The organism is Caulobacter vibrioides (assembly GCF_002858865.1).
Classification (GTDB): domain Bacteria; phylum Pseudomonadota; class Alphaproteobacteria; order Caulobacterales; family Caulobacteraceae; genus Caulobacter; species Caulobacter vibrioides.
In genome coordinates this window covers 54,119-111,663 of sequence record NZ_PJRR01000025.1, presented here as the reverse complement: position 1 = coordinate 111,663, position 57,545 = coordinate 54,119, and the positions used below count along the sequence as shown (strand labels likewise).

The following is a 57,545-nucleotide window of genomic DNA, read 5'->3' as shown; positions in this document are numbered from 1 at the left end:
CGCCGCAATGCGGCAAAGCTTGTGAGCGACGCGCCGAATTATCGGCGCCCGGAGCGTTAGGGTGCGCGCGAAGTGGGCAAAGCCCTCTCGCCCCCTCAGTGCGGCAGCGCGCCGTGCAGCACCAGGGCGGTCACGGCCGCGCGAGTCTCGTCCATGAACGTCCGGTCGGACAGGCTCTTGCCGCTGAGCGCCCGCACCTGGACGGCGAAGTCGGCATAGTGCTGGGTCAGGGCCCAGATCGCGAAGATCAGGTGCGGCGGATCGACGGGCGCCAGCTTGCCCGCCGCGACCCAGGCGGCGATGACCGCGCACTTGGCCTCGAACACCGCCTTCAGGGGACCCGACAGCACGGGCTTGAGCAACGGCGCCCCGCGCAGCATCTCCAGGGCGAACAGGCGCGAGACCTCGGGGTGGTCGCGGCTCATCTCCAGCTTGGCGGCGATCAGGGCGGCGATGGCTTCGGCCGGATCGTCGGCCTCGGTGAAGCGCCCCAAGGGCGAGAGCCACAGCGCCAGCCCCTGCTCCAGCACCGCCAGATAGAGGGCGTCCTTGGACGGGTAATAGTACAGCAGGTTGGGCTTGGAGACCCCGGCCGCCTGGGCGATGGCCTCGACGCTGGCGCCCTCGGGTCCCAGACGGGCGAAGACGGCCAGGGCGGCCTTGAGGATGGCGGCGCGGCGGGCCTCGCCGGCCCGTTCTCGCGGACCCGGCGGGCGGGCCCCGCCGGCCGCCCCGCCGTCGCCGGCTTCGCCCACGCTTTGGGCGGCCTTGACCAGCTTGCGGGCGCCGGACGCCCCCTTGACGGCCGGACGCGCGGCGGCCCCGCGCGGCGGCTTGACGGTCTTGGCGATCGGGTCGGCCATGGCCCCTCAGATCTGGACCATTTGGTCAAACTTGGACCGAACGGTTCGGATTGCAACGTTACGCGAGATGGTATTCCATGCCTGTCGCAAATCACAAGGAGCCGCGTTGATGAGCTCTCCGATCACCCCGCTCTCGCCTGGCTGCGTCATGCTGCCGGCGCGGCCCGAGCCCCTGCCGGTGGACCCGAAGACCACCGCGGTGATCGTCATCGACATGCAGAACGCCTACGCCTCGCCCGGCGGCTATCTGGATCTGGCGGGCTTCGATATCTCGGGCGCGGCCAAGGTGATCCACGAGATCAAGGGCGTGCTGGAGGTGGCCCGCAGCGCCGGCATGACCGTGATCTATTTCCAGAACGGCTGGGACGACGGCTACGTCGAGGCCGGCGGCCCCGGCTCGCCCAACTGGTGGAAGTCCAATGCGCTGAAGACCATGCGCGCCCGCCCCGAGCTGCAGGGCAAGCTCTTGGCGCGCGGCCAGTGGGACTATGAGCTGGTCGACGATCTGACGCCCCAGCCGGGCGACATCCGCCTGCACAAGACACGCTATTCGGGCTTCTTCAACAGCCAGCTGGACAGCGTGCTGCGGGCGCGCGGCATCCGCCATCTGGTCTTCACCGGCATCGCCACGAACGTGTGCGTCGAGTCGACCCTGCGCGACGGCTTCATGCTGGAATATTTCGGAACCGTGCTGGAGGACGCCACCCACCAGGCCGGCCCCGACTTCGTCCAGAAGGCCGCCCTGTTCAACATCGAGACCTTCTTCGGCTGGGTGTCGACCACGGCGGATTTCAAGGGGACGTTCGGGCAGTTGGCGCCGAGTTGAGACGCCGTGCGTCCTTCGAGGCTCGCCTTCGGCTCGCACCTCAGGATGAGGAAGACTGAGCAAGCCGTACTGAACACCTCATCCTGAGGCGCCCGCTCCTAAGCGGGCCTCGAAGGACGCAGGGCCTAAACCAACGAGAGAGACCCCCATGCCCAAGACCGTCATCACCCCGCCCGGGACCCAGACGCCCATCGCCCCGTTCTCACCCGGCACGATGGCCGACGGGGTCGTCTACGTCTCGGGCACCCTGGCCTTCGACAAGGACAACAACGTCGCCTTCCCCGGCGACGCCGAGGCCCAGACCCGCCAGGTGCTGGAGACCATCAAGTCGGTGATCGAGACCGCCGGCGGCACGATGGAGGACGTGACCATGAACCACATCTTCCTGACCGACTGGGTCCACTACGCCCCGATGAACAAGGTCTATGCCGAGTACTTCCCCGGCGACAAACCGGCCCGCTACTGCATCCAGTGCGGCCTGGTGAAGCCTGGCTTCGTGGTCGAGATCGCCTCGGTCGCCCACGTCGGCAAGAAGTAACCGCATGACCACCGGAACCGTCGACGGCCTGCACTACGAACTCCATGGCGGACCCGTCGCCGGGCGCGAGGTCGTGCTGCTGTCGTCGGGCCTGGGCGGCTCGGGCGCGTTCTGGGCGCCGCAGATGCAGGCCCTGACCCAGCGCTGGCCGGTGGTCACCTATGATCATCGCGGCACGGGCCGCAGCGTTCGCGACCTGCCGCCCCGCTACACGCTCGCCCACATGGCCGATGACATGGTCAAGGTCATGGACGCCCTGGGCCTGGCCAAGGCCCATGTGGTCGGTCACGCGGCGGGCGGCAATGCGGGGCTGCAACTGGCGCTGGACCATCCGGATCGCCTGGGCAAACTGGTCGTCGTCAACGGCTGGAGCCGGCCCGATCCGCACATCCGGCGCTGTTTCGACACCCGCCTCCACCTGCTGAACGACACGGGTCCTGAGGCCTACGTCCACGCCCAGCCGATCTTCCTCTATCCGGCCGACTGGATCTCGCGGAACCACACCCGGCTGATGGCCGAGGAGGCCCACCATGTGGCCGCCTTCCCGCCACGCGAGGTGATGCTGGCCAGGATCAACGCCCTCCTGGCCTTCGACATCGACGCGCGGCTGGAAGAGATCACGCACCGGGTGCTGATCAGCGCCAGCGCCGACGACATGCTGGTGCCGATGAGCTGCTCCCAGCGCCTGGCCGGCCGCCTGCCCAACGCCGACTTCCAGCAGGTCGCCTGGGGCGGGCACGGCTTCACCGTCACCGATCCGGAGACCTTCAACGAGGCTCTGGTGAGTTTTCTGGAGGGGGCGTGATGAAGCGTCCTCAAATCCTCCCCCCAGCGGGGGAGGTGGCGCGAAGCGCCGGAGGGGGAAGTGCTGCCGCCCCTGCCGCTTCCCCCTCCGTCGTCTCTTCGAGCCGACACCTCCCCCGCTGGGGGGAGGATTTCCCATTTTCAGAAGGTCCATAATCCCATGCAGGTCGGCGTCTTCATCCCCATCGGCAACAACGGCTGGCTCATCTCCGAGACCTCGCCGCAGTACATGCCCAGCTTCGAGCTGAACAAGGAGATCACCCAGAAGGCCGAGAAGTACGGCTTCGACTTCGCGCTCTCGATGATCAAGCTGCGCGGGTTCGGCGGCAAGACGCAGTTCTGGGAGCACAATCTGGAGAGCTTCACCCTGATGGCGGGTCTCGCCGCGGTGACCTCCAAGATCAAGATCTTCGCCACCGTCGCCACCCTGACCATCCCGCCGGCCATCGTGGCGCGCATGGCCTCGACCATCGACTCGATCGCCCCCGGGCGCTTCGGCGTGAACCTGGTCACCGGCTGGCAAAAGGCCGAGTACTCGCAGATGGGCCTCTGGCCCGGCGAGGCGCACTATACCGACCGCTACAACTATCTGGCCGAATACACGACCGTGCTGAAGGACTTGCTGGAGACCGGCGTTTCGGACTTCAAGGGCCAGTACTTCACCATGGACGACTGCCGGGTCAGCCCGCACCCCAAGGAGACCAAGCTGATCTGCGCCGGCTCGTCCGACGAGGGCCTGGCCTTCACGGCCCAGTACGCCGACTACAGCTTCGCCCTGGGCAAGGGGACCAACACCCCGACCGCCTTCGCCTCGGTCAATCACCGCCTGGAGGCCGCCGCCGCCAAGACCGGCCGCGACGTCCAGTCGTTCATCCTGTTCATGGTGATCGCCGACGAGACCGACGAGAAGGCGATGGCCAAGTGGCAAAAGTACCGCGACGGCGCCGACCAGGAGGCCCTGGCCTGGCTCACGCAGCAAGCCGCCCCCAACGCCAAGGCCGGCGCGACCACCAACACCCAGCAGCTGGCCGCCCCGGAATCGGCGGTGAACCTGAACATGGGCACGCTGGTGGGCAGCTATGAGAGCATCGCCCGGATGATGGACGAGATCGCGCAGGTGCCGGGCACCGCCGGCGTGCTGCTGACCTTTGATGACTTCGTCCAGGGGGTGGAGGATTTCGGGACGAAGATCCAGCCGCTGATGAAGAGCCGGGGGTAGCTGGAAAATCCTCCCCCTAGCGGGGGAGGTGTCGGCTCGAAGAGACGACGGAGGGGGAAGAGGCCGGCTCAGCGGGACTTCCCCCTCCGGTCCTTCGGACCACCTCCCCCGCTGGGGGGAGGATTTCAAATCAATCCACCGACAGCATCCCCTCCAGCTTCAGGCGGAACACCAGGGTGCTGTCAGGCGGGATCTCGCCCATGTCGCGCGAGCCGTAGCCCAGCTCCGGTGGGATGAAGAGCGTCCACTCGTCGCCCACCTTCATCAGCGGCAGGGCCTCCAGCCAGCCCCGGATCAGGCCGTCGGCCGGCATGATCGCCGCCTTGCCGCGCGCGAAGCTTGAGTCGAAGACCGCGCCGTTCAGCAGCTTGCCCTCGTAATTGACCTTGATGATGTCGCCCAGCTTCGGCGAGGGGGCGTCCTTGGGGCCCGAGGCGATGACCTTGTACTGCAGGCCCGACGGCAGGCTGACCACGCCCGGCGCCTTGGCGTTGTTGGCGAGGAAGGCCTTGCCCGCGAGGGCGGCGGCCGAAGGGCCGGCGTTCAGCTGCGGCGGGGCCGAGGGCGTGACCTGGGCATGGGCGGCGCCGGCGGCGGCGAGAGCGGCCGTGACGGCCAGGGAAGCAAGAAGGCGCATGGGTCTTTCGAGGTTCGATTCCGGTGGCGGCACCGTAGCCATCCTTGACCCGAACTTCGCGGCGAAAATGTGCGCGCCCCCTCCGTCACGGCGCGTATCCGCGCCGTGCCACCTCCCCCGCAAGCGGGGCAGGAGGGAGCCAGTCCTCCTCACCCGTGAAACGGGGGAGGTGGCGCGGCGCGCAGCGCCGTGACGGAGGGGGCGCGCACCAACCCACCCGTTCAGGGCCGACAAAACGCCCCACAGATACCGCTAACAATTTCCGCCCGACCCGCCACTTTCGATATTGATCTTACAAGTGAGCCGCGGTCATCTGACCTCACCATGCATCGCCTCACCCCCGCCCTCGCCGCCCTGCTCCTGGGCCTCGCCGCCACGTCCGCTCACGCCGAGCCCGCACCCCGGATCGCCAAGATCGACGGCGTCCAGCGCCTGCTGGTCAATGACAAGCCGTTCCTGATCCTGGGCGGCGAGCTGGGCAATTCCTCGAGCTCGGACCTGAAGGACCTGTCAGGCCACTGGGCGGTGATGAAGGCGGCCAACCTCAACACCGTGCTGGCCCCGGTCGCCTGGGAGCAGGTCGAGCCCGTCGAGGGCAAGTTCGACTTCACGGTTCTGGACGGGATGATCCAGCAGGCCCGCGCCCACGACATGCGGCTGGTCTTGCTGTGGTTCGGGGCCTGGAAGAACAGCATGTCGACCTACACCCCGGCCTGGGTGAAGCGCGACCCGGCCCGCTTCCCCTACGCCCGCACGGCCCAGGGCAAGGCGGTCGAGATTCTCAGCGCCTCCTATCCGGCCACCCGCGACGCCGACGCCAAGGCCTTCGCCGCGATGATGGCCCACCTGAAGGCGGTGGACAGCCAGCAGCGCACCGTCCTGATGGTCCAGGTCGAGAACGAGATCGGCATGCTGCCGGAGGCGCGCGACCGCACCAAGGCCGCTGAGGCCGACTTCAACAAGCCCGTGCCGGCCGCCGCCCTCAAGGTGCTGAGCGGCCAGATCAAGGGCAAGAAGACCGGGACCTGGGAAGAGGTGTTCGGCGCGTCGCTGGCCACGGACGAGCTGTGGCAGGCCTGGACCTTCGGCCGCTATGTCGAGGCGCTGGCGGCGGCGGGCAAGAAGGCCTACGACCTGCCGTTGTTCGTCAACGCGGCGCTGCCGCGTCCGGGCGCGGTTCCGGGCGGCTATCCCAGCGCCGGCCCCCTGCCCCACCTGATCGACCTGTGGCGGGCGGCCGCCCCGTCCTTGGACATGCTGTCCCCCGACATCTACTACCCGAACTTCACCGAGTGGATGCCGCCCTACGATCGGCCCGACCAGCCTTTGTTCATCCCCGAGGCCGACCAGGCCGGCAAGACGCCCGCCCCGGGCAACGCCTTCTGGGCCATCGGCGAGCATGACGCGATCGGCTTCTCGCCGTTCTCGATCGAGCACCTGCCGCCCGAGGGCGTGAAGACCCTGGGCGCGGCCTATCGCCTGCTGGACCAGCTGACGCCCCTGATCACCACCCACGACGGCGGCAAGACCATGCGCGGCTTCCGCGCGCCGGTGGCCTATGACGGCACGGTCGACCTCACCCCGCGCAAGGCCAGCTTCGGCCCCTGGGACTTCACGGTGACCGTGGTCGATCCCTGGACGCCCAAGGACCGCCAAGACTACGCCGCCCACGGCGGCCTGGTGATCCAGACCGGTGCGGACGAGTTCATCGTCGCGGGGCGCGGGATCACCATGACCTTCGCCACCCAGGACGGATCGGTGGGCCTGGAGACGGTGCGCGAGCTGCGCTTCGAGAACGGCCAGTGGGTCGACGGCCGCTGGCTGAACGGCGACCAGACCCACCAGGGCCGCCACATCCGCCTGCCGCCGACCGAGTTCGGCGTGCAGCGGGTGAGGTTGTATCGGTACAAGTGACCCCTCTCCTCCCCCATCGGGGGAGGGGGACCGCCGAACGGCGGTGGAGGGGCCAGCGGCGGCGCGGCCTCTTCTTGCCGGATCAAGACTGGTGCGGGCTTACGCAGACGACAGGGGGCTCACCACCGCTCAGGGCCCCTCCACCGGCGTTCGCCGGTCCCCCTCCCCCAGAGGGGGAGGAGAAGTTGCGCCGCCCCTACTCCTCCACCCCATGGGCGTAGACGCCCAGCATGGTCCCCACGAACCCGCCGGCCACCTTGGTGCTGAGCGTCGTGGCGTCCGCCCCCGCCTTCAGCACCTCCCACTGACCGGGCTTGGCCGCGTAGGCGAAGTCCATGGTCCCGCCGCGCACGGCGATCTTCAGGTCCAGGCCCTGGCCCGGCTTCAGCGCCACCGGCGCCTGCGCCACCACGACGCCGTCCAGCGGGTCGTCCTTGCCGGTCCGCTTCTCGACCCGGACCACGGTCTGGCCGCCCGCGCGCGAGAGGCCCACGAACCAGTAGAAGTCGTCGTTCTGCACCGCCACCAGGCCCGCCTTGTCGCCGTCGGCCTTGGGGTCGAAGCGGACGGTGGTGCTGACGCTGGCGTTCATGTGCTGCTGGCGGCGGGCCCAGATCGAGGGCTGCTCGTGGCCGCCCAGCCTGTCCTTGCGGGCCTCCAGGCTGAGCGTCCCGTCCTTGACCGACCACCAGCGCTTGCTGGGGATGCGCATGGTCATCCAGCTCATCGGCAGTTCGGGACCTTCGAAGGTCTCGGCCGCCTTGAACGGGCCCGCGGTCGGGGCGGTCTTCAGCGCCGGCAGCTTGGGCGCGTCGGCGACATGGGGGATGGTCTTGCCGTTCTCCAGGATCACCGGCCAGCCGTCCTTCCACACGACCGGCAACAGGAAGGTCTCGCGGCCGGTGTTGTAGAGATCATCGCCATAGGGGCGCACCGCCAGGAAGGTCGCCCACCACTGGCCGTCGGGGGTGTCGACGATGTCGGCGTGGCCGGCCGAGGTGATCGGCAGCGGCCGGTCGCGCGGCAGGTCGCGCTGGGTGAGGATCGGATTATTCGTATACGGAACATAAGGCCCGGTGACCGACTTCGAGCGCAGCACCACCTGGCTGTGGCCCTCGGCGGTGCCGCCCTCGGCGGCGGTCAGATAGTACCAGCCGTCCTTCTTCAGGATGTGCGGCCCCTCGGGCCAGATCGGCTTGGTGGCGGGATCGACGCCCTTGTCCAGCAGCAGCGTGGCCGGACCGATGGTCGTCTGGGTCTTGGGGTCGTATTCGTGGATCCAGAGGGCGCGGTGGCCCGGATATTCGGGCGGGCCCGGCGGTCCGTCATTGTTGACGATCCAGACGCGGCTGTCGTCGTCGAAGAAGATCGAGGGGTCGATGCCGCCCACCTTGGGCAGCCAGACCGGATCCGACCACGGCCCCTTCGGGTCCTTGGCGGTGATCAGATAGTTGCCGCCGCAGTCGACGCAGGTGTTGAGGATGTAGAACACCCCCTGATGCGCCTGGATCGCCGGGGCGAACACCGCGCGCGACAGACCCAGCCGCTTGAAGTCCAGCATGCCGGGACGGTCGATGGCGTTGCCGATCTGCTCCCAGTGGACGAGGTCGGTGGAGTGGAAGACCGGCAGGCCCGGGAACCAGGCGAAGGTCGAGTTGACCAGATAGAAGTCCTTGCCCGCCCGCGTCACGCTGGGATCGGGATAGAAGCCTTGAACGACCGGGTTGCGGTACTGGCCGGGCCCCGCCTTGATCGCGTCGGACGGATCAGAGCCCTCGTAGACGAAGTTGCTGAACTGGGCCGTCCTGGGCGCGGCGATCGCGCTGGAGGCCATCAACGCCAGGGCCAGGGCGGTCAGGGTGGGTCGGAACATCGGAACCTCCTGATAATGAACACTATTTCCGTGTCATCCCGGACGGCCCGGGAGGGCCGATCCGGGACCCAGGGGGTGACGAAACGCCGTGCGCGCCGCCCCTGGGTCCCGGCGCTTCGCGCTGCGCGCTACGGCCGGGATGACACGGGATTTTCTGTGAGGGAACGATCCCTACCGCGCCGGCGCGGCCTTCAGCGCCGCGGCCACCGCCTCGCGCAGGGGCTTGGGCTGATAGTTGTCGTCATAGAGGGTCGGGCGCTTGGGCTGGCCGTCCTGGCGCGGCCAGCGGCCTTGCAGCCACGAGTACTTGTCGACCAGACCCCAGGCCAGGATCTCCTTGGTCTGACGATAGCTCAGCATCTGGTCCAGATAGGCCTTGGCGTAAGCCGCCACCGCCGCATCGCGCGGGCCAAAGTCGTAGGGCAGCCCTTTGTCGTGGACGTCGAACTCGGTGACCATCAGGTCATAGCCCATGCCGGTGACGTCGTTCAGGAACGCGGTCCACGCCTTTTCCTGCGGCTTGCCGAAGCCGGTGAAGCTGTCGGCGTTTTCGGCGCCGATGTGGCTCTGCACCCCCAGGGCGTCGACCGGCGTCCCGCGTTTCTTGAAGCCTTCCAGCAGCTTGAGCACGCCGTAGCGGTGCTTCTCGTTGCCGGCCTCCTGGCTCATATAGTCGTTATAGACGAGGCGGGCCTTGGGCGCGGCTTCGCGGGCCACGTGGAACGACAGGTCCAGCACCTCTTCCTTGCCCATGGCGTCGGAGAGGAAGGTCGAGCGGATCGAGCCGTCGGCCGGATCGACCGTCTCGTTGACGACGTCCCACGAGATCATCTGGGGATAGCGCCGGCACAGGGCCTGGATGTGCTCGGTGACCATCTTGGCGGCGGCCTCGGCGGGCTTGGCCCCAAGGTCATAGCCCTTCACCCAGTTCGGGAACCACTGCGGATGGTGCCACAGCAGGGTGTGGCCGCGCAGGGCCTGGCCGTTGGCCTTGGCGAAATCGGCGATGCGGTCGGCGCGCTCGAAGTCGAAGCCCTGGGGGCCGCGCGCGCGCAGGACATACCATTTCAGCTCGTTCTCATGGACCAGCACGCCGCACTCGCGGGCCAGGATCTCACGATACCGGGCGTCCTCGAAGGAGCCGGTGATCGACCCCTTGGGGCCGGCGCCGACGGCGCTGCCGAACGCGATCCCCTTGGCCTTGGCCAACTCACGCAACGAGGGTCCTTCGGCGGCCAGGGCGGGGCCCGCCAGGGCGCTGGCGGCGCCGGCGGCGAGAAGGTCGCGACGGGACAGGGTCATGACACGCGCTCCAAGAAAAACGCGCACCGTTATGAGGGACGATGCGCGTGAAAAAGTTGGCAGGAGTAACCGAGCCCCGCCGCGGACCTCCGAAACGGAAAGAAGGCGTCGACGAAACTCTTCCGCGATCCCCGGCCCGAGGCGAACGCCTCAGGCCGGGTTTCATCGGAACTAGAAGCTGGCGCGCAAGACGAACGTGTAGCGCCGGTCGTTCATGAACCACGAGCGGCCGGTCTTCAGCAGGTCGCTGTTGAGGACCTGGGTGGCGCGCGTGGTTTCGTTCAGCAGGTTCACGCCCTGGACGCCGACCTTCATCTTGTCGTTGATCGTGTAGAAGAACGAGCCGTCCAGCTGGCCGGTCGCCTCGTTCATGATCGGGGCGTAGGGGATGATGACGTCGCGGACGGTGAGCAGGAAGTCCGAACGCCAGCTGTAGGCCAGACGCGCCGAGACCTTGTTCTTCTCGTAGATGACCGCGAGGTTGGCGTTGTACTTCGACAGGCCCTGCAGCGGCAGCTTGCTGGTGTCGACCGTGGTCACGCGGCCGGCGCCGACATCGGGGTCGGTGGCCGACAGGGTGCTTTGCGGCACGCCCTTGCTCTCGATGTAGCTGAAGTTGGCGTTGACGCCGAGACCGTCGAAGGGCTTGGGCAGGAAGTCGTAGAACTGCTGGTAGCCGACTTCGAAGCCCTTGATCTTGCCCGTCTGATCCGAGTTGCCCGGCGTCGTCACCAGGGCGCTGAACGTGGCGCCGTTGTTGGTGAACGGCAGACGCACCGTCGTGTTGGCGGCGACGTCGTTCAGCTCCTTGTAGAACAGAGCCAGCGTCAACGAGCCGACCGGCGCGAAGTACCATTCGACCGAGGCGTCGACGTTCTTCGAGGTCGTCGGCTTCAGGTAGGGGTTGCCGACCGTGACGTTGCCGGAGGGCTGACCGTTGGTGATGCCGTCGAAGTTCGTGTTCAGCGACAGGTTATAATAGTTGCGCGTCAGGCCGATGTCGGGCGGCGTCATCGTCTTGGACAGGCCCAGACGATATTGCAGACCGTGCGGGGCCATGACCTTCAGGTTGAGGCTGGGCAGCCAGTACTCGAACGAGGTCTTGACCGAGCTCGGCACCGTGGCGCCGTTCTGCCAGGCCCGAGCGGCGGCGCGGACCTGCGGGGTCAGACCGCAGAACGACGAGGGCACGAACGGAGCCTTCGGCTCAGGGCGACCCTGCCATTCGGTGAATTGAGCGACGCACTCTTGGTCCGTGGACAGGCCCGTCGCGATCGGGAAGGCCAGGAAGCCGTCCGACTGGCGCGTCGTCTTGGTGTAGCGCAGGCCGACATTACCGCTGATCTGCAGGTCGCCGCTCTCGCCCTTGAACCGGGTCATGAGATAGGCCGACTTGGTGACCTCGTTGACGGGGTTGATTTCCTGCGGACGGAACGGCGTCCCCGGGATCACGCCGCAACGCTGGGCCGAAGGCACCCAGTTCTGCGGGCAATTGCCGGCGAGACGCGCCCGCCACTCGTCACCGACCGACAGGGCGAACTTGGAAACCAGATCGTAGTTGTCGGCGGTGTTGCGGCTGAAGAACAGGCGTCCGTCACCGACCGGCGAGGCGATCTTGCCCCGCATGAAGTTGTCAAAGCCGTACAGCTCGACCCGGCCGACGCTGGTGTCGCCGCCGGCCACGGCCGGGTTGCCGTTGATCGGATCGTCGAACCAAACCGGGCCGTTGTTGCCCCAGATTTCGCTGAGGGCGCCCCAGTTATAAGACGAGAAGCGGGTCGTCTGATCCCGCTCGGACCAGCGAACGCCGGCCTTGACCGAGTCGAACCAGGTGTCGTTGTGGAACTTGTATTCGACGTCGATCTTGGCGGCGTCTTCGGTGCCGTCCGACTTCTCGAAGTGGTCCATCGCCGAGCGCCAGAAGCTGTTGTAGGCGGCGGCGAGGTTGCCGTTGGCGCCCCGCGCGTAGGACGGGCAGTTGTTGTTGAACGGCGCGCAGTTCGACGGCGTCGTGCCATTGCCCGGCGCGGTGAAGTTGACCTCCGGCAGCTTGTTGCCGTTCAGCGTGATGGCCGCGTTCTGGAAGCTGGAGCCCCAGATGCCCATGCTGAGCGCATCGACCTTGGAGTCGACGTGCTGGGCGTCGAACTGGACGCCCCAGTGCTCGTTCGGCGTCCACCGGAAATTGAAGCCGTAGTCGGTGGTCTGGTTGGTGTTGTTTTCGTCGCGACGGATGTTGTTCGACTGCAGACCGTCGATCGGCGTGCGCGGATCGGACGTGAACTGGTCGGAACGCCAGCCGGTCGTGCCGGTGATGACGCCTTTGGTGAACACGCCGTCTTCGTCGAAGCTGAACGTCGTGCCGGCCGCCGGACGCGAGTCACCGTTGCCGGCGACGTTGTCGGTGGCGATTTCGATGGCGCGCTCGGTCCACCGGGTCTGCGACTTGGAGTTCAGGTACTGGAACGCGGCCTGCATCGTGCCGTCGTTGCTCTTCCACTGCAGGGCGAGGGCCTGGCCCTGGCGCTTGCGGTCGTTCTCGGTCGAGCGCATCGCCGCGCCGCGCGGGAACCACACGCCCCGGGTTCCGTTGCCGCAGTTCGAGACGGCTTGGCCAAGGTTGGTGCGGCAGCCGAAGTTCGAGATCTGGATGGCGTCGTTGCGGCTGGACAGCTCGGAATGCACGAAGCTGGCCAGGACGCCGACTTGACCGATGTTGGTTTCGAAACGGTCGCTGTAGAGGAACGAGTAGGTCGGCTTCCAAGCCTTGACGAGGTCGCCATAGCTGGCTTCCGCCGACATCGACAGGATGCGCTTGTTGCTGTCGAACGGCAGGCGGGTGCGCAGGTTCACCGTGCCCGAGATGCCGCCTTCGATCATGTCGGCCGACGGGCTCTTGAACACGTCGACGCCGCCCATCAGCTCGGCCGGAACGTCGGCGAAGCTGAGGATGCGGCCGTTGTTGGCGGTGAAGGTGTCGCGGCCGTTCAGCTCCGAACGGATGAAATTCAGGCCGCGCACCACGACGCCCGAGCCTTCGACCGAGAAGTGGTCAGGGTCGACGCTGGCGGCGAAGCGGTTGATGGCCACGCCCGGAACGCGCTGCAGCGCTTCGGTGACCGAGCGGTCCGGCAGGGCGCCGATGTCTTCGGCGGTGATCGAGTCGCCGATGATTTCCGACGACTGCTTCAGCTGCTGGCTGCTCTTGAGGCTCTGCTTGATGCTGGTGACGATGACTTCGTCGACCGTCTGGTTTTCGCTTTTCGCGGTCTGCGCCATGGCCGGCGCGCCGACGACCAGCGCGCCCAGCGCCAGCATCGAGGCTCCGTACTTCAGTCGCGTCGTGAAGGAATTGCGTCCGCCCCCGGCGGACAGCCTGTTGGCCGTGCCCATTTAATCCACCTCCCCATTTGTTGTCGGTAGCAAGGTAGCGCTACCATTGATCATGTTACCGTGACCATTGTGGTCAGATCACACGACTGACCACCTGGCGTCAAGCGTTGTCACAAACGCCCAAGTCGTTTAGCCATAAGGAATGGGAACGTTACCATTTGGGGTAGTGGCCGCCGCCCGCACACGGGCTCGCGCGCCAAAGCCTCAAATCCTGGTCACCTCCCCATTCGTGGTCAGGCCACGCAATGTCCGGATTCTGAACGTCCGGTAACAATAACGATGACAACGCCAGACAGCGTTGTCAATTTCTGGATTGAAAGACGGCCGTCGTTTTGAGGGGGCCGGGCATCGGGGGGAAGGCAGGATGGGGACCCAAGCGGTCAAGCCGTGGGCGGCGTGCGCGCCGGTTGGGGGCATGCCCTTTTCTATCCCCAGCGCCCGCCTCTAAGGTCGCGTCATGGACCCTATCCGCAAGATCGTCATCGTCGGCGGCGGCACGGCCGGCTGGATCAGCGCCTCGGGCCTGGCCGCCGTTCTCAAAGGTCTGCCGATCACCATCGAGCTGATCGAGTCCGCCGAGATCGGCACGGTCGGCGTCGGCGAGGCCACCGTCCCGCATATCCGCTATTTCAACGCCCGGCTCGGCCTCGACGAGGCCGACTTCATGCGCAAGACCCAGGCGACCATCAAGCTGGGCATCCAGTTCTGCGACTGGGGGCGCAAGGGTGAGGCCTATATCCACCCCTTCGGCGCCTATGGCCACGCGATCGACGGCCTGCCGTTCCACCAGCACTGGCTGGCGGCCCGGGCGCGGGGCGAGGCCGGGCCCATCGAGACCTACAGCCTGCCGATCATGGCCGGCCTGGCGGGCAAGTTCGCCCCGCCCTCTTCTGATCCGCGCTCGCTGGGCTCGACCTTCAACTACGCCTACCAGTTCGACGCCAGCCTCTACGCCCAGTACCTGCGGGCCTATTCCGAGGCGCGGGGCGTCGTCCGCACCGAGGGCAAGATCACCAGCGTTCAGCAGCGGCCTGACGACGGCTTCGTCACCAGCGTCACCCTGGAGGACGGCCGGGTGGTCGAGGGCGACCTCTTCATCGACTGCTCGGGCTTCCGGGGCCTGTTGATCGAAGGCGCGCTGCAGGCGGGCTATGAGGACTGGACCCCGTGGCTGCCGTGCGACCGGGCCGTGGCCGCGCCCTGCGCGTCGGTCGAGGCGCCCACGCCCTACACCCGCGCCACCGCCGACAGATTCGGCTGGCGCTGGCGCATCCCGCTGCAGCACCGCGTGGGCAACGGTCATGTCTATTGCTCCAGCTATGTCAGCGACGACGAGGTCGCCCGCGCTCTGGTCGAAAACCTGGACGGCGAGCTGCAGCAGGACCCGCGCTTCCTGCGGTTCGTCACCGGCCGCCGCAAGAAACAATGGTTCAAGAACGTCGTCGCCGTCGGCCTCTCGTCAGGCTTCCTGGAGCCGCTGGAAAGCACCTCGATCCACCTGATCCAGGTGGCGGTCACCACCCTCTTGGAACTGTTCCCGCATCGCGGCTTCGACCCGGCTGATGAGGACGAGTACAACCGGGTGATGGACCTGGAGTTCGAGCGGATCCGCGACTTTCTGGTGCTGCACTATCACGCCAACCAGCGCGACGACTCCCCGTTCTGGATCGAGCGCCGCGAGGGGCCGATCCCCGACAGTCTGGCCTACAAGATGGCCCTGTTCCGCGAGCGCGGCGCGGTCGTCGGCTACAAGGACGGCTTCTTCCTCGAGCCCTCGTGGCTGGCGGTCTATTTCGGCCAGAACATCCTGCCGCACGGCCATGATCCGCTGGTCGCGGCCAGCGATCCGGCCCGCACGACGAAGATCATGGCCGACCTCGCCGCCGCCGTGACGCGCACCGTCGACGCCATGCCGACCCATGAGGCTTTCCTGCGCGCCATGGCCGAGATGAGGACGCCGGCATGAGGCGGGTTCTGATCGTCGGCGCCGGGATCGACGCCTGGATGACCGCCGCCGCCCTGGCCACGGCGACCAGGGGCCTGGCCGAGGTGGTCGTGGCCGAGACCGGCCCGCCGCCGGTCGGCCGCATCGCCGCCCTGCCCTCGCTGCAGGGCCTGCACGCGCGGCTCGGGATCAGCGAGCCGACCCTGGCCCAGGCGACGGAGGCCCGGCCGCGCCTGGCCGCCCGCTATGGCGACGCCATCGAGCCCTTCGGCGAAACCGGCGTCGGCATCGACGGCGTGGCCTTCCACCACTACTGGCTGGCCGCCGGACGTGCGGGACCGCTGACCGACTGGAGCCTGGCCGCCCTGGCCGCCGCCCGCGGCCGCTTCGCCCCGCCCAGCCCCGACCCGCGCTCGCCGCTGTCGACCCTGAGCTACGGCCTGAGCCTGGACGCGGCGGGCTATGCCGCGCTCCTCAAGCGCGTCGCCCTGGCCGCTGGGGCCAAGGTCGTCGAGGGCCGTCCCGACGCTGACCTCAAGGTCGACGCCTCGGGCGGTGAAAGGCTGCTGGTCGCGCACGAGCCCTGGACCGACTGGAGCGCCTGGCTGCCCACCGGCGTCGCGCTCGCCGAGGATGGTCTGATCTCAACGTTCGCGCCCGCGCCGGCCCGGACAGGGCGCATCATCGCGGCCATGACCGGCGACACCATCGCGGTCGGAACTGCCTATGGCGCGATCGGCGCGGGCGACGGCGGCGACCTGCATCTGCTGCAAGGCGACGTCTCGCGCCTGATCGCCCTCTTCCCCACCGGCCCGGCCGCCGTGGCCGAGTACAACCGCCTGGCGCAGTCGGCCCTGGAGCGGGCCCGCGACATGGCCATCCTGCGCTGGGGCGACCTGTCGAACCCGCCAGAGCCCCTGGCCCGCAAGATCGAGCAGTTCCAGAGCCGGGGCCGCGTGGTCACCTATGACGACGAAGCCTGGCCCGAGAGCGCCTGGATCCACGCGATGCTGGCGCGGGGGATCATCCCCCAGCGCTGGGACCCGCTGGCCGATCGTGTGAGCGCCGAGCGCACGCGCGAGATGCTGAGCCGGATGAAGGCCATGCTGGGCCAGACGGCGGAGGCCATGCCGCGTGCTTGAGCGCCCCCTCCGTCTCGCCGCTTCGCGCCGATCCACCTCCCCCGTTGCACGGGGGAGGACGCCCATCCTCCTCACCCGCAACGCGGGGGAGGTGGCGGGGCGCGGATACGCGTCACGACGGAGGGGGCGCTGCGCGGCCACACATGACATGAGCCCCGCCCCATGACCCCCGCTCCCATCCGCAGCGTCCTGATCGTCGGCGGCGGCACGGCCGGCTGGATGACGGCGGCCGCCCTGGCCAAAGCCCTGCCCAAGACCATCACCGTCACCCTGGTGGAGTCCGAGCAGATCGGCACGGTCGGCGTCGGCGAGGCGACGATCCCGCCGATCAACACCTTCAACCAGGTCCTGGGCCTGGACGAGGCCGCGTTCATGCGGGCCACCAAGGGCAGCTTCAAGCTGGCCATCGAGTTCGTCGACTGGATGGGCCCCGGCCACCGCTACCTGCACCCGTTCGGCGGCTTTGGCCTGGATATCGAGGCGCTGAAGTTCCACCAGGTGTGGCTGCGCGCCCATCACGAGGGCTGGGCTCCGCCGATCGACGCCTTCAACCTGTCGGCCCAGGCCGCGCATCTGAACCGCTTCGCCCCGCCGTCGAAGGATCCGGGCCAGGTGCTGTCGAGCCTGAAATACGCCTTCCACTTCGACGCCGGCCTCTATGCGAAGTTCCTGCGCGACTATGCCGAGCCGCGCGGCGTCACCCGCGTCGAGGGCAAGGTCGCCGGCGTCCAGCAGCACGGCGAAACGGGCTTCATCACCGGCGTCACCCTGGACGATGGCCGGGTGCTGGAGGCCGACCTCTTCGTCGACTGCTCGGGCTTTAGGGGCCTCTTGATCGAGCAGACCCTGCAGGCCGGCTATGATGACTGGAGCCACTGGCTGCCCAATGACCGGGCCGTGGCCATGCCGTGCGTCACCGGCGGTGATGGCCTGACCCCCTACACCCGCGCCACGGCCGATACGGCCGGCTGGCGCTGGCGCATCCCGCTGCAGCACCGCACGGGCAACGGCTATGTCTATTCCAGCCGCGACATCAGCGACGAGGACGCGGTGGCCCGCCTGCGCGCCACCCTGGACGGCGAGCCGCTGGCCGAGCCCAATTTCCTGCGCTTCCAGGCCGGTCGCCGCAAGGCCGCCTGGGTCAAGAACGTGGTCGCCATCGGCCTGTCGTCAGGCTTCCTGGAGCCGCTGGAAAGCACCTCGATCCACCTGATCCAGGCCGGGATCACCAAGCTTCTGGCCCTGTTCCCCGACCGGGGCTTCGACCCCGTGGAGATCGCCGAGTACAACCGCCTGACCGCCCTGCAGGTCGAGCTGATCCGCGACTTCATCATCCTGCACTTCAAGGCCAACGCCCGCAGCGAGCCCTATTGGGTGCGCGCCCGCCAGATGGAGATTCCCGAGAGCCTGCAGCGCAAGATCGACCTCTTCGCCGCCTCGGGCCGCCTGTTCCCCTCGGACCTGGATCTCTTCGCCGAGGCCAGCTGGATCGCAGTGCTGCTGGGCCAGGGGATCACGCCGCGCCGCCACGATCCGCTGGTCGACGCCTTCGACGAGGCCTTCCTGAAGAGCCAGCTGTCGCGACTGGCCGGGCTGATCCGCCAGACGGCGCAGGCCCTGCCGACCCACGAGCAGTTCATCGCCCGCTACTGCGCCGCCCCCCACGCGTCTCGTCCCGAGTTCAAGCCATGACCCAAGACCACCGCCTGCGCCGCGTCGTCATCGTCGGCGGCGGCACCGCCGGCTGGATGACCGCCGCCGCCTTGGGGCGCTTCCTCAAGGACGGCTACACCCAGGTGACCCTGGTCGAGTCCGAGGCCATCGGCACGGTCGGGGTCGGCGAGTCGACCATCCCCCAGATCAACATCTTCAACCGTATGCTGGGTCTGGACGAGAACGACTTCGTCCGAAAGACCAAGGCGACCTTTAAGCTGGGCATCGACTTCGTCGACTGGCAAAGGATCGGCCACACCTACCACCACCCGTTCGGCCCCTACGGCGTCGACATGGAGGGGGTGTCGTTCCACGCCTATTGGCTGAAGGCCCGGGCCATGGGCCTGGACGATGATCTGGGCGCCTACAGCCTGCAGACGGTGGGGTCGCGCCAGAGCAAATTCATGCGCCCCAACGGCCAGGCCAACTCGCCGCTGGGCCAGATCGCCTACGCCTTCCAGTTCGACGCCGGGCTCTATGCCAGGTTCCTGCGCGAGTATTCCGAGGCGCGGGGCGTCACCCGCCAGGAGGGCAAGATCGCCTCGGTCCAGCAGGACGGCCAGAGCGGTCACGTCACCTCGGTCACGCTGGAGAGCGGTCAGGTCATCGAGGGCGACCTCTTCATCGACTGCTCGGGCTTTAGGGGCCTGCTGATCGAGCAAACCCTGAAGACCGGCTATGAGGACTGGTCGCAGTGGCTGCTGAACGACCGGGCCGTGGCCATGCCCTGCACGCTGGGCGGCTCGATGGCGCCCGTCACCCGCGCCACCGCCCGGCCGCACGGCTGGCAGTGGCGCATCCCGCTGCAGCATCGCCTGGGCAACGGCTACGCCTATTCCAGCCGGCATGTCAGCGACGACGAGGCCCTGGCCGACCTCTTGAGCCAGCTCGACGGCGAGCCCCTGGCCGACCCGAACCTGATCCGCTTCACCCCCGGCCGCCGCAAGAAGAGCTGGAACCGCAATGTGGTGGCCATCGGCCTGTCGGCAGGGTTCATGGAGCCGCTGGAAAGCCAGTCGATCTATCTGATCCAGGTGGGGATCTCGCGCCTTCTGGCCCACTTCCCCGACCGCCATTTCCGGCAGGCCGACATCGACCGCTACAACCGGACCATGACGTTCGAGTACGAGAAGATCCGCGACTTCATCATCCTGCACTTCAAGGCTACGGCCCGGAACGACACCCCCTATTGGGACTATCTGCGCGAGATGCCGATCCCGGACTATCTGGCCGACAAGATCGACCTCTTCAAAGGCTCAGGCCGGGTGTTCCGCGAGAACGACGAGCTGTTCAACGACACCTCATGGTTTGCGGTGTTCATCGGCCAGGGGATCTATCCGGAGAGCTACGACCCGATGGTCGACTGCATGGACGAGAGCCTGTTCAAGGCCCGCATGGCCGAGATCAAGGCCGTGATCGCCAAGTCCGCCGAGGTGATGCCGGGGCATATGGACTTTATCCGCGACAACTGTGCGGCGGAGGGGTGAGGCCCTCTCCCCTTGCGGGAGAGGGTGGCCCGCGTAGCGGGTCGGGTGAGGGGTCGCGCGGCGAGGCCGAGAAACCCCTCATCCGTCGCCTCCGGCGACACCTTCTCCCGCAAGGGGCGAAGGGTCACTTCAACACATTCAGCACCGCCAGGGTCATGGCCTCCACCCCCGTGCGGATCGTCGGCTCGGCCACGGGGGCGAAGTACGGCGAGTGGTTGACCGGCAGCTCACGGCCCTCGGCCTTGGCCTTGGCGACCTCGGCGGGGTCGGAGCCGCCGATGGCGAAATAGACCGACGGCACGCCGGCCAGCACGAATTCCGAATAGTCCTCGGACGCCGAGCCCGGCTTGTCCTGCGCCACGGCGCGGGCCCCGAAGGCGGCCTTGAACACCACCGCCGTGCGATCGGTCAGGGCCGCATCATTGACCACCATCTTGCCGCCTGCGGTCAGTTTCAGGTCGGCGGGCGGGGCGCCGGCCATGTCGGTCACAGCCTTCACCGTGCGGCGCACCCCCTCGAGGATCTTCTCGCGCACGGCGTTGTCCTGGGTGCGGATCGTGCCGCGCACCCGGGCCTTGTCGGGGATGATGTTGCCGGCGCTGCCCGCCTGGATCGAGCCGACCGTCACCACGCCGAACGCCGAAGGGTCCTTCTCGCGGCTGATCACGCTCTGGACGTCGACGGTGAAGCGGGCGGCCATCAGCACCGGGTCGATGGTGGCCGAGGGCATCGAGCCGTGCCCGCCCCTGCCGTTGAAGGTGATGTCCAGGCCATCCGAGGTCGAGGTCAGGACGCCGGCCTTGTAATAGACCTCACCGGCCGGGCCCGAGCCGACGTGCAGCGCAAAGCCGTAGTCGGGCTTGCCGCCGATCTTGTCCCACAGACCGTCGTCCAGCATGGCGCGGGCCCCGCGAACCGTCTCCTCCGAGGGCTGGGCCACGAAAACGAGCGTGCCCTTCCATTTGGCCTTCATCGCCACCAGCTGGCGGGCCGCACCCACCCAGGCGGCCATGTGGATGTCGTGGCCGCAGGCATGGGCGACGAAGACCTTCTCGCCGTTCCAGGTGGCGGTCGCCTGACTGGCCCAGGCCAGGCCCGACTTTTCCTGCATCGGCAGGCCGTCCAGCTCGGTGCGGATCAGCACCTTGGGGCCCTCGCCGTTCTTGAGCACCGCCACCACGCCGGTCTTGCCGACGCCCTCGGTGACGGTGAAGCCCAGGGCCCGCATCTGCGCGGCCAGCTTCTTGGCGGTCTCGACCTCCTGGAAGCCGAGCTCGGGATGGGCGTGGATGTCCTTGTACAGCGCCTCCAGCGCCGGATAGTCGCGGTCGAGCTGGGCGCTGATCACCTTCTGCGTGGCGGGCACGTTCAACGGCCCGGCCTGGGCGGCGGTGGCGATCAGCAGGGCGAGAGCCGAGGCGGCGAACAGGGACTTCATGGAGGGTCTCGGGTTTCGTGAGTCGCAGGATCGACGCACATGCTCGCCACCTCCGCCACCCCTGACAGAAATATCCTGTGTCATCCCGGCCGAACCCCGGCGAAAGCCGGGGGTAGAGCCGGGACCCAGGGGCGGCCCGCACGGCGTTTCGTCACCCCCTAGGTCCCGGCTCTTCGCGCTTCGCGCTGCGGCCGGGATGACACGGGAGGATTGCGAGAAATACAATCTCAGATTACATTTTCGCGATGCGCTCTTACTTCGTCTACATCCTCGCGAGCGGACGGAACGGCACGCTCTACATTGGCGTCACGGGCGATCTCGCGCGGCGTGTCTGGCAGCACCGCGAGGGCGCGCCGAAGGGGTTCACCGCCAAGTACGGGGTCACCAAGCTCGTCTGGTACCAAGAGTTCGCGGAGATCAGCGACGCCATTCTCTACGAGAAGCGCATCAAGCGCTGGCGGCGCGCCTGGAAGCTGGAGTTGATCGAGGCGGAAAATCCGCAATGGCTCGATCTGTACGAAACGCTGAACAACTGGCCCATCGTGTCATCCCGGCCGAAGCGAAGCGGAGCGCCGCGACCCAGGGGCTGCGGGAGCGCCGCGCTTGCCGCCCCTGGGTCCCGGACAAGCGCTACACGCTTTCCGGGATGACACAGCATCCCCTAGCGGGGTCGCGCATAGGCGGCGATGCGGGCGTGGGCGCGGGCCACGGCGTTGCCGGCGGGCGCGTGATGGCCGGCGCGGGCTGGTTCGGGCCGCGACGCCGGGCGCGAAACCACATGGGCGCGGAAAGGACTGGCGGCCTGGATCAGGCTCTCGGCCTCCTCGATCAAGCGGCCGGTGACCGCCGCGGCCTCGTCGACCTGGTCGGCATGGGTCTGGGCGATATCGTCGGCCCGGTCCACCGCCTCGTCGACGGCGCGCAGGCCATGGGCCTGCTCCTGGGCGGACTTGGCCAGGCCCGACACCAGACCGTCGATCTGGGTGATCCTGGACGCCATGCCGCCGAACGAGGCCGAGGCGGCGTCCATCAGCCGCGCGCACCGCGAGACCTGCGCCGAATTGGCGGCCGTCACGCCCTTGATCTCTCGCGCCGCGCCCGAGGCCCGCTCGGCCAGGACGCGCATCTTGTCAGCGACGACGGCCTGGAAGGGCCCCGCGCCCTCCCCGCCCCGCGCGCCCTCGACGTCGGCGATCAAGGACAGGACATTGGCCTGCTGAGCCACCTCGTCGAACAGGGCGGCGGCCTGGCTGATGCGCAAGGCGCTCTGCTCGACCTCCGCGATCGACCCCACCGCCTCACGCACCGAACGGCGGGCGCTGGCGGCGTCGATGCGCAGGCCGGCGGCGGCTTCGGTGACGCGGCGCAGCCCGTCCACGCCCCGCCCGGCGGCCGCGCCCACCTTCTGCAGCGCCGCCCGCGCACCGTGCAGATCCAAGGCCTGACGCCCCGCGCCGCGCGACAGATGCTGCGAGACGCGCGCCACCTCGTCCGAAGACTCGCCCAGCCCGCCAGCCGCCATGGAGATCTCGTCCATGACCTGGCCCAGCTTGGTCATCGCCGCGTTGAACTCGTCGCGGACGTGGCCATAGCGCTCGCTGAACACCACATCGACGCGGGCGGTAAGGTCGCCGGCCGCCAGGGCCTTGAACTGCTCGGACAGCACGGTGATCACCTGATCCTGATCGTCGGTGCGGCCCGGCGCGATCACGGGGCGAACCACCTCGATCTTCAGCTCGCTGACATCGGTGGCGAACAGGATGACGCGCTTGAGCTTGCCGGCCGTGTCGAGAACCGGGCTATAGGCGGCCCTGACGCGAACGATCGAGCCCTCCTTGCCGAACAGCTGGGTGGTCTTGGTGATCGGCTCGCCGCGATGCAGCGCGCGCCAGAATTCGCGGTACTCATCGCTGTCGGTCTCGCCCTCGGCCAGGAACAGGCTGTGGGGGCACCCGACAATCTCCGGAGACGCGTAGCCGGTCAGGCGCTGGAACGCGCCGTTGGCGCGGACGACCGTCGCATTGGGCCGCAGTTCCAGCACGGCCTGCGACCGCTCCATGGCCTTGGCCAGGCTCTCCAGTTCCTTCAGGCGGCGCGTCTCGGCGCGACGCCGTCGGGCGATCTCTTTGAACCACATATCCCCGAGCCCCCCGCTCGCACGCCGCGCCCGCAACGTATTAGGTTAATGAGGTCGAGCAAAACGGCTAACATAGCATTAACGTCAACAATAACGCACCTGCACTCAAGTACGACCATGCCGCGAAACGATGAATTTCGATGCATACAATACCGCCTAAAGCAATAACAGAGCGGCGAATCGCGTTAAAATCTCCGCTATCTATTAAAGAAGCACGCCGCAGTAACAAAGTTATCCGAAATATATCCTTGGATTTATCAATTCTATTTGGAAAGATTCACGACCATTTCAACTCTGTGATATTTGTCACAAAGCCGAAGCAACGGACAATTTGTCGCACAGAGACCTCCGGACGCTGAGCAACGCTTTCCCAAACCCGAAACCGGTACGGCCGAGCGATCGATTTGTGCCCGAATTATAATGGTTCGCGGAACAAAAAATGCCGCTCAGATCCCCGGGGCGAACGGAAAACCCAAAGCTTTATAGTACTCTAGCGTGTGATTGGGCGCAGGCTCGCCGGCGGGCAGCGGGCGTTGCGAGAAGCTCCCGAACCAGGCGATCGAGGCGTCGCGCCACCACTGGGCCTCAAAGCGCTGGATCTTCAGGTAGTCCGACACCTCGCGGTGGCGCCGGGCGTCGACATAAGGCGCCAGGCCCGCCCAGGTCTTTTCCATGCCGTCCACATAGGCCACGCCGCGCCCGTAATGCTTCACCAGGCCGTCCCACAGGATGTCGCCGGACTTGAGGCGATAGTCCCAGGGCAGGTGGTGGAACCACAGCAGGTCCTTCTCGTCGACGCACTTGAGATCGGCGTAGCAGGCGCCGACGGCCGGCGCGTACTGGGCCGTGGCGTTGCTGCCGGTGGGGGTGCGGTCAAAACCGATCCCGGTCTCGCTGGCCTTGGCGTAGTAGACGCTGGTCCAGTCGGCGCGCGGACCGCCGCTGACCCAGGGACCGGGGCCATAGTGGTGCCCCTCGCCCATCTGGTGGTGCAAGCCCAGCGGCGTCATGTAGTCCACCGCCGCCTCGCGCGAGCCCATCATCATCGACACGACCGGCGTCACCAGGCGCGGGTCAGCGCCGAAGGTCATCCTGGTCCAGTCCTGCGCGATCGCCTGCGTGCCCGCCTCCGGGTCCCAGGCCAGGCGCCCGAAGACGTACCAGTTGGCCTGGTCGAACTGCGAGCCGCTCCAGTTGCGGTCGCTGCCGATATTGGCCACGCCCGCCATGGCGGTCAGCTTGCGGCCGTCCAGCGACCCGTCGATCACCTTGGCGACCGTCGAGCCCTTGCCCTTGGCCATAGTGTCCGAGGCCAGGGTCTCCTCGAACATCGGGCCGAGGTAGACGAGGTGGGTCGAGAAGCCGAGATATTCCTTGGTGATCTGGAACTCCATGCCGAGGTTGGTCTTGGGCATGGCCCCGAACAGCGGGTGGAACGGCTCGCGCGGCTGGAAGTCGATCGCGCCGTTCTTGACCTGAATGATCACGTTGTCGCGGAACTGGCCGTCGAACGGCTTGAACTCGTTATAGCCCTGCTTGGCGCGGTCCTCGGGCTGCTCGTGCGAATAGACGAAGGCGCGCCAGAAAACGACGCCGCCATGAGGTCCCACAGCGTCGGCCAGCATGTTGGCGCCGTCGACATGGGTGCGGCCATAGTCCTGCGGACCGGGCTGGCCTTCGGAATTGGCCTTCACCAGGAAGCCGCCGAAGTCGGGGATGGTCTTGTAGATCTCGTCGGCCTTGGCCTTCCAGAACGCCCGCACCGCCGGGTCCAGCGGGTCGGCGGTCTTGAGGCCGCCGATCTCCATCGGCGAAGAAAAGCGCGCGGTCAGATAGACCTTGATCCCATAGGGCCGGAACGTGTCGGCGAGCGCCGCGGCCTTGGCGATAAAGGGCGCGGTCAGGCTGTCGGCCTTGGCGTTGACGTTGTTCAGCACCGTGCCGTTGATGCCGAGCGAGGCGTTGGCGCGGGCGTAGTCGACCATGCGCGGATCCACATGGCCGGGCAGCCGCCACCAGTCGAAGATCGACTGGCCCGAATAGCCACGCTCGACATGGCGATCGAGGTTATCCCAGTGGTTGAGCATCCGAAGCTTCACCTTGGGGACGGACGTGATGTCGAGCTTGTCGACCGACTGGCCGGTCTGGATCAGCGACAGATAGCGGAACACGCCGTAGAGCACGCCGATGTCGCGGTTGGCGGCGATGACGGTGGTGGCCTTGCCGCCGACCGTCACGGTGCGGATCAGATAGCCCTCCTCGCCCAGCGTCTTCAGGGGCAGGCCCAGGCCGGTGATGGCGGGCGTCGCGCCCGACGCGAGCAGGATTACGCCGTCGCGCGACCCGGCGGGCGCCGAGGCGGGCTGGCCCACCAGGCCCGTCAGGCCGCGCTCCAGTTCGGCGCGGGCCACGGTCAGGGTCGGGGTTTCGGCGACCGGCGCGATCGCGGCGGCGCGGGCGGCGTAGGCGACGCGCGCGCTCTCGGCGACCGGCTTGTAGCGGAGCCACAGGTCGTAACCGTCCTCGGCCCGCGCGGCGGGGGCCAGCAGCAGCAGCCCCAGGACCAGCGCTAGAAAACGCATCGTTCACTCCCTTGCGATGTTCACGTGAACATTCTTGTGTGGCCCCGAAGAAGGTCGGGACACCGAGTCATAGTGGTCAGACCACCCGGTTGACAAGCCTAATGGTACCGGTACATCGATAACCGGGAGGCGGTTGGAGCGCTGCGCGACAAGGCGCGGGCTTTGGCTTTTGACCTCCGGCTCAGTCCAGCCTCTGCACAAGGTCGAAGCATCCTCCATGCCCAAGATCATCGCCGCCAAGACCATCGTCACCTGCCCGGGGCGTAACTTCGTCACCCTGAAGATCATGACCGACGAGGGCGTCTACGGCCTGGGCGACGCCACGCTGAACGGTCGCGAGCTGGCGGTCGAGGCCTATCTGACCCAGCACGTCATCCCCTGCCTGATCGGCCGTGACGCCCACCAGATCGAGGACATCTGGCAGTACCTGTATCGCGGCTGCTACTGGCGTCGGGGCCCGGTGACCATGGCCGCCATCGCCGCCGTCGACACCGCCCTGTGGGACATCAAGGGCAAGATCGCCGGCCTGCCGGTCTATCAGCTCCTGGGCGGCGCCTGCCGGGCCGGCGTCATGGTCTATGGCCACGCCAATGGCGAGACGATCGACGAGACCCTCGACAACGCCGCCGTCTACGCCCAGCAGGGCTACAAGGCCATCCGCCTGCAGACCGGCGTACCCGGCATGAGCGGGACCTATGGCGTCTCCAAGGACAAGTTCTTCTATGAGCCGGCCGACAGCGACCTGCCCAAGGAGACGATCTGGTCGACCGAGCGCTATCTGCGCAGCACCCCCGCCCTGTTCGAGGCCGCGCGCGAACGCCTCGGCGATGACCTGCACCTGCTGCACGACGTCCACCACCGCCTGACCCCGATCGAGGCCGCGCGCCTGGGCAAGGACCTGGAGCCCTACCGCCTGTTCTGGATGGAGGACGCCACCCCGGCCGAGAACCAGGCCAGTTTCCGCCTGATCCGCCAGCACACCACGACCCCGCTGGCCGTCGGCGAGATCTTCAACTCGATCTGGGACTGCAAACAGCTGATCGAGGAGCAACTGATCGACTACATCCGCGCCACGGTCGTGCATGCCGGCGGGATCACCCACCTGAAGAAGCTGGCCAGCTTCGCCGACCTGCACCATGTGCGCACTGGCTGCCACGGCGCCACGGATCTTTCGCCGGTCTGCATGGGCGCGGCCCTGCACTTTGACCTGTCGATCCCCAACTTCGGCGTCCAGGAATACATGCGCCACACGCCCGAGACCGACGCGGTGTTCCCCCACGCCTACACCTTCAAGGACGGCATGCTGCACCCCGGCGACGCCCCGGGCCTGGGCGTCGACATCGACGAGGACCTGGCGGCGAAGTACCCCTATCAGCGCGCCTATCTGCCGATCGCCCGCCGCCTCGACGGGTCGATGCACGACTGGTGAGCGTGGTCTGACCTCCGCGACAATGCGCGCGAAAAATGAGGCTCATCGGCGCGGTAGGCCGTGATAGAGATTGGCGCTTTCCCCCGCCCTGGGGCGTGTTTCTGCGCCTGCTCAAGCCCGATCGCCATGTCTGACAACGTCAAGCTCTACCGTAAGATCGCCGACTCCGTGGCCGACGACATCGAGGCCGGGCGCTACAGGCTGGGCGACCGCCTGCCGACTGAACGGGAGCTGGCCGAGCAGTTCGGCGTGTCGCGCCCCACCCTGCGCGAGGCGATGATCGCGCTGGAGATGCTGGGCATGATCGAGGCCCGCCACGGCCTGGGCATCTATGTCACGGCGACCGCGCGCCCCCTCGCGCCGTCGCCGGAGATCGACTTCGAGATCGGCGCCTTCGAGCTGATCGAGGCCCGTCGCCTGTTCGAGGGCGAGGCCGCCGCCCTGGCCGCCACCTCGATCACCGACGACCAGATCACGGCGCTGGAAGGCCTGCTGACCCGCATGCACGAGGAAGAGGAAATCCGGGGCGAGGACGCCGACCGCGAGTTCCACCTGACCATCGCCCGGGCCACCGGCAATGGCGCGATCATCGCCACGATCGAGACCCTGTGGGACTGGCGCAACCGCTCGCCGCTGGCCCGCAACATCCTGGCCCGCGCCCGCGGCATGGGCCTGGAACCCCGCATCGCCGAGCACCGCCGCGTCGTCGACGCCCTCAAGGCCCGCGACCCCGCCGCCGCCCGCCAGGCCATGCGCGACCACCTGGAACGCGTCATCGACCACCTGCTGCACGCCACCGAGACCGAAGCGGTCCAACGCGCCCAGGAAGAAACCAACGCCCGCCGCAGCGCCCTGGCGAAGCGGGTGGCGATTTAGGGCAATCGCGCCCCCTCCGTCACGCCGCCTATCGGCGCCGCGCCACCTCCCCCGCAAGCGGGGCAGGAGGGGTGGAGCGGCTTCCTCCTCACCCGTGAAACGGGGGAGGTGGCGCGCGGCGAAAGCCGCGTGACGGAGGGGGCGTCTCATGCCACCACTCCGCCATGCCGAAGCTCCCCCCTCTCCAGCCTGATTCCGACCAGATGCTGCACCTGGACGCCCTGCGCATCGTCGGGGCGGTGATGATCGTGGTGTTCCACTTCAACAGGTTCATCAACCTGGACGGCCAATGGCAGTGGGCGGACGATACGATCAAGACGTTCAGCCTGATCGTCGACCTGTTCTTCTTCATCTCCGGCTATGTGATGGCCGCGATCTATACCGGGCGGCTGACCAGCTTTGCGGCCTATCGCGACTTCATCCAGAAGCGCGTGGCCAGGCTCGGGCCGCTGCACTGGGCCACCATGCTGGTGTTCATCGCCGTGGCCGCGGCCGGCGCGGCCGGCTGGGTGCAGGACCGCGATCCGCGCCGCTATGACGTGGCCTGCATCGTGCCCAACATCGTCTTCGTCCACGCCTGGGGCGTCTGCCAGTCCCAGACCTGGAACTTCGCCAGCTGGGCGATCAGCGCCGAGATGGGGATGTACCTGGCCCTGCCGCTGATCTTCCTGCTGACCGCGCGCGGGCCGTGGATCACGCTGGGCGTGGCCCTGGCCTCGGTCGCCATCATGCTGCAGACGCCGCACGGCGACCGGCCCTTCCACCAATGGACCTGGGACTATGGCGTGCTGCGCGCCGTGCCCGGCTTCCTGATCGGCATGGCCGCCTTCCAGCTGCGCGACCGGCTGGCCAAGATCCCGCGCCCCAACCTTCTGATGTGGCTGCTGCTGGGCGGCTATCTGATCATGTCGTGGGCCGGGGTCGAACGGACGATCCTGCTGTTCGTCGTCTACGCCGTGGGCCTCTTGGGCGTGGCCGCCGACGCCAAGGGCGCGCACGGCGGGGTCAGCCGGCGCCTGGCGCCGTGGGCGCAGCTGTCGTTCAGCCTCTACCTCCTGCACCCCATCGCCCTGAAGATGGGGCTGGCCTGGGTGGGCCTTGGGATGTGGAACCTGAACGGCGACCTGATGCGCCTGTGGGTGCTGTTCTGGGTCGTGGCCCTGTTCCCGATCGCCTATCTGTCGCTGGTGTTCTTCGAACGCCCGGCGCGGGACTGGCTGGCGAAGGTTGGGAAGAAGGCGGCTTGAGCGCCCCCTCCGGCCCTCCGGGCCACCTCCCCCGCTTCGCGAGGGAGGAAGAAGCCGCCTCCTCCTGCCCCGCTTGCGGGGGAGGTGGCGCGCGGCGTAGCCGCGTGACGGAGGGGGCGCTTTAGCGCGCCATCCCATCCACCCACGCCGGCAGCTCGCTGATGCTGCCCAGCTCGACATAGCGCGGATGGCCCAAGGGTGCGTCGGCGGCCTCGTGGGACCAGACCAGCGGATACGGGATCAAGGCGCCCCAGCAGCCCGCGTCCAGCGCCGGCAGGACGTCTGACCGCATCGAGTTGCCGGCCATCACCGCCTGCTCCGCGCCCGTGCCGTAGCGGTCAAAGACCCGGCGATAGGTGTCAGCGTCCTTTTCGGACACGATCTCGACGGCGACGAAATAGTCGCCCAGGCCCGACGAGGCCAGCTTCTGCTCCTGGTGCAGGAGGTCACCCTTGGTGATCAGGATCAGGCGATAGCGGTCCGACAGCGCCGAGAGCGCGTTCTCGACGCCCGGCAGCGGCTCGATCGGCTCGGTCAGCATCTCGCGGCCCACGGCCAGGATCTCGCGGATCACGCGGGTGTCGACCTGGCCGTCGGTGACCTCCAGCGCCGTCTCGATCATCGACAGGGTGAAGCCCTTGGCCCCGTAGCCATAGACCCGCAGGTTGCGCTTCTCGACGGCCGTCAATTGGGCCTCGATCTTCTCGGGGTCGCCGTGCTCGGACAACAGCTCCAGGAAGCGGGCGTGGGACAGGCGGAACAGGCTCTCGCAGTGCCACAGGGTGTCGTCGGCGTCGACGCCGACGGTCGTGATCGTGCTCATGGCGACAGGCATAGCAGGCGCTCAGGGGACGGTCCTCGGGGAATTTGCGCCTTGGCGGTTGTGGTCTCTCGCCGGGAGCGCCAAAGACTGGAGAGGGAGCAAACAACCGCGCGCCATGACCGATCTCGTCACCAACCAGGCCTGGACGCTCATCGACAACGGGCGAGCCGCCGACGCCCTGCGCCTGACCACGGGCCCCGTCGCCCTGCCCCAGGCCTCGGCCGGCCTGTTGATGGCCCATGCTGCGGCGTTGAAGGCGCTAGGCCGGACCGAGGAGGCCCTGGCGTTCAACCGCCGCGCCGTGGCCCGCGCCCCCGGCGACCGCTTTTCCTGGTACAATCTGGCCGCCACCCTAGGAGACCTCGCCCTGGACGACGAGGCCGAGGGCGCGGCGCGCAAGACCATCGCCCTTGGCCTGGATGTTCCCGAGGTGCGGCTGGTTCTGGGCAAGGCGCTGCAGGGCCTGCACCGCTATGACGAGGCCGAGGCGACGTTCGTCCGCGCCCTGGCGGCGCGGCCGAGCGATGCGACCGTCCACCTGAATCTGGCCCAGCTGCGCTGGATGCGATCGGGCCGCAGCGACGAGGCGCTGGCGCCGCTGGATGCGGCCATCGCCCGCCATCCGGCCGACGTCACCCTGCGCACGATCCGCAGCAATGTCCTGACCTTCGCCGGCGACCATGCCGGGGCCGACGCCACGCTGGAGGACGCGCTGACCCGCGCGCCGGGCGATCTGGCGGTGCGCATCGCCGCAGCCCGCGCGGCCGGCGCTGTGGGCGACCGCGCCCGGATGCTGGCCCATGCCCGCGAGGCCGTCCGCCTGGCGCCAGGGGCGCTAGAGAGCCAGACCGTCTTGTGCGAGGCCCTGCTCGCCGCGGGCCAGGCCGACGCCGCCGCGCAGGTGGCCGAGACCCTGGTCGCGGCCGCGCCCGACGACCAGTACGCGCTGGTGCTGCGCAACACCGCCTGGCGGATCACCGGCGATGCCCACGGCGATCTTTTCAGAGACTACGCCGCCCTGGTGCGCACCGATCAGCTTGAGACGCCCGAGGGCTGGGACAGCCTGGACGCCTTCCTCGACGCCCTGCGCGACCGGATGCTGGAACTGCACGACCTGAAGACCCACCCGCTGAATCAGTCGCTGCGGGGCGGCAGTCAGGTTCCGTCGCTGGACCGCTCGCGCGATCCGCTGGTGCAGGCCTTCTTCGCCTGCGCCCGCAAGGCGGTGGCGCGCTATGTCGAGGCGATGGGCGCGGGCGAGGATCCGATCCGTAGACGGCGCGCGTCGGACTTCGCCTTTGCGGGCGGCTGGTCGGTGCGGCTGCGGTCCGAGGGCTTCCACGCCGACCACGTGCATCCGCGCGGCTGGATCTCGTCGGCCTTCTATCTGGACCTGCCCGGCCGGTTCGACGATGCGACCACGCGCGCCGGCTGGCTGCGCTTTGGCCGCCCCGGATGCCTGACGGAGCCCGCCCTCGAGGCCGAGCACTTCATCAAGCCCGAGCGCGGAACCCTGGCCCTGTTCCCCTCGTGCCTGTGGCACGGCACCCAGCCGTTCACTGACGCCGACCACCGCCTGACGATCGCCTTCGACGTCGTTCCGCGCTGAGGCGCCCCAAACCACCCAAAAGAAAACCCGCCTCAATCGCTTGAGGCGGGCCTTCAAAACCGGGTTTCCCCGCCGCCGAAGCGGCGGGGAAGTCTCGATTAGTAGCGCAGGCGGGCGTTCAGGAAGAACACGCGGCCCAGCACGTCGAACGTGGCGGGGTAACCGCTGTTCGACGGCGAGGCGTTGCCGCCGAGGATCGGATAGGCTTCCTGGGTCAGGTTACGCACGCCGCCCGTGAAGGCGAGGTTGTCGTTGACGTTCCAGTCGGCCGACAGATCGAAGTAGTTCTTGGCGCCGATACGCTCGACGGTGAACCGGCTGGCGGGGTTGTCGTCCAGCATGTCGTCCAGGTGGCTCCAGACGATGTTCACGCCGAACTGGTTCATGGTCCAGTTCAGGGTCGAACGCAGCTTGTGGCGCGGCAGCGGGTTCACGCCGTTGCCGAAGCAACGCGAACCGAACTTGTCGGCGCACTTGATCGGAGCCGAGATATCGTCCGGCTTGATCGTGAAGTCCCAGGTGTTGGTGTACAGCGAGCGGATCGTCACCGAACCCCAATCCGGCAGACCCAGGTTTTCCAGGTTCGTGCGGTAGGAGACGCCGATGTCCAGGCCCGAGGTCGTCCACTCGGCGACGTTTTGGTTCGTCAGCGAGATGTAGTCGATCGAGCCGTTGGCCAGACGGTTGATGGCCTGGCAGTACGGCGAAGCCGGGTTGCCGTTGACCAGCGTGCCGTAGCAGACGTTCATCACGTTCGCGGCGCTGCCGCCGAACGAGGCGATGGCGTCCGAGACCTTGATGTCGAAGTAGTCGGCGGTGATCGAGAAGCCCGGCAGCCACGACGGGGTGTAAGCGAAGCCGGCCGTGAAGGTCTTGCCTTCTTCCGGACGCAGGTTCGGGTTACCGCCCGACAGGGTCTGGGTCTGCTGGTTGGCGTTGATCAGACCAACGACGCTGGCCGAGACGCCCGAGTTGATGCAGGCCTGACGGATAGCGGCCGTCGGAGCGCCACGCGCCGAGCAGGGGTCGGTGGCGGTCGGGAAGCCGTTGCTCTGCGGCGAGAACAGTTCACCCACCGACGGAGCGCGGATCGCCTTGTTGTACGAGGCGCGCACCATCAGGTCGTCATAGACCTTCCACGAACCGGCGACCTTGTAGGTCTGAACCGACTTCGACTGACCGGTGTAGTCCGACGTACGGCCGGCCAGTTCCAGGTCCAGCGACTTGACCAGCGGCAGGTCCTTCAGCAGCGGGACCAGCACTTCGGCGTAACCTTCGTACACGTCGAAGCGGCCGGCGACCGCCGGGCTGGCGTTGAAGCCCGTCAGGTTACCCGTGGCCAGGTCTTGGCTGGGGTTGAAGGCGAACTCTTCGGCGCGGTACTCGAAGCCGACGGCGAAGCCGATCGGGCCGGCGGGCAGCGAGAACTGGTTCTCGGTGTCACCGTTGATCGTGAAGCCGCCGTACATCTGCTCGTAGTCTTGCGACGAGTTGATGCGGGTCTTGATGAAGTTGGCCGCAGCCGCCGACATCGTGCCTTGACCGAAGATGTTCACCGGGACGCAGCCGCCCGACGGATCGGCGCAGCCGGTGCCGGCGGCGTTCAGCAGCAGGCCTTGCTGGATACGGACCAGGCTGGTGTCACCCAGCAGCGAGTTGCTGCCGTTGGTGTTGCCGTACTGGTAGTAGACGTCGAAGCCGCCGTTGATGAAGTCCAGATCGCCCTTCAGGCCCAGTTGCATCTGGAAGCCCGAGAAGTTGAACGACGAGACGCGCGGACCCACGTCGCTGAGACGCTTGTTGAACACGCCGGTGACGGTGTCGAACAGGCCGTCGCCGTCGGTGTCGACGTCGGTGTAGGTGCCGGTCGCCCAGGGGCTGGACGTCGGGATCGAGTAGGCCGTGGTCGAGCCCAGGCCGTTCAGGGCGGTCTTAGCGGCCGCGGTCAGGAACGGGTTGTTGTCCAGCGTGAAGCGGAAGATACGGTTGCCGACCGGGGTCGGGGCCAGCTGGGTGACGACGCGCGAGTTGACGAAGTTACCCTTGGCGTAGGCGGTCAGGCCCGGCTTGATCTCGTAGCTGGCCAGCGAGGTGACCGAGAAACGCTCTTGCGGGGTCTGGACGTAGTTGACCGGCGCGAAGTTGTAGGTGTCGACCGTGTCGTCATAGCGGCGCACGTCGCCGTTCGACAGGAACAGGGCGGAGTCCGCAGAGGTCGGGGCGCGGCCCAGACCCGTCAGGTTGATGACCCGACCGCTGACAAACGGATCGACGCGGCCCGGCTCGATCGAACCCGAACCCGACGGGACAAAGCCGGTGCGAGCGGCGTTGTCGCCCCAGGCGCGGGACAGCATGCCGCCGCGCTGACCTTGGGTCAGGGCTTCGCGCTTGTTGTAGCCGAGGCTCAGGACGACGTTGCCCTTACGATCGGCGAAGTTGGCGCCCATCGTCAGGTCGGCCGAGTAGATCGGCGCTTCGCCCTTGTCAGTTTCCGAGTAACCGGCCGAGAACTCGAGGCCCTCGAAGTCGTTCTTCAGGATGAAGTTGACGACGCCCGAGATGGCGTCCGAACCGTAAACGGCCGAGCCGCCGCCCGACACGACGTCGATGCGCTTGATCAGGGCCGGCGGGATCAGGTTCAGGTCGACGGTGCCGGTCGACGTGGTCGGGGTCTGGCGCTTGCCATCGACCAGAACCAGGGTGCGGGCGGTGCCCAGACCGCGCAGGTTGACCGTGGCGGTGCCGTTGCTGCCGTTGTTGACGGTCGAGGTGATGCCCGGAACGGCCTGCGGCAGCGTGTTCAGCAGGTTTTCGGTGTTCACAACGCCCGACTGCTTCAGTTCCTTGTCGCCGACTTGGGCGATCGGGCTCGAAGAGGTCAGGTCGGCGCGCGCGATGCGCGAACCGGTGACGACGATTTCTTCGACCTGGGCCGGCTCTTCAGCCTGTTGCGCCCAAGCCGCGGCGGCCGGCAGCATCACGCCGCACAGGACGGAAGACGCCAGCAGGCGCTTTCGACGGCTAACAAAACCCAACAAATTCCACCTCCAAAAACATGGCGTGGCGTCGCCTGAAACGACGCGAACGCTCCCCCCCGGTTCTTAACGAACAGGGCATTGGGCGCAGGAAGGCTGTGTCAGGGGCATGGGTCAATCGCGCCTCGCGCGGGAGACGCAAGAAATCTTCGCCAGTGTCTCAAATGCGACACATTCGCGCAACCAAGCGCCCTAACGGGATGAAAAGGCCAACAAATTTTCAGCAAGCAGCGCGGGAAAATGGCTACAGTCTTGTGACATTCGGCCGTGTTGACGAAACGTCACGTGCAAGACACCGCGACGCCGGGGAGCGACACACGCGCGCCTCGACTAGGGAAATTTCTGCCAATTCTAAAGAACCGTGAAATTCCGACGCCGATTGCCGAGGCGAACGAGGTTCCTCGATCGGTGGTAACGCTAACCTTCGCGTGAATACATGTTCGCAGCCCGTGTACATGTTCGCAATTCGAAGCCGCCGCCAGATCTAGGCTCGGCGACCGGAAAAAGTCGCAGGCGGTTGCGCCGCGAGAAGAAGCATCGCTTGAATAGCCGCGCGGCGACGTTGCGCCGCCCGCCTGTCGCGTATCCGAGCTCGAATGCCCCAGCACCCGCCCCTGAGAATCAACACCGACCTGCCGATCGAGGCCTTCGCCGAGCGGTTCGCGCAGGACGGCTATGTGCAGATTCCCGTCTTCCTGGCGCCCCAGGACGCCGAGACGGTCGCCGCCCTGCTGGAGCCGCTGACCTGGAACATCGTCGCCCCCGACGAGGCGTCCGAAACCCTGGTCATCACGCCTGAGGTCATCAAGAAGTTCGGCGAGGCCCAGGTGCGCCAGTTCCTGCAGGGCGCCCTGAAGCGCGCCGCCCGGGGCTTCTCGTTCGTGCACATGTCCTATGCGCTGCAGGACGAATATCTGCGCGCGCCGCAGACCCCGGTCCATCGGGCGACCGAGTTCCTGGAAAGCCGCGCGTTCCTGGATTTCGGCGGTCTGGTGATCGGCGCGCCGGACGTCACCGGCGTGCGGGTCCAGGCCTCGTACTATCGCCCCGGCGACTTTCTGACACTGCACGACGACAGCCATCGCCAGGACCACCGCCTAGCGGCCTTCACCCTGGGCTTCACCCGGCGCTGGCGTCCTGACTGGGGCGGCCAGCTGCTGTTCCACAACGCCGAGGGCGATGTGACGCGCGGCTTCGCGCCGGGCTTCAACGTGCTGACCCTGTTCAAGGTGCCGACCGCCCATTCGGTGGCCCAGGTCGCCAGCTATGCCGAGGCCAAGCGCCTGTCCCTGACCGGCTGGCTGCTGGGCGATAAGAACGCCGCCTGATGAGGACCTCCGACATGCTCGCCCCCGCCCTCGCCGCCGCTCTGGCCCTGACCGCCGGCGCCGCCCTGGCCCAGACCACGCCCGAACCCGATGTCATCAAGGCCCTCAAGGCCTGCAGCGCGATCAAGCCCGACGGCGAGCGCCTGGCCTGCTACGACAAGGCCGCTCAGTCGGTGACCAAGGCCCAGGAGACCGGCGAGGTCATCATCATCGACAAGCAGACGGCCCGCGCCGCGCGCCGCCAGGCGTTCGGCCTGGAGCTGCCGACCTTGTCGATCCTGGATCGCGGCGCCGACAAGGCCGAGACCGAGACTCTGGAAGCGGTCGTCAAGGCCGCGCGCACCGACGCCGAAGGCCGCCTGGTGGTGACGCTGGAAGACGGCGCGGTCTGGCGCCAGATCGACCAGGAGATCGTCGGCAAGCCGCCCAAGGCGGGGAGCACCGTCGAGATCCGCAAGGCGGCGATGGGCAGCTATCGGATGAAGATCGGCGCCCAGCCGGCCATCCGCGTGCGCCGCAGCGAAGCCGGCCCGGCGCGCTGAGCGTACAAAGTCCTCATCCTGAGCGCGTGTAGGGATGAGGATTTCAACAGGGCCGGCGCCCTAAGGACTGGCGCCCAAAGCCTTGGATTTAGGCCGCCCCCGCCCTTCGACGAGCTCAGGGTGAGGACGGCTGTCCACGTCGGTTGGTACAAAATCCTCATTCTGAGCTTGTCGAAGGACGAGGATTTCCAGCCGGCCTCGCGCCGAAATCTTGGCGACGAAGCCTTTTCCCCGGGGGAAGGCACGTTTGCAGCCGGATCGGTAGCGAAATGCGTCACGCGTGCAAACGTCGCGCGCTGAAACATTACATCTGAGAAATATTTGACCTCAGACGCCAGTCTGCGTCAGAACTTCGCTCGCGTGAGATTCCGGCCGATCCGGAACGGGCGAGACCGTGCCCCAATCGCGGGCCACTGGGAGGAGAGACCTTGGATAGACGACAGTTCCTCGCGGCCTGCGGCATCGGCGCCGGGGGCGTGCTGCTGCCGGGCTTTGGCCAGGCCATCGCCGCCGAACAGCTGATCGAGACCATGGACGTGGCGGTCAAGAAGCGTCTGGCCGACGCAGCCCTGACCGCGGCCAAGGCCGCCGGCGCCAGTTATTGCGACGTGCGCGTCGGCCGCTATCTGCGCCAGTTCATCCTGACGCGCGAGGCCAACGTCCAGGGCGTGACCAACACCGAGTCCAGCGGCGTGGGCGTGCGCGTCATCGCCAACGGCGCCTGGGGCTTTGCGGCCACCAACAACATGTCGCCGGAATCGGTGGCCCAGACCGCCCGTCTGGCGGTGGCCATCGCCAAGGCCAATTCCAAGAACCAGACCGCGCCCGTCCAGCTGGCCCCGACCAAGGGCGTGGGCGAGGTGAAATGGGCCACGCCCATCCGCCGCAACGGCATGGAAGTGTCGCTGCAGGAGAAGGTCGACCTTCTGATGCGGGTCAACGGCGCGGCCCTGAAGGCGGGCGCCAACTTCGTCAATTCCAGCCTGTTCCTGATCAACGAGCAGAAGTACTTCGCCAGCAGCGACGGCTCGTTCATCGACCAGGACGTCCACCGCGTCTGGGCGCCGTTCACCGTCACCGCGATCGACAAGGCGTCCGGCAAGTTCCGCTCGCGCGAGGGCCTCTCGGCCCCGATGGGCATGGGCTATGAGTATCTGGACCCCAAGGCCGAGGATAAGGTCCTCTCGCCCAACGGCATCATCAGCTACAACAAGTCCTACGACATGGTCGAGGACGCCCAGGCCGCCGCCGTCCAGGCGCGCGAGAAGCTGACCGCCAAGTCGGTGAAGCCGGGCCGCTACGACCTGGTGCTGGACCCCAACCACCTGGGCCTGACCATCCACGAGTCGATCGGCCACCCGCTCGAACTGGACCGCGTGCTGGGCTACGAGGCCAACTTCGCCGGCACCAGCTTCGCCACGCTGGACAAGCGCGAGTCCCGCTTCCAGTACGGCAACGAGATCGTCAACGTCTTCGCCGACAAGGTGCAGCCGGGCAGCCTGGGCGCCGTCGGCTTTGACGACGAAGGCATCAAGACCAAGAGCTGGCCGCTGATCCAGGGCGGCAAGCTGGTCGACTATCAGACCACGCGCGACCAGGCCCACATCCTGGGCAAGACCGAGAGCGACGGCTGCTCGTACGCCGACTCCTGGTCGACCGTGCAGTTCCAGCGCATGCCCAACGTCTCGCTGGAGCCGGGCAAGAAGCCGCTCAGCCTGGCCGACATGATCGGCAACGTCGAGAACGGCATCTACATCCTGGGTCGCGGCTCGTTCTCGATCGACCAGCAGCGCTACAACGCCCAGTTCGGCGGCACGCTGTTCTACGAGATCAAGGACGGCAAGATCACCCAGCCGCTGGAGGACGTCGCCTATCAGATGCGCACGCCCGAGTTCTGGAACGCCTGCTCGGCGATCTGCGACGAACGGGACTACCGCCTGTTCGGCTCGTTCTTCGACGGCAAGGGCCAGCCCAGCCAGGTTTCGGCCGTCAGCCACGGTTCGTCGACCACAAGGTTCGACGGCATCAACGTCATCAATACCGCGCGCTCGCTCGGTTAAGCGGATCGAGGGAGACACATCATGGGTATCATGACGGAAGCCGAGGCCAAGACGATCCTCGACAAGGTCCTCAAGCTCTCGACGGCGGACGAATGCACCGCCCAGCTGACGGGTTCGATCGAAGGCAATATCCGCTTTGCGCTGAACAACGTCTCGACCAGCGGCGTGGTCAGCGACACCAATCTGGGCGTCTCGGTGGCCTTTGGCCGCCGGGTCGGCACGGCGTCGACCAACGACTTCTCCGACGCGTCCCTGGCCCGTGCGGTCAAGCGCGCCGAGGAGCTGGCCCGCCTGGCGCCGGAAAACCCCGAGTTCGTGCCCGCGGTCGAGAAGCAGGTCTACAAGCCCAGCTCGACCTTCAGCGCGGCCACCGCGGCCATCACGCCTGAACAGCGCGCCGAGATCGCCATGGCCTCGATCGCGCCCTGCCGCGCCAAGAACCTGATCGCGGCCGGGTTCCTGAACGACGAGCAGAGCTTCGTGGCCTTCGCCAACAGCAAGGGCGCGTTCGGCTATCAGCGCTCGACCGACATGGACTACACCTGCACCGTGCGCACGGCCGATGGTCGCGGCTCGGGCTGGGTCGCGCGCAGCCTGCAGGACTCCACCAGCTTCAAGCCGGCCAGCGACATCGAGATCGCCATGCGCAAGGCCAGCGCCTCGGCCGAGGCCCAGGCCCTGGAGCCGGGCAAGTACACGGTGATCCTCGAGCCGGCCGCGGCCTCGGGCCTGATCTCGTTCATGTTCAACTTCTTCGACGCCCGCCAGGCGGACGAGGGCCGCAGCTTCCTGTCCAAGAAGGGCGGCGGCAACAAGCTGGGCGAGCAGGTCTATGACCCGCGCGTGACCTTCATGTCCGACCCCTGGCACCCCGAGCTCGCCGTGCTGCCGTGGGACGCCACGGGCCGCGCCCGCGAGAAGATGGCCATGGTCGAGAACGGCAAGATCGCCAACCTGATCTACACCCCCTACTGGGCGCAGAAGCAGGGCAAGCCGGTGGTCGGCCGTCCGGGCAACATCATCATGTCGGGCGGCACCAAGTCGACCGCCGACCTGGTGCGCGAGACCGAGCGCGGCATCCTGGTGACCCGCACCTGGTATATCCGCATGGTCGATCCGCAGACCGTGCTGCTGACGGGCCTGACCCGCGACGGCACCTTCTACATCGAGAACGGCCAGCTGAAGTATCCGCTGAAGAACTTCCGCTTCAACGAGTCGCCGGTGATCATGCTCAACAACATCGACGAGCTGGGCCGCCCCGTGCGGGTCGGCGAAGGCATGCCGATGATGATCCCGCCGATGCGGGTGCGGGACTTCACCTTCACCTCGCTGTCGGACGCCGTCTGACACACACCCATGGCCAGTCGTCGCGTAACCCGTTCGGAGTGTCTGCGTCTGCTGGCCGGTGGTGCGATGGGAGGTTGGCTTGCCGGCCTCCCATCGGCCTCCCAGGCGGCTCTCAAGGCGGCTCCCGCCTATGATTTCTGGTTCACGCGCCTGCGCTATGACAGCGGCGACTGGGACGTCGACCAGCGCATGCCCGCCAACATCCTGACCTCGCTGGTCGACTACACCACCCTGCGGGTCGATCCCGAGGAGCGCGTCGTGCGCCTGTCGGACCCGGCCATGCTGACCGCCCCGTTCTGCTACCTCGCGGGCCACAAGCTGGTCGAGTTCAGCCCCGCCGAGGCCGAGAACTTCAAGACCTATGTCCGCAACGGCGGCTTCGTCTTCGTCGACGACTGCAACCACGACATCGACGGTCTGTTCGCCAAGTCGTTCGAGCGCCAGATGGCCAAGCTGTTCGGGGCCGACGCCCTGAAGAAGCTGCCCAACGACCACCTGATCTACCGCAACTTCTTCAAGTTCGACGGCCCGCCGACAACCAGCTTCGAGCTGAACGGCTGGGGCGACGATCTCGTCCACGACTATCTGAAGGGCATCGAGATCGGCGGGCGCCTCGGGGTGCTCTACAGCAACAAGGATTACGGCTGCGAGTGGGATTACGACTGGCGCAACAAGCGCTTCCTGGCCGATGACAACACCAAGTTCGCGGTCAACATCGTGCTCTACGCGCTCACCGCATAACTGGCCGCCTGATCGCCTTTTTCTCTGTTCGGATCGCTTATGACCAAGACCCCCACCGAAGCCGAGATCGCGGGCAAGCTTCAGCGTCTTTCCGAGCTGCGCGCGGCCATCGGCCAGGCCATTGTCGGCCAGGACGAGGTGGTCGAGCAGCTGCTGATCGGCCTCCTGGCCGGCGGCCATTGCCTGATCGAGGGCGTGCCGGGCCTGGGCAAGACCTTGCTGGTCCGCACCCTGGGTCAGGCCCTGTCGCTGGACTTCCGCCGCGTGCAGTTCACCCCCGATCTGATGCCCAGCGACATCCTGGGCACCGAGGTGCTGGAGGAGGACCACGGCACGGGTCATCGCCACTTCCGCTTCCAGCAGGGGCCGGTGTTCACCAACCTGTTCCTGGCCGACGAGCTGAACCGCACCCCGCCCAAGACCCAGGCCGCGCTCTTGGAAGCCATGCAGGAGCACCAGGTCAGCTATGCGGGCGTCACCCATGCGCTCAGCGAGCCGTTCTTCGTGCTGGCCACCCAGAACCCGCTGGAGCAGGCCGGCACCTATCCCCTGCCCGAGGCCCAGCTGGACCGCTTCCTGCTCAACATCCGCGTCGGCTATCCGACCGCCGAGGAAGAGCGGGCGATCCTCGCCTTGACCACCGGCGGCGCGATTGAGCCGCCCAAGGCCGTGATGACCGGCGCCGACATCGTCGAGCTGCAGAAGTGGGTGCGCCAGGCCCATGTCAGCGACGGGCTGCTGACCTGGATCACCAGCCTGATCCGCGCCACCCGCCCTGGCCCCGACGCGCCGAGCGCCATCCAGGACTATGTCCGCTGGGGCGCCGGCCCCCGCGCCGGCCAGGCCCTGGTGCTGGCCGCCAAGGCCCGCGCCCTGCTGCACGGGCGCCTGGCCGCCACCCGCGAGGACGTCACCGCCCTGGCCGCGCCGGTGCTGCGCCACCGCATCCTCTTGTCCTTCGCCGCCGAGGCCGAGCGCAAGACGACCGACGACGTGGTCGCCGCCCTGCTGGCCGCCCTGCCCGCCCCCGCCCGCGACTGATCCAGCGCATGTCGCCCTTCGACCTGCCGCCGGACCTGCGCACCCGCCTGCGACGCCTGTCGCTGGCGCCGCGCGCGGCTGCGGTGCTGGTCGGCGACGGCGCCCACGCCAGCCGCAATCGCGGCGGGGCCATGGAGTTCGCCCAGTACCGGGCCTATGAGCGCGGCGATGACCTGCGGCGGATCGACTGGAAGCTCTATTCGCGGTCCGACAAGTTCTTCGTCCGCGACGCCGAGCGCGAGAGCCCGGTGGCGATCTGGATCGTGCTGGACGCCAGCGCCTCGATGGCCCAGGCCGATCTGGCCCGCCCGACCTGGACCCGCTTCGACGCCGCCCGCCGCCTGACCGCCGCCCTGATCGAGATCGCCCTGTTGCAAGGCGACCGCTTCGGCCTCGTCGTCGCGCAAGAACGAGGGCCGCTGGTGCTGGCCCCGTCGGGCGACCAGCGCCAGCGCGACCGCATCCGCCTGGAGATCAGCCCGCTGCAACCCGGCGGCGCGCCGCACTGGGACCGGGACCTCAAGACCCTGGGCGAGCGCATCGCGCCCGGCGATCTCGTCATCTTCATCACTGACGGCTTCGACGAGGCCTGCGTCGCCGCCGCCGAGCGCCTGGCCGCCTCGGGCCGCGACGTGTCGTTCGTCCAGTTGCTGACCGGCGACGAGCGCGACTTTCCGTTCGACAGCTCGCTGCGCTTCCGCGACCCCGAAAACCGCGCCGAGCTGGCGGGCGATGGGCGCTCCCTGCGCGCCGATTTCCTCAAGCGCTTCGGCGAGGCGCGGGCCGCCCTGCGCGCGCGACTGGAAGGCCGGGGCGTGCGGTTCGCCGAGCACTTCGCCGACCAGGATCCCGACGCGCCGATCCAGGCCCTGGCCCGCGCGGCGGCGGTCCGATGATCCCCGCCCTGCTGCTGCCCGCCGCGCTCGCCGCCCTGCTGGCCGTCGCGGTTCCGCTGGCGATCCACATCGCCCGTCGCACCGAGACCAAGACCATCGACTTCGCCGCCCTGCGCTGGCTGAATCCGAACCCCAAGCCCGTCCAGCGCCTGCAGTTGGACGAGCGCCTGCTGCTGGCGGTGCGGGTCGCGCTGATCGTGGCGATCGCGCTCGCCCTGGCGCGCCCGGTGCTGCGGCCGTCCGGCGATGAGCGTCCCGTGGTCGCCATCGCGCCGGGGATCGACGCCGCCCAGCTTGCCGATGACGGCCAACGCCGCGTCTGGCTGGCCCCGGACTTCCCCAGCGCCGACCGCGCCGCCCCGGCGACGACCGCCGACCTCGCCAGCCTGATCCGCCAGCTCGACGCCGAGACCCCGGCCACAACCCCGCTGACCCTGGTCGTGCCCCAGGCCTTCGACGCCGACGGCGCGCGGCTGGTTCTGTCGCGTCAGGTCGTCTGGCAAATCGTCCCGGCCGCCGCGACGCCTGGCCCCAAGCCCCAGCGAACGCCGCCCAGCCTGGTGGTCCGCTACGCCGCCGAGCGGGCCGAGGCGGTCCAGTATTTCCGCGCCGCGGCGGGCGCCTATGCCGGGCCCGACCAAGCCCCCGCCTTCGAGGCCGCGCCCGTCGACCAGCCCCCGCCCGCCAAGGCCAAGACCCTGATCTGGCTGTCGGGCGCGCCGCTGTCGGATGGCGCCCTGGCCTGGATCGAGCGCGGCGGCGTCGTGCTGCTGGCCCACGACGCGCCCTCGCCCGTTGAGGGGCGCAAGACCGTCGCCTGGCGCGACGCGCTGGCTGAGCCACTGGCGCTTGAGGGCCGCTTTGGCCAGGGCCGCGTCCTGCATCTGACCCGCCCGCTGGAACCCAAGGCGCTTCCGGCCCTGGTCGAGCCGGACTTCCCCGACCGCCTGTGGACCCTGCTGGACCCGCCGCCCGCCCCGGCCCGCGTCGCCGCGCAGGACTACACACCGACGGTCGGCGCGGCGGGCCCGGCGCTGGCCTTCAATCCGCACCCGATCGACCTGCGTCCGTGGCTGGCGGTGCTGATCGCGGCGCTGTTCGCCGCCGAGCGCTGGCTGGCCACGCGCCGCAAACGCCCGGTGCTGGCATGATCGCCGCCCTCGCCCACCTGCCCCGCGCCGCCCGGCTGCGCGTGGTGCTCGACACCCTGGCGATCGGCGCCCCCGCCGTGCTGGCCGGCGGCGTGGCGGCCTGGCGGGTTGCGGGACCACTAGGAACCCTCGCCGTCGGCGCGGCGGGTCTGGGCGCTACCGCCTGGACCGCCTGGAAACGCACGCAGCGCTTCGACCGCACCTGGCTGACCGCCGCCCTCGACGCCCAGGCGCCGGGGCTGGAGGACAGCAGCGACCTCCTCTTCGCGCCGCCCGAAACCCTGACGGGCCTGGCGGCCCTGCAGCAGGCCCGCCTGCGCGAGCGGCTGAAAGAGGCCGCCGCCCTCGACCTGCGCCCGGCCTGGTCGCGGCGGGCCATCGCCGCCTCGGTCACCGTCAGCGCCATTGTCATCGCCGCCGCCGCCCTGTGGCCCGCGCCGGGCGGCCCCGGAAGTCGCCATGCCGCCGACGCACCCGCGCCGCTGGCCGCCCCGCACCTGACCGGCGCGCGGCTGCGGATCACCCCGCCGGCCTATACCGGCCAGCGAGCGTTCGAGCAGAGCAGCCTCGATGTTCGCGCCCCCGCCGGATCGCAGGTCGCCTGGAGCCTGGGCTTCCTGCCCCATCCCGACGCCGCCACCCTGACCCTGCCCGGCGAGATCGCCCTCTCCCTACGGCGCGAGGGCGGCCGCTGGACCGGCGCGCGGGCCTTCGAGCGGTCGGCCCTCTACCGGATCGAGGCCCCCGGCCTGCCCCGCCAGCGGCTGCACCGGCTGGAGATGATCCCTGACACAGCGCCGGTGGTCCGCGTCGTCACCCCGACCACCGCCCTCTCCTTCGTCGAACCGGGCCAGGCCCGCTGGACCCCAGTGTTCGAGGCGCGCGACGACTATGGCGTGGCCGCCACCGCCACCCTGAAGATCACCGTCACCAAGGGCGAAGGCGAGAACATCACCACCACCGAGCGGACGGTCCCGGTGACCGGCCAGGGCGAGGCGCGGCGCAAGCGTTTTTCGCTGTCGCTGGACCTAGCCCGCGAAGGCCTGACGCGCGGCGGCGACCTGATCGTCCAGCTGATCGTCCGCGACAATCGCCAGCCCGCCGCCCAGACGGTCGAGGGCCCCAGCGTCATCCTGCGCTGGCCCACCGCGCCGCCGCCGGTCGACGGCCTGGAGGGCATGGCCCGCAAGATCCTGCCGGTCTATTTCCGCAGCCAGCGCCAGATCATCATCGACGCCGAGGCCCTGCTGGCCCGCAAGGCCCGCCTCTCGGCCGACAAGTTCATGGACAGCGCCAACGGCCTTGGCGAGGACCAGGCCCAGCTGCGCCTGCGCTATGGCCAGTTCATGGGCGAGGAGGCCGAGGGCGGCGGCGGCGGGGTGGGCCTCGCCCTGCCGACCAGCGACGCGCCCGCCCTTGATCTGCCGACCAATGACGGTCCCGCCGCCCCGGCGGCCAAGGCCGAGACGCACGATGACCACCACGATCACGACCATGGTCCGGGCGACGGCCACGACCACGGCGAGGCGGAAGAGGGTTCGCCGCTGGGCGACATGGACAAGCTGCTGGCCCAGTTCGGCCACGCCCACGACACGGGCGATGCGGCCACCCTGTTCTCGCCCAGCACCCGCGCCACCCTGGCCCAGGCGCTGGACGCCATGTGGGACTCCGAGCGCGCCCTGCGTCAGGGCCAGGTCAAGGCCGCCCTGCCGCACGCCAACCGGGCTCTCGTCTTGCTGAAGACCGCCCAGCAGGCGACGCGGATCTATCTGGCCCGCACCCCGCCCAAGCTGCCGCCGATCGACCTGTCGCGCCGGATGAGCGGCAAGCGCGACGGCATCGTCTCGGGGCGTCTGGCGCCGCTGGTCCGCGACCCGGCCGACAGCCCGGCCGTCGAGGCCTGGCGCGCCCTCGGCCAGACGGGTCCGGCCGCCGCCCCGCCGAACCTCGACGCCCTGACCCGCTGGGTCGGCGCCAATGCCGCCCGCCTGCCCGACGCCCTGTCGATCAGCGCCGCCATCGACACGGTCCGCAACGAGCCCCAGTGCCAGGACTGCCGACGCAAGCTGCGCGCCTTGCTGTGGACCGCGCTGGAACGCCCGACGCCCGGCGTTCAGCGTCGCGCGCCCGTCGATCCGCGCGGCCGGCTCTATCTGGACGCCCTGCGATGACCGGTCCTTCGCTGCTGGCCCTGGCCGTGATCGTCGGCGCGCTGGTCGTCAGCCTGACGCGCCTTGCCCTGCGCCGCCGCGCCGCCGCCGCGGCCGAGCGGGGTCCGACCTGGCGCTTCGTCGCCCTGGCCGGCTTGCAGATCGCCGCCGGCGCCCTGTTGTGGCTGACCCTGTTCCCGCCCCAGGTCCTGACCGCGCCGGGACGGCTGGTGGTGCTGACCGACGGCGCAGCGGCGCGCCTGCCCGCCGCCGGCGACGTGGTCGTGGCCCTGCCCGAGGCGACCCGCGCGGCGGGGGCGATCCGGGTTCCGGACCTGGCCACCGCCCTGCGGCTCTATCCCGAGCCCGGCCGTCTGCGGATCGAGGGCCATGGCCTGTCGCCGCGCGACCGCATCCCGCTGGACCGCACCGCGACCTTCGCCCCGCCGGCGCCGCCCAAGGGGATCATCGCCCTGGCCCTGCCCGCCCCCGTCGCCCCCGGCGCCCGCTTCACCGTCGGCGGCGAGATCGGCGCGCTGCAGGCGGGGGTGGTCGAACTGCTGGATCCGGCCGGGGCCGTGGTCGACAAGGCCGAGGTCAAGGCCGGCGCGCGCTTTAGCCTGTCGGGCGCGGCCCGCGCGGCGGGGCCGGTGCTGTTCGACCTGCGCCTGCGCGACGCGGCCGGGCGACAGGTCGAGCATGTCGAGATCCCGGTCGAGGCCCGCGCCCCGATCAGTCCGCGCGTGCTCGTTTTGGCCGGCGCGCCGAGCGCCGAGACCAAGTATCTGCGCCGCTGGGCCCAGGACGCGGGGATCGCCCTGAACCTGGAGGTCTCGCTGGGCGGCGGCGTGCAGCTGGGCGACGCGCCGGTGGCCCTGACCCGCGCGACGCTCGACGCGGTGGACCTGATGGTCATCGACGATCGCCGCTGGGAGGCGCTGAGCCGTCCCGAGCGCGCGGCCATCGACGGCGCCGTGCGCGGCGGGATGGGCCTGGTTTTGCGGCCCAGCGGCCCGCTGTCAGACGCCGTGCGCCGCGACTGGGCTAGCCTTGGCCTGCCGACGGCCGAGACGGACAGCCTGCGCCCCGTGCGGCTGAACGGGCCCAACTCGGACGTCAACCGGTACGACATCCTGCCGACCACCTCGGGCGGCGTGCAGCTGGTGGTGACCAAGGACGGCCAGCCCCTGGCCGCCTGGCGCGCGCGGGGCCAGGGCCGGGTGGCGCTGTGGACGGTGGCCGACAGCTACGCCCTGGTGTTGACCGGTCGCGCCGACCGCCATGGCGAACTGTGGAGCGAACTGGTCTCGGCCATAGCCCGTCCCGGCGAGGCGGCGGGCGTGCAGGTCGAAGGGTTGGCGCGGGCTGGTCAGAGGGTCGCCCTGTGCGGGGCGAAAGAACGCCTTGCCGTGATCGAGCCCGATGGGGCGACGCGGCGGCCGCTGGTCGATCCGCGCGCCACGCCGGGATCGTGCGCGGCCTACTGGCCGGCGAGCCCGGGCTGGCGCACGGTCGTGGACGGGGATCGCCGCAGCGCGCTGTACGTCCAGCCCGCCGACGCGGCCCCTTCGCTGGCGCAAGCGCAGGCGCGGGCGGCGACGCAAGCGCTGGTCGAGACGGCGGCGACGGGCCCGGCGCGCGCGGCGCGTCATGCGCCGGGGTCGCCCTGGCCCTGGGCGCTTAGCCTGCTGGCCGTGCTGGGGATGCTGTGGTGGCTGGAACGGCGCGCGCCGCGCCGGTGATCCTGACCTAGAGGGTCAACACCACGAACAGCACCGCACTGACCGGAATCGCCGCCGAAAGGACCATGTGCAGAAGGGTTTCGCCGACCGTCATGGCCGAGCGAGCGGACGGGGAAACCTTGACCGGGGATGGGTTGGCGGCGGTGGTCATGGACGATGCTCCTTGCACGACCAAGCTTGCCCGGAAGGTGTTAACGAAGCTGAATCGGGAAGCCCTAACGGCTTGCGACAAGTTGTCCGCGAGCCCTCCTGAGCCCCTCAAAAGAGGCTGATCTGGCGCCGGGCGTAGCAGGCGTCACGGACGCCGCCCCCCCAAAAAATCGGCGCGCTCCCGGGGGAGGGAAGCGCGCCTAGCAACGCCGTGACAGCCCGGAAAAGCAGGGCCGCGCGGGCGAGCCTAAGTACGCCCGCCGGGCCAGATGGGCGCGGCGCCGACGGGCGGGGGTAGACCGTTTAGAAGCTCATCCGCAGGCCCAGAACATAGGTGCGGCCGGGCTTGTAGTAGGTGAAGGTCGCGTTGTCGTACTGGAAGTAAGAGCGCAGCGACTCGTTGGTCAGGTTGGTGACATTGAAGGTCACCTGCGGGGCGTTGTTCAGGCCGAAGATCTTGCCCAGGTCATAGGTCGAGGAGAAGTCGGTCTGCTTGTAGTCGTCCGAGAACAGGGCGGCCGCAGCGATGCCGTTCTGGTTCAGGCCGCTGACCTGCGAGCCCTTGCGATAGACATGGCTGACCCGCAGGCTGATCCCGTTGTGCTCGTAGTAGCCCGTCAGGTTGTAGGTGTACTTGGCCACGCCCAGCGCGGTGGCCGGACCATTGCTGGTCTGGTCGACGATGGTGGCGTTGGCGTTGACGCCCAGACCCTCGACGCCGAAGCGGCTGGTCAGGAAGTCCAGCGGCTGCACCCACTGGAACTCCAGGCCGTTGATCGTCAGCTTGTTGGGCACGTTGATCTGCGACTGGACCTGCACCTGGGCCTGGGTCGGGCCGCCGCGCGAGTTGACGGCGGTCTTCTGGGTGTCGTTCAGGGTGTCGTAGGTGATGCCGTACTGCGCCAGGAACGAGAACGGCTGGGTGGTCACCTGGTTCTGGGTGAAGCCGGTGATCGACTTGCGGAACGCGTTGACCGCGACCACGCCTTCCTGGCCGGTATAGAACTCGAAGCCCAGGTCGATGTTCTTGGAGAAGTAGGGCTCCAGGGCCGAGTTGCCGATCGTGGCCTGGTCGGCCGACGGCGCGCCGAAGCTCACCCCCGGCAGCTGGGCCGACGGATCAGGTCGGGTCATGGTCTCCGACACCGCCGCGCGGGCCACCGCGCGCTCGCCCACGTCATAGGCGATGCTCGCGGCCGGCAGCCACTTGGAATAGGTGTTCTCGGTGTAGACGAAGTTGGTGATGTTCGGGTAGCGCGCGCCGTCCGGCAGGGCGCCTGAGGCCGGGGCGTTGCGCGGGTCGGCCACCGAGACGCGGCCGCCGATCGTCTGCTTGGTGCGGACATAGCGGACGCCGACATTGAAGCGCAGGTCGCTGTCCAGCACCTGGGTCACGCCGTTCAGCTCGGTATAGGCCGCGCTGTTCTTCTCGTTGATATAGCCGCCGCTGGCGCCGGTGTTGGAGCCGCCCGATTCCGGCGTGTTGTCGTGGAACTGGTCGTACTTGGTGGCCTGCTTGACCTTGTCCCAGTCGACCGTGACGAAGCCGGCGGGGCCGGGCTTCAGATAGCCGGACAGGCCCGCGGTCGGGATCAGCGAGCCGCCATAGGTGAGCGTCCCGGTCTGGCCCGCCGTATAGCCCGTGCCGTAGCCCGGATAGGTCGGATAGCCGGCCGGCGCGGCGCCGGGCTGGTTCAGGCCCTGGCATCCCGGCTGGCTGTTCGGCGAGGGCAGGAAGATGCTGGGATTGTTGCCGCAGGTCGCGTTCTGCCAGGCCTGGCTGTTGTCATAGCCGCGGATGGTGCGCGAGATGTCGTCATAGTTGGCGCCGACCTTCAGGTTCAGGGCCTCGTCGCCCCAGGTCAGCGCGGCGCGCGCGCCCTTGGTCTCGTACCAGCGCTTCTCGTCCTGCATGTTCACGCGACCGCCGGTCCAGATGAAGTTGGCCGGGTTGTTCAGGTCGACGCTGCTCTTGATGGTCGGGATGCCGGTGGGGTTGGCGGTGTACTCAACCGTGGTGCCCACGCCCAGGGCGGTGACCGGACCGAAGGTCGGGCTTTCGCGGTGGAATTTGCTCTTGGTGTAGTTGGCTTGGGCCTCGAACTTCAGCGTGTCGTTGATGCGCCATTCGCCGCCCGGATTGATCCCCCACAGCTCGGTCTTCTCGAGATAGGGGCGGAATTCCAGGAAGAAGTTCGAGTTGGCGTAGGTGCCGGAGGTGACGGTGCAGCCCGCCGAGCAGTCGGCCTTGTCGTACTTGGTGTTCAGCGGGATGACCGCGCCGTTGCGGACGATCCACATGATGTCTTCGCGGACCAGGTCGGTCTTCTTGTAGCCGTACATCCCGTCGACATAGAAATTGACGTTGTCGTTGGGACGCCATTCGAGGCTGCCGACCAGGTTGATGCGGTCGCGGTTGCCGTACGAGGCCGAGGGACGGCCGATGCGCGGCAAGAGGCCGTTGTCGATCTGCTGGATGGTGGCGCCGGGGTTGTTGGCCAGCAGGAACGCGCGGTCGATGACCGTGCCGGCCACCAGGCCGCCGCCCGCGCCGACCGGCACCGTGCCGGGGATCGTCCAGTTGCCGCCGCCCGTGGGGTTGCAGCCGCTGGTCGCGCCGCACTGGGCCGCCGACAGGTTCGGGTTGGTGTAGCCGATGGTCTCGTAGCCGCGGGTGTCGGTCTTCAGGCGCTGGCCCGAGATCCCGAACAGGACGCCGAAGGTGTCCCAGGTCTTGCTGGCGATCAGCGAGCCCTTGCCGCCCACACCGGCGCCGTCGGCCTTCACGCCCTGGACGTTCATGGTCAGGGACTGGCCGGGGCGATCGAACGGCCGCGCCGAGCGCATGTCGATATTACCCGCCGCGCCGCCTTCCAGCAGGCTGGCCGAGTAGCTCTTGTTGACCGTCAGCTTGGTGAACAGATCGGTCGGGAAGAACGACAGGTCCACCGAGCGGTCGGTGCCCTGCGCGTCGGTCACGCCCGACGAGGCCACGGCGATCGAGGCGCCGTTCAGCGTCACATTGGTGAAGTTGCTGCCCAGACCCCGGATGGCGACATTGGCGCCTTCGCCGGTGATGTCGCGGGTGATGGTGATGCCGGGAATGCGGTTGAACGACTCGGCGATGTTGGAGTCAGGGAACTTGCCGATGTCCTCGGCGAAGATCGCGTCGGCGAAGCCGGTGCTCTCGCGCTTGGCGACCGTCGATTGCGCCAGGCTCTTGCGATAGCCGGTGACGACGATCGCATCGACGGTGTCGTCGGCGGCCGGCGCCGGCGTGGTCTGAGCGTGCGCCTCCACGGCGATCAGGCCCGACAGCATCGTCGCGCTCAGCAGCGCGGCGCGGCGCAGACGCGCGCCAAAAGCAGTATTCCGCATTGAGTTCCCCTTCCTCCCGAGAGCCCGCTTGTTGACGAGCAGCCTTGCTTCTTGGCGCCACCCAATCTGGTAGCGCTACCAAACCCTGTCGTGAAACTATGCGGCCTGTCAATAGGTCTGACGTCGAGGTCAGACCTATTGACAGGCAGGGATCAGACGCCCTCGCCGCTGAAATCCCGTGGAAAAATGGAACTCCAGAGCGCCGAACGGCCGGAAAACGCCTTTTGAGGCGGAAGGTTGTCGCGCCGCAGGGCCGCGACGATCCGGGCGCGGATCAGACCGGATGCCGGACCAATTACCCTGACCAATGGTGAGATAAGGGTGTCGCCCTCACCCGGACTGTCCAGACCATTTTGCCGTGGATCGGCGGGTCAGGGCCGTCCGGCCGGCGCGCCCTCGGGGGTCGGAGACCGTCGATAGACGCCGTGCCCGCGGGTGATCCGCCGCAGCGAGGCCGGGTAGCGGTGCAGCTGGCTTTCGGGACGGATCGGTCTGGCCACCAGCCCGCCGCCGCAGTCGGGACACAGGTCCTCGAAGCGCTCGGCGCAGGCCGCGCAGAAGGTGTGCTCGAAGGTGCAGATTCGGGCCGCGTCGCTGCCCGGCGGCAGATCGCGGTCGCAGCACTCGCAATTGGGACGCAACTCGAGCATGGGCCGTCCTCCCGTGATCGTCGCGCTTCGATAGCCCCTAAGCCTTGCACCATAAGGGGTTTGGACGCCCTCAGGCGAGGGTCCGTGTTCGCCGATCACGGGAATGTGGCGCCCTGCGAGAATCGCGTGAACGCGAGGGGTTGACCCCCTCCCCCCCAGGCCCTAGACACCGCGCCGTTTGCGCGGCGGACGGGCCCAAAGCCCGTCCGCTTTCTTGCAAGAAGACGCCCCGACGCGCGGGGGCCGGACGGGGGTTACCCCGGGTCGGTCTTTTTGCGAAAATGACCGCCCAATTCCGGGCCAAGCCGCGTTCAGGAGCGCTCCATAGAATGTCCCAAGACCTTCTCCCCGGCGTGACTGGCGTTCTGGCCTTGGCCGACGGCACCATCCTGCAAGGCGTGGGCTGCGGCGCGGTCGGCGACGCGGTCGGCGAGGTGTGCTTCAACACCGCCATGACCGGTTATCAGGAGATCCTGACCGACCCGTCCTACATGGCCCAGATCGTGGCCTTCACCTTCCCGCACGTCGGCAATGTCGGGGTGAACGGCGAGGACGTCGAGCAGATCACCGGCGTGGCCGAGACGGCCGCCCGCGGCGCCCTGTTCCGCGACGTGCCCACCGTCCAGGCCAACTGGCGCGCCGATGGCGATTTCGACGCCTGGATGAAGGCGCGCGGCGTGGTGGGCCTGGCGGGTGTCGACACCCGCGCCCTGACCCGCAAGATCCGCGAAACCGGCATGCCGCACGGCGTCATCGCCCATTCGCCCCACGGCCAGTTCGACCTTGCCGCCCTGGTCGCCAAGGCCAAGGCCTGGGCGGGCCTCGAAGGCCTCGACCTAGCCAAGGACGCCTCGACCACCCAGACCTTCACCTGGGACGAGGGTCTGTGGTCGTGGCCGGAAGGCTACGCCAAGCTGGACAAGCCCAAGTACGAGGTCGTGGTCATCGACTACGGCGTCAAGCGCAACATCCTGCGCGCCCTGGCCCATGTCGGCGCCCGCGCCACGGTGGTGCCGGCCTCGACCAGCGCCGAAGACATCCTGGCCCGCAACCCCGACGGCGTGATGCTGAGCAACGGCCCGGGCGACCCGGCCGCGACGGGGGAGTATGCGGTTCCGGTCATTCAGACGCTGGTCGCCAGCGGCAAGCCGGTGTTCGGCATTTGCCTGGGCCACCAGATGCTGGCCCTGGCCCTGGGCGCCAAGACCGTGAAGATGGAACAGGGCCACCACGGCGCCAACCACCCGGTCAAGGACCTGACCACCGGCAAGGTCGAGATCGTCTCGATGAACCACGGCTTCACCGTCGACACCGCCTCCCTGCCCGCCCCGGTCAAGGAGACCCACGTCTCGCTGTTCGACGGCACCAACGCCGGCATCGCCCTGGACGGCAAGCCGGTGTTCTCGGTGCAGCACCACCCCGAAGCCTCGCCGGGTCCGACCGACAGCCTGTACCTGTTCGAGCGGTTTGCGGGCCTGATGGACGCGGCGAAGTAAGGCTAAACAACGGAAACCCCTCTCTCTTTGAGAGAGGGAGGGGCCCGCGCCGCAGGCGCGGGAGGGTGAGTGGTTACGCCGACTGCCGGTGTGGCCTGGCCTTGCGTGCGCTGTCACCGCACCTGCCCATCAGCGTGTTCCGGCGGATCACGCCCAAGTTGACATTCTCAGATCTTCCCGCACCCTCAGATTGCGCCCGCGCTGGGCGGGATCAGGCTTGCGCCCTGCCGTGGATCGTCGCGTTCGCCTTAAACGACGCAGAAGCCGAGGGTTGGTTGAATGAACAGCTCGGTGGGAAAGTCCCTTCGGACAATCCTCAACTTGGATCGCCCTCTGGTGGTCTTGATGAGCGTAAGCATCGTCATGGCGTTCGGCTACCAGTTGGGGAAGGACGCCGCGAAAACCGATAACCAACAGGACCGCCTCGCAAGACGCGAAGCGCCGCAATGACAGTCTCAACCTGTTCGAGCGGTTTGCCGGCCTGATGGACGCGGCGAAGTAAGGCTAAGCCCATGAAATCCCTCTCTCTTAGAGAGAGGGAGGGGCCCGCCGCGCAGCGGTGGGAGGGTGAGAGGTTAAAGCCTCACCGACCGAAGCACCGCCAGGATCTCGTCCGCCGTACCACCCGGATCGGCCAGGACCCGTTCATTTCGGAACCTGAGAACCAGGTAACCGAACAGCGCCAACGCCTCTGTTCGGCGATCATCATAGTCCTCTCGCCCTTCGTGGACAGGACCATCCAACTCCACGATCACCTTGGCCGCCTCGCAAACGAAATCCGCGAAGTAGCGGTCGATTGGGACCTGACGCAAAAACCTGTACCCGCCCAGACGGCGGTTGCGGACAAGGTTCCACAGGACCTTCTCCGCCAAGGTCTGGCCTCTGCGAAGACGACGGGCGACAGCGGTCTTGTCCATCCTAAGAGACTGCTCCTAGCTGAACACCACCTTAAAGGGAGATTGGCGAGGCTTCACGAAAAAGGTGAAACCTCTCACCCTCCCACCGCTCCGCGGCGGGCCCCTCCCTCTCTCTTAGAGAGAGGGATTTTTGTTTTTTGACCTCCGCTACGTCACCCGCGCCTATCCTCTCGAAAACGGGAGGACGCGGGGATGATCGACGACACCGATTTCACCGGCAAACGGGTGCTGGTCGTCGGCGGGTCCAGCGGGATCGGCAACGGGATCGCGCACGCGTTCAAGGCGCGCGGCGCGGCGGTCGCGGTCTGGGGCACGCGGGCGAGCGCCGGGGACTATGATCCGGCGGAAGGCTCTGACCTGACGGGCCTCGCCTACGCTCAGGTCGATGTCGGCGATCCCGACGCCATCGAAGCCGCCCCCGCCCCGTTCGACACCCTGGACGTGCTGGTGCTGTGCCAGGGCACGGTCGTCTACAAACGCGGCGAGTTCGAGCGCCCCGGCTGGGACCGGGTGATGGCGGTCAATCTCGACAGCCCGATGCACTGCGCCCGACGCTTCAAACCGGCGCTCACGGCCAGCCGGGGCAGCGTCATCATCGTCAGCTCGATCTCGGGGCTCTCGGCCAATATCGGCAATCCGGCCTATGCGGCGTCCAAGGCCGGGGCGATCAGCCTGACCAAGACCCTGGGCCAGGCCTGGGCGCCCGAGGGCGTGCGGGTCAACGGCCTAGCGCCGGGCCTCGTCGAGACCAAGCTGACCAAGGTCACCACAGAGAGCCCCGAGCGCCTGGCCGGGGCCCTGGCCGCCATCCCGCAGCGCCGGATGGGCACGCCCGCCGACATGGCCGGGGCGGCGCTGTTCCTGGCCTCGCCGCTGGCGGCCTACGTCACCGGCCACACCCTGGTGGTCGACGGCGGCCTGTCGCTCTAGCTGGGAAAGATCATGAAGACGCCGATCCACGCCCAATCCCGTGTCATCCCGGAAGCCTCGCAGAGGCTATCCGGGACCCAGGGGCCAAGCGCACTGCGGCTCCCCCTGGGTCCCGGCTCTGCCCCCGGCTTTCGCCGGGGTTCGGCCGGGATGACACGGAAGATGACCGTCGACGGAGCGTGTCCCAGCCTTTTCGGAGCAATCTCATGAAAGCCCTGCGCTACCACGGCGCCCGCGACGTCCGGTACGAGAGCATGGACGATCCCACGCCCCAGTCGGACCGCGACGCGATCGTCCAGGTCACCGCCTGCTCGATCTGCGGCTCGGACCTGCACATCTATCACGGCCATGGCTTCTCGGAGGATCTCGGGTTCTGCGTCGGCCACGAGGCGGTCGGCGAGGTGGTCGAAGTCGGGCGCGGCGTCCAGCGGCTGAAGGTCGGCGACAAGGTCATGCTGCCCGCCGCGGTGGGCTGCGGGCGTTGCCGCTCGTGCCTGGCAGGCGTGATCCAGACCTGCGAGAACGGCCAGGGCGCCTGCTATGGCCTGTCGGCGCGGCTGCAGGGCTCTCAGGCGGAAGCCGTGCGCGTGCCGGCCGCCGACATGAACGCTGTGCCCGTGCCCGACGGCGTCTCGATGGATCAGGCGCTGATGATGACCGACGCCCTGGCCACCGCCTGGTTCGGGGCCCGCAACGCCGAGGTGCGGCCGGGCGCCAGCGTGGCGGTGATCGGGCTTGGCCCCATCGGCCTGATGGCGGTCGAGAGCGCCTATGTGATGGGCGCGCACGTCGTCTACGCCGTCGATCCCCTGCCCGCCCGCCGGGCTTTGGCGGAGGAGGCCGGCGCCATCGCCCTGCATCCCGACGAGGCCCTGGCCCGCGTGCGCGAGGACACCAAGGGCCGCGGTCTGGACTGCGTGATCGAGGCGGTCGGCGGCGAGGCCACGGTGGATGCGGCCCTGCGCCTGGTGCGGCCGCGCGGCGTGGTGTCGGTGATCGGGGTGCAGCAGGCCAAGCGCTTCGCGTTCCCGCTGGAGCGCGCCTTCGGGGCGGGCCTGACCTTCCGGGTGGGAACCTGCTCGGTGCCCGAGGAACTGCCGGCGCTGTTCCCGCTGGTGCGCTCGGGACGCCTGCGGCCCGAGAAGTATATCAGCCACCGCCTGCCGCTCAGCGACGGGCCTGAGGCCTATCGCCTGTTCGAAAGCCGCGAGGCCGGCGCGCTGAAGATGGTGCTGACGCCGGGGTGAGGCCTGTTCCCTCTCCCCTTGCGGGAGAGGGTGGCCCGAAGGGCCGGGTGAGGGGTCGCGCCGCGCTGTCCGGACAGGTCTTTCAACCCCTCATCCGTCGACTGCGTCGACACCTTCTCCCGCAAGGGGAGAAGGGGGAGCGGCGCAGGCTTCAAGGATCAGCCCCAGGACGCGGTCGGGGTTGTTGAGTTCGTCGTTCTTGAACCTCAGCACACGGAAGCCCTGCCCGGCCAGCCAAGCGTCCCGTTGCGCGTCACGCGCCTCATCGTGATGCGGCCCGTCGGCCTCGACGATCAGCCGATGGCGCAGGCAGGCGAAGTCGACGACATAGCGGCCTATGGGCAGTTGCCGGCGGAACTTGAGGTCATCAAGGCGACGGTCTCGCAACAGCCGCCACAGCACCCGTTCCATCGCGGGCGCGTCACGACGCAGACGTCGCGCGAAGTCGAGTTGTCGAGACCGCTCCACCACAAATGGAACAATACAGGAACATTCGCAAGCTGCAATGGGGGGGCCGCCTCCCGCAAGACTAGGGGGCAAAGCGGGAGGCGGCGACCGGACGCCCGCTGCAATGGGGGGCGCTGGCAGGCGTCCGGCGGGCGGAGCCCATCGCCCGGACACATGTCCGGAAGGGATGGATAGGCTCGAACCCGATCTCAATCGTTCTCGGCGCTTAGACCTTCATGTCGAGCAGGGCGCCGGTCATCTTGTCGGCCGTGCGGACCACCGCCGCATTGGCCTTGAAGTCGGTGGACGCGCCGATCTGCTCGACGCGCTCCTTGGCGTAGTCGACGTCGCGGGGCTCGGCGTTCTTCTCGGCCTGCTGATCGCCGGCGGCGACGCGCTGGGCGCTGGCGCTGAGCCGGTCGGCGGCGGCGAGCATCCCCGAGGCGGCGATGGATAGGGCCTGCATGGACAATGTCCTCTCTGCTTACCCAAGGTTATCC

The 57,545-nt window shown here is 68.2% G+C and carries 43 protein-coding genes and 6 pseudogenes; 30 read left to right on the top strand and 19 right to left on the bottom strand.

Going from position 1 to position 57,545, the window contains the following annotated elements; all coding sequences use genetic code 11:
- Window positions 1–95 precede the first annotated feature (95 nt).
- Window positions 96–863, bottom strand: coding sequence for an HTH-type transcriptional regulator RutR (rutR, locus tag CVUC_RS19115; RefSeq protein ID WP_096033995.1), 768 nt, complete (start codon window positions 861–863; stop codon window positions 96–98).
- Between the two features lie 109 nt (window positions 864–972).
- On the opposite strand from rutR, the gene rutB reads away from it, so the two are divergent.
- The 4 genes from rutB (at window position 973) to rutA (ending at window position 4,250) form a co-directional block, all read left to right on the top strand.
- A complete protein-coding gene (gene rutB, locus CVUC_RS19110) occupies window positions 973–1,689 on the top strand; it encodes a pyrimidine utilization protein B (RefSeq protein WP_096033996.1) in 717 nt (238 codons plus the stop codon).
- Between the two features lie 148 nt (window positions 1,690–1,837).
- Window positions 1,838–2,227 (top strand): pyrimidine utilization protein C, encoded by a 390-nt coding sequence (gene rutC, locus CVUC_RS19105; protein ID WP_096033997.1) that lies wholly within the window; start codon window positions 1,838–1,840, stop codon window positions 2,225–2,227.
- A 4-nt stretch (window positions 2,228–2,231) separates the two neighbouring features.
- The gene (gene rutD / locus CVUC_RS19100) at window positions 2,232–3,032 is read left to right on the top strand and encodes a pyrimidine utilization protein D (protein ID WP_096033998.1); all 801 of its coding nucleotides are present in this window, start codon (window positions 2,232–2,234) and stop codon (window positions 3,030–3,032) included.
- Between the two features lie 159 nt (window positions 3,033–3,191).
- A complete protein-coding gene (gene rutA / locus CVUC_RS19090; protein ID WP_096033999.1) occupies window positions 3,192–4,250 on the top strand; it encodes a pyrimidine utilization protein A in 1,059 nt (352 codons plus the stop codon).
- Between the two features lie 130 nt (window positions 4,251–4,380).
- On the opposite strand, the gene CVUC_RS19085 is transcribed toward rutA, so the two are convergent.
- Entirely contained in the window at window positions 4,381–4,887 is a 507-nt protein-coding gene (locus CVUC_RS19085) for an FKBP-type peptidyl-prolyl cis-trans isomerase (RefSeq protein ID WP_096034000.1), read from the bottom strand.
- 85 nt (window positions 4,888–4,972) lie between these two features.
- Window positions 4,973–5,112: pseudogene (locus CVUC_RS20625) on the bottom strand (hypothetical protein).
- Window positions 5,113–5,211: 99 nt separating this feature from the next.
- Here CVUC_RS20625 and CVUC_RS19080 point away from each other — a divergent pair.
- Complete coding sequence (locus CVUC_RS19080) at window positions 5,212–6,801, top strand: DUF5597 domain-containing protein (protein ID WP_096034001.1); 1,590 nt, start codon at window positions 5,212–5,214, stop codon at window positions 6,799–6,801.
- An 81-nt stretch (window positions 6,802–6,882) separates the two neighbouring features.
- Window positions 6,883–7,002: pseudogene (locus tag CVUC_RS20910) on the top strand (hypothetical protein); the annotation flags it as partial.
- On the opposite strand, the gene CVUC_RS19075 reads toward CVUC_RS20910, so the two are convergent.
- The 3 genes from CVUC_RS19075 to CVUC_RS19060 all read right to left on the bottom strand — a co-directional run bounded on the left by CVUC_RS19075 (window position 6,998) and on the right by CVUC_RS19060 (window position 13,369).
- A complete protein-coding gene (locus tag CVUC_RS19075; protein ID WP_096034002.1) occupies window positions 6,998–8,674 on the bottom strand; it encodes a glycoside hydrolase family 43 protein in 1,677 nt (558 codons plus the stop codon). The pseudogene CVUC_RS20910 and the gene CVUC_RS19075 overlap by 5 nt on opposite strands.
- Before the next feature lie 171 nt (window positions 8,675–8,845).
- On the bottom strand, window positions 8,846–10,003 hold the full coding sequence (locus CVUC_RS19065) for an endo-1,4-beta-xylanase (RefSeq protein ID WP_164468188.1): 1,158 nt from the start codon (window positions 10,001–10,003) through the stop codon (window positions 8,846–8,848).
- A 144-nt stretch (window positions 10,004–10,147) separates the two neighbouring features.
- Window positions 10,148–13,369 carry a TonB-dependent receptor gene (locus tag CVUC_RS19060; protein ID WP_096034004.1) on the bottom strand — a complete coding sequence of 1,074 codons (3,222 nt, stop codon included), beginning with the start codon at window positions 13,367–13,369 and terminating at the stop codon, window positions 10,148–10,150.
- A 457-nt stretch (window positions 13,370–13,826) separates the two neighbouring features.
- On the opposite strand from CVUC_RS19060, the gene CVUC_RS19055 reads away from it, so the two are divergent.
- The 4 genes from CVUC_RS19055 to CVUC_RS19040 all read left to right on the top strand — a co-directional run bounded on the left by CVUC_RS19055 (window position 13,827) and on the right by CVUC_RS19040 (window position 19,656).
- Window positions 13,827–15,335: a tryptophan halogenase family protein gene (locus tag CVUC_RS19055; protein ID WP_096034005.1), complete on the top strand. Its 1,509-nt coding sequence runs from the start codon at window positions 13,827–13,829 to the stop codon at window positions 15,333–15,335.
- On the top strand, window positions 15,332–16,456 hold the full coding sequence (locus CVUC_RS19050) for a tryptophan halogenase family protein (RefSeq protein ID WP_096034006.1): 1,125 nt from the start codon (window positions 15,332–15,334) through the stop codon (window positions 16,454–16,456). The genes CVUC_RS19055 and CVUC_RS19050 overlap by 4 nt, the downstream gene beginning before the upstream one ends.
- Window positions 16,457–16,618: 162 nt before the next feature.
- Window positions 16,619–18,148 carry a tryptophan halogenase family protein gene (locus CVUC_RS19045; RefSeq protein WP_096034007.1) on the top strand — a complete coding sequence of 510 codons (1,530 nt, stop codon included), beginning with the start codon at window positions 16,619–16,621 and terminating at the stop codon, window positions 18,146–18,148.
- Window positions 18,145–19,656 carry a tryptophan halogenase family protein gene (locus tag CVUC_RS19040; RefSeq protein WP_096034008.1) on the top strand — a complete coding sequence of 504 codons (1,512 nt, stop codon included), beginning with the start codon at window positions 18,145–18,147 and terminating at the stop codon, window positions 19,654–19,656. The genes CVUC_RS19045 and CVUC_RS19040 overlap by 4 nt, the downstream gene beginning before the upstream one ends.
- Window positions 19,657–19,780: 124 nt before the next feature.
- On the opposite strand, the gene CVUC_RS19035 is transcribed toward CVUC_RS19040, so the two are convergent.
- Window positions 19,781–21,094 (bottom strand): amidohydrolase, encoded by a 1,314-nt coding sequence (locus CVUC_RS19035; protein ID WP_164468189.1) that lies wholly within the window; start codon window positions 21,092–21,094, stop codon window positions 19,781–19,783.
- A 245-nt stretch (window positions 21,095–21,339) separates the two neighbouring features.
- Between CVUC_RS19035 and CVUC_RS19030 the strand changes: the two genes are divergently transcribed.
- Window positions 21,340–21,744 carry a GIY-YIG nuclease family protein gene (locus tag CVUC_RS19030; protein WP_096034009.1) on the top strand — a complete coding sequence of 135 codons (405 nt, stop codon included), beginning with the start codon at window positions 21,340–21,342 and terminating at the stop codon, window positions 21,742–21,744.
- A gap of 11 nt (window positions 21,745–21,755) precedes the next feature.
- Here CVUC_RS19030 and CVUC_RS19025 read toward each other — a convergent pair whose 3' ends face one another.
- Together CVUC_RS19025 and CVUC_RS19020 are read right to left on the bottom strand one after the other, a co-directional pair.
- Entirely contained in the window at window positions 21,756–23,267 is a 1,512-nt protein-coding gene (locus tag CVUC_RS19025; protein WP_096034010.1) for a methyl-accepting chemotaxis protein, read from the bottom strand.
- A 410-nt stretch (window positions 23,268–23,677) separates the two neighbouring features.
- Window positions 23,678–25,813 carry an alpha-glucuronidase family glycosyl hydrolase gene (locus tag CVUC_RS19020; RefSeq protein WP_096034011.1) on the bottom strand — a complete coding sequence of 712 codons (2,136 nt, stop codon included), beginning with the start codon at window positions 25,811–25,813 and terminating at the stop codon, window positions 23,678–23,680.
- A gap of 217 nt (window positions 25,814–26,030) precedes the next feature.
- On the opposite strand from CVUC_RS19020, the gene manD reads away from it, so the two are divergent.
- Window positions 26,031–27,242, top strand: a complete 1,212-nt coding sequence (gene manD / locus CVUC_RS19015; protein ID WP_096034012.1) for a D-mannonate dehydratase ManD — start codon at window positions 26,031–26,033, stop codon at window positions 27,240–27,242.
- A gap of 126 nt (window positions 27,243–27,368) precedes the next feature.
- Window positions 27,369–28,118, top strand: a complete 750-nt coding sequence (locus tag CVUC_RS19010) for a FadR/GntR family transcriptional regulator (protein WP_096034013.1) — start codon at window positions 27,369–27,371, stop codon at window positions 28,116–28,118.
- Window positions 28,119–28,146: 28 nt separating this feature from the next.
- Here CVUC_RS19010 and CVUC_RS20905 read toward each other — a convergent pair.
- Window positions 28,147–28,268 (bottom strand): annotated as a pseudogene (locus CVUC_RS20905) (hypothetical protein).
- A 14-nt stretch (window positions 28,269–28,282) separates the two neighbouring features.
- On the opposite strand from CVUC_RS20905, the gene CVUC_RS19000 reads away from it, so the two are divergent.
- Window positions 28,283–29,365, top strand: a complete 1,083-nt coding sequence (locus CVUC_RS19000) for an acyltransferase family protein (protein WP_096034014.1) — start codon at window positions 28,283–28,285, stop codon at window positions 29,363–29,365.
- Window positions 29,366–29,486: 121 nt separating this feature from the next.
- Here the strand turns inward: CVUC_RS19000 and CVUC_RS18995 are convergent, their stop codons facing one another.
- Entirely contained in the window at window positions 29,487–30,188 is a 702-nt protein-coding gene (locus CVUC_RS18995; RefSeq protein ID WP_164512742.1) for an HAD family hydrolase, read from the bottom strand.
- Window positions 30,189–30,303: 115 nt separating this feature from the next.
- Here CVUC_RS18995 and CVUC_RS18990 point away from each other — a divergent pair, with 115 nt between their 5' ends.
- The gene (locus tag CVUC_RS18990) at window positions 30,304–31,797 is read left to right on the top strand and encodes a putative 2OG-Fe(II) oxygenase (RefSeq protein ID WP_096034016.1); all 1,494 of its coding nucleotides are present in this window, start codon (window positions 30,304–30,306) and stop codon (window positions 31,795–31,797) included.
- A 98-nt stretch (window positions 31,798–31,895) separates the two neighbouring features.
- On the opposite strand, the gene CVUC_RS18985 is transcribed toward CVUC_RS18990, so the two are convergent.
- Window positions 31,896–34,835: a TonB-dependent receptor domain-containing protein gene (locus CVUC_RS18985; protein WP_096034017.1), complete on the bottom strand. Its 2,940-nt coding sequence runs from the start codon at window positions 34,833–34,835 to the stop codon at window positions 31,896–31,898.
- Window positions 34,836–35,428: 593 nt separating this feature from the next.
- Between CVUC_RS18985 and CVUC_RS18980 the strand changes: the two genes are divergently transcribed.
- Window positions 35,429–36,160 carry a 2OG-Fe(II) oxygenase family protein gene (locus tag CVUC_RS18980; protein WP_096034018.1) on the top strand — a complete coding sequence of 244 codons (732 nt, stop codon included), beginning with the start codon at window positions 35,429–35,431 and terminating at the stop codon, window positions 36,158–36,160.
- Window positions 36,160–36,702, top strand: coding sequence for a hypothetical protein (locus CVUC_RS18975; RefSeq protein ID WP_096034019.1), 543 nt, complete (start codon window positions 36,160–36,162; stop codon window positions 36,700–36,702). Before CVUC_RS18980 ends, CVUC_RS18975 begins: the two co-directional genes overlap by 1 nt.
- 93 nt (window positions 36,703–36,795) lie before the next feature.
- On the opposite strand, the pseudogene CVUC_RS20620 reads toward CVUC_RS18975, so the two are convergent.
- Window positions 36,796–36,912, bottom strand: a pseudogene (locus CVUC_RS20620) (hypothetical protein); the annotation flags it as partial.
- A gap of 218 nt (window positions 36,913–37,130) precedes the next feature.
- Here CVUC_RS20620 and CVUC_RS18970 point away from each other — a divergent pair.
- Genes CVUC_RS18970 through CVUC_RS18935 form a run of 8 tightly spaced genes read left to right on the top strand, consistent with a single transcriptional unit; the run spans window position 37,131 to window position 47,830 of the window.
- Entirely contained in the window at window positions 37,131–38,762 is a 1,632-nt protein-coding gene (locus CVUC_RS18970) for a TldD/PmbA family protein (protein ID WP_096034020.1), read from the top strand.
- Window positions 38,763–38,783: 21 nt separating this feature from the next.
- Window positions 38,784–40,109 carry a TldD/PmbA family protein gene (locus CVUC_RS18965; RefSeq protein WP_010920664.1) on the top strand — a complete coding sequence of 442 codons (1,326 nt, stop codon included), beginning with the start codon at window positions 38,784–38,786 and terminating at the stop codon, window positions 40,107–40,109.
- A 9-nt stretch (window positions 40,110–40,118) separates the two neighbouring features.
- Window positions 40,119–40,850 carry a DUF4159 domain-containing protein gene (locus CVUC_RS18960; RefSeq protein ID WP_096034021.1) on the top strand — a complete coding sequence of 244 codons (732 nt, stop codon included), beginning with the start codon at window positions 40,119–40,121 and terminating at the stop codon, window positions 40,848–40,850.
- 39 nt (window positions 40,851–40,889) lie between these two features.
- The gene (locus CVUC_RS18955; RefSeq protein WP_096034022.1) at window positions 40,890–41,891 is read left to right on the top strand and encodes an AAA family ATPase; all 1,002 of its coding nucleotides are present in this window, start codon (window positions 40,890–40,892) and stop codon (window positions 41,889–41,891) included.
- Window positions 41,892–41,899: 8 nt separating this feature from the next.
- Complete coding sequence (locus CVUC_RS18950; protein ID WP_096034023.1) at window positions 41,900–42,787, top strand: DUF58 domain-containing protein; 888 nt, start codon at window positions 41,900–41,902, stop codon at window positions 42,785–42,787.
- On the top strand, window positions 42,784–43,938 hold the full coding sequence (locus tag CVUC_RS18945) for a BatA domain-containing protein (protein ID WP_096034024.1): 1,155 nt from the start codon (window positions 42,784–42,786) through the stop codon (window positions 43,936–43,938). Before CVUC_RS18950 ends, CVUC_RS18945 begins: the two co-directional genes overlap by 4 nt.
- The gene (locus CVUC_RS18940) at window positions 43,935–46,109 is read left to right on the top strand and encodes a DUF4175 domain-containing protein (RefSeq protein WP_164468191.1); all 2,175 of its coding nucleotides are present in this window, start codon (window positions 43,935–43,937) and stop codon (window positions 46,107–46,109) included. Before CVUC_RS18945 ends, CVUC_RS18940 begins: the two co-directional genes overlap by 4 nt.
- Entirely contained in the window at window positions 46,106–47,830 is a 1,725-nt protein-coding gene (locus CVUC_RS18935) for a hypothetical protein (protein WP_096034026.1), read from the top strand. The genes CVUC_RS18940 and CVUC_RS18935 overlap by 4 nt, the downstream gene beginning before the upstream one ends.
- A 7-nt stretch (window positions 47,831–47,837) precedes the next feature.
- Here the strand turns inward: CVUC_RS18935 and CVUC_RS19975 are convergent, their stop codons facing one another.
- The 3 genes from CVUC_RS19975 to CVUC_RS18920 all read right to left on the bottom strand — a co-directional run bounded on the left by CVUC_RS19975 (window position 47,838) and on the right by CVUC_RS18920 (window position 52,008).
- Window positions 47,838–47,981 carry a hypothetical protein gene (locus CVUC_RS19975; protein WP_024265855.1) on the bottom strand — a complete coding sequence of 48 codons (144 nt, stop codon included), beginning with the start codon at window positions 47,979–47,981 and terminating at the stop codon, window positions 47,838–47,840.
- Window positions 47,982–48,283: 302 nt separating this feature from the next.
- A complete protein-coding gene (locus tag CVUC_RS18925; RefSeq protein ID WP_096034028.1) occupies window positions 48,284–51,358 on the bottom strand; it encodes a TonB-dependent receptor in 3,075 nt (1,024 codons plus the stop codon).
- Window positions 51,359–51,729: 371 nt separating this feature from the next.
- Window positions 51,730–52,008: a DUF1272 domain-containing protein gene (locus tag CVUC_RS18920; protein WP_010920673.1), complete on the bottom strand. Its 279-nt coding sequence runs from the start codon at window positions 52,006–52,008 to the stop codon at window positions 51,730–51,732.
- A gap of 329 nt (window positions 52,009–52,337) precedes the next feature.
- On the opposite strand from CVUC_RS18920, the gene carA reads away from it, so the two are divergent.
- On the top strand, window positions 52,338–53,504 hold the full coding sequence (gene carA / locus CVUC_RS18915) for a glutamine-hydrolyzing carbamoyl-phosphate synthase small subunit (RefSeq protein WP_096034029.1): 1,167 nt from the start codon (window positions 52,338–52,340) through the stop codon (window positions 53,502–53,504).
- 279 nt (window positions 53,505–53,783) lie between these two features.
- A complete protein-coding gene (locus CVUC_RS18910; RefSeq protein ID WP_010920675.1) occupies window positions 53,784–53,954 on the top strand; it encodes a hypothetical protein in 171 nt (56 codons plus the stop codon).
- Window positions 53,955–54,079: 125 nt separating this feature from the next.
- Here the strand turns inward: CVUC_RS18910 and CVUC_RS18905 are convergent, their stop codons facing one another.
- Window positions 54,080–54,421 (bottom strand): endonuclease domain-containing protein, encoded by a 342-nt coding sequence (locus CVUC_RS18905; RefSeq protein WP_096034030.1) that lies wholly within the window; start codon window positions 54,419–54,421, stop codon window positions 54,080–54,082.
- Window positions 54,422–54,613: 192 nt separating this feature from the next.
- Between CVUC_RS18905 and CVUC_RS18900 the strand changes: the two genes are divergently transcribed.
- From CVUC_RS18900 to CVUC_RS18895, 3 genes and pseudogenes are all read left to right on the top strand, one after another.
- On the top strand, window positions 54,614–55,351 hold the full coding sequence (locus tag CVUC_RS18900) for an SDR family NAD(P)-dependent oxidoreductase (RefSeq protein WP_096034031.1): 738 nt from the start codon (window positions 54,614–54,616) through the stop codon (window positions 55,349–55,351).
- Window positions 55,352–55,391: 40 nt separating this feature from the next.
- Window positions 55,392–55,510: pseudogene (locus CVUC_RS20900) on the top strand (hypothetical protein); the annotation flags it as partial.
- 47 nt (window positions 55,511–55,557) lie between these two features.
- Window positions 55,558–56,598 (top strand): alcohol dehydrogenase family protein, encoded by a 1,041-nt coding sequence (locus CVUC_RS18895; RefSeq protein WP_096034032.1) that lies wholly within the window; start codon window positions 55,558–55,560, stop codon window positions 56,596–56,598.
- Window positions 56,599–56,688: 90 nt separating this feature from the next.
- Here CVUC_RS18895 and CVUC_RS18890 read toward each other — a convergent pair.
- Window positions 56,689–57,221: pseudogene (locus tag CVUC_RS18890) on the bottom strand (endonuclease domain-containing protein).
- A gap of 50 nt (window positions 57,222–57,271) precedes the next feature.
- A complete protein-coding gene (locus tag CVUC_RS18885) occupies window positions 57,272–57,517 on the bottom strand; it encodes a flagellar basal body rod C-terminal domain-containing protein (protein ID WP_096034033.1) in 246 nt (81 codons plus the stop codon).
- Window positions 57,518–57,545 lie beyond the last annotated feature (28 nt).

Coding starts and splice junctions, on each gene's coding strand:
- CVUC_RS19045 (WP_096034007.1), top strand. CDS start 16,619: ATGACCCCCGCTCCCATCCGCAGCGTCCTGATCGTCGGCGGCGGCACG.
- CVUC_RS19085 (WP_096034000.1), bottom strand. CDS start 4,887: ATGCGCCTTCTTGCTTCCCTGGCCGTCACGGCCGCTCTCGCCGCCGCC.
- CVUC_RS19020 (WP_096034011.1), bottom strand. CDS start 25,813: ATGCGTTTTCTAGCGCTGGTCCTGGGGCTGCTGCTGCTGGCCCCCGCC.
- CVUC_RS18960 (WP_096034021.1), top strand. CDS start 40,119: ATGGCCAGTCGTCGCGTAACCCGTTCGGAGTGTCTGCGTCTGCTGGCC.
- CVUC_RS18965 (WP_010920664.1), top strand. CDS start 38,784: ATGGGTATCATGACGGAAGCCGAGGCCAAGACGATCCTCGACAAGGTC.
- CVUC_RS18955 (WP_096034022.1), top strand. CDS start 40,890: ATGACCAAGACCCCCACCGAAGCCGAGATCGCGGGCAAGCTTCAGCGT.
- CVUC_RS18920 (WP_010920673.1), bottom strand. CDS start 52,008: ATGCTCGAGTTGCGTCCCAATTGCGAGTGCTGCGACCGCGATCTGCCG.
- CVUC_RS18905 (WP_096034030.1), bottom strand. CDS start 54,421: ATGGACAAGACCGCTGTCGCCCGTCGTCTTCGCAGAGGCCAGACCTTG.
- CVUC_RS19010 (WP_096034013.1), top strand. CDS start 27,369: ATGTCTGACAACGTCAAGCTCTACCGTAAGATCGCCGACTCCGTGGCC.
- rutR (WP_096033995.1), bottom strand. CDS start 863: ATGGCCGACCCGATCGCCAAGACCGTCAAGCCGCCGCGCGGGGCCGCC.
- CVUC_RS19055 (WP_096034005.1), top strand. CDS start 13,827: ATGGACCCTATCCGCAAGATCGTCATCGTCGGCGGCGGCACGGCCGGC.
- CVUC_RS18900 (WP_096034031.1), top strand. CDS start 54,614: ATGATCGACGACACCGATTTCACCGGCAAACGGGTGCTGGTCGTCGGC.
- CVUC_RS19040 (WP_096034008.1), top strand. CDS start 18,145: ATGACCCAAGACCACCGCCTGCGCCGCGTCGTCATCGTCGGCGGCGGC.
- CVUC_RS19080 (WP_096034001.1), top strand. CDS start 5,212: ATGCATCGCCTCACCCCCGCCCTCGCCGCCCTGCTCCTGGGCCTCGCC.
- rutC (WP_096033997.1), top strand. CDS start 1,838: ATGCCCAAGACCGTCATCACCCCGCCCGGGACCCAGACGCCCATCGCC.
- CVUC_RS18945 (WP_096034024.1), top strand. CDS start 42,784: ATGATCCCCGCCCTGCTGCTGCCCGCCGCGCTCGCCGCCCTGCTGGCC.
- CVUC_RS18910 (WP_010920675.1), top strand. CDS start 53,784: ATGAACAGCTCGGTGGGAAAGTCCCTTCGGACAATCCTCAACTTGGAT.
- CVUC_RS18950 (WP_096034023.1), top strand. CDS start 41,900: ATGTCGCCCTTCGACCTGCCGCCGGACCTGCGCACCCGCCTGCGACGC.
- CVUC_RS19035 (WP_164468189.1), bottom strand. CDS start 21,094: ATGAAGTCCCTGTTCGCCGCCTCGGCTCTCGCCCTGCTGATCGCCACC.
- CVUC_RS18940 (WP_164468191.1), top strand. CDS start 43,935: ATGATCGCCGCCCTCGCCCACCTGCCCCGCGCCGCCCGGCTGCGCGTG.
- manD (WP_096034012.1), top strand. CDS start 26,031: ATGCCCAAGATCATCGCCGCCAAGACCATCGTCACCTGCCCGGGGCGT.
- CVUC_RS18990 (WP_096034016.1), top strand. CDS start 30,304: ATGACCGATCTCGTCACCAACCAGGCCTGGACGCTCATCGACAACGGG.
- CVUC_RS18995 (WP_164512742.1), bottom strand. CDS start 30,188: ATGAGCACGATCACGACCGTCGGCGTCGACGCCGACGACACCCTGTGG.
- rutA (WP_096033999.1), top strand. CDS start 3,192: ATGCAGGTCGGCGTCTTCATCCCCATCGGCAACAACGGCTGGCTCATC.
- CVUC_RS19000 (WP_096034014.1), top strand. CDS start 28,283: ATGCCGAAGCTCCCCCCTCTCCAGCCTGATTCCGACCAGATGCTGCAC.
- CVUC_RS19060 (WP_096034004.1), bottom strand. CDS start 13,369: ATGGGCACGGCCAACAGGCTGTCCGCCGGGGGCGGACGCAATTCCTTC.
- CVUC_RS18975 (WP_096034019.1), top strand. CDS start 36,160: ATGAGGACCTCCGACATGCTCGCCCCCGCCCTCGCCGCCGCTCTGGCC.
- CVUC_RS19975 (WP_024265855.1), bottom strand. CDS start 47,981: ATGACCACCGCCGCCAACCCATCCCCGGTCAAGGTTTCCCCGTCCGCT.
- CVUC_RS19030 (WP_096034009.1), top strand. CDS start 21,340: ATGCGCTCTTACTTCGTCTACATCCTCGCGAGCGGACGGAACGGCACG.
- rutB (WP_096033996.1), top strand. CDS start 973: ATGAGCTCTCCGATCACCCCGCTCTCGCCTGGCTGCGTCATGCTGCCG.
- CVUC_RS18925 (WP_096034028.1), bottom strand. CDS start 51,358: ATGCGGAATACTGCTTTTGGCGCGCGTCTGCGCCGCGCCGCGCTGCTG.
- CVUC_RS19075 (WP_096034002.1), bottom strand. CDS start 8,674: ATGTTCCGACCCACCCTGACCGCCCTGGCCCTGGCGTTGATGGCCTCC.
- carA (WP_096034029.1), top strand. CDS start 52,338: ATGTCCCAAGACCTTCTCCCCGGCGTGACTGGCGTTCTGGCCTTGGCC.
- rutD (WP_096033998.1), top strand. CDS start 2,232: ATGACCACCGGAACCGTCGACGGCCTGCACTACGAACTCCATGGCGGA.
- CVUC_RS18935 (WP_096034026.1), top strand. CDS start 46,106: ATGACCGGTCCTTCGCTGCTGGCCCTGGCCGTGATCGTCGGCGCGCTG.
- CVUC_RS18980 (WP_096034018.1), top strand. CDS start 35,429: ATGCCCCAGCACCCGCCCCTGAGAATCAACACCGACCTGCCGATCGAG.
- CVUC_RS19050 (WP_096034006.1), top strand. CDS start 15,332: ATGAGGCGGGTTCTGATCGTCGGCGCCGGGATCGACGCCTGGATGACC.
- CVUC_RS18895 (WP_096034032.1), top strand. CDS start 55,558: ATGAAAGCCCTGCGCTACCACGGCGCCCGCGACGTCCGGTACGAGAGC.